37 protein-coding genes, 2 riboswitches and 1 other annotated feature are annotated in these 45990 nt (G+C 56.9%); of the genes, 6 read left to right on the forward strand and 31 right to left on the reverse strand.

What is annotated here, in order from left to right:
- Positions 1 to 571: 571 nt before the first annotated feature.
- The 12 genes from DWZ54_RS10685 to DWZ54_RS10740 all read right to left on the reverse strand — a co-directional run bounded on the left by DWZ54_RS10685 (position 572) and on the right by DWZ54_RS10740 (position 11018).
- The gene (locus tag DWZ54_RS10685; protein ID WP_118016366.1) at positions 572 to 1015 is read right to left on the reverse strand and encodes a hypothetical protein; all 444 of its coding nucleotides are present in this window, start codon (positions 1013 to 1015) and stop codon (positions 572 to 574) included.
- A gap of 163 nt (positions 1016 to 1178) precedes the next feature.
- Complete coding sequence (locus DWZ54_RS10690) at positions 1179 to 2180, reverse strand: sirohydrochlorin cobaltochelatase (protein WP_118476224.1); 1002 nt, start codon at positions 2178 to 2180, stop codon at positions 1179 to 1181.
- A 132-nt stretch (positions 2181 to 2312) separates the two neighbouring features.
- Positions 2313 to 2493, reverse strand: a riboswitch (cobalamin riboswitch).
- Positions 2494 to 2554: 61 nt separating this feature from the next.
- The gene (sigH, locus tag DWZ54_RS10695) at positions 2555 to 3292 is read right to left on the reverse strand and encodes an RNA polymerase sporulation sigma factor SigH (protein ID WP_118016368.1); all 738 of its coding nucleotides are present in this window, start codon (positions 3290 to 3292) and stop codon (positions 2555 to 2557) included.
- A 99-nt stretch (positions 3293 to 3391) separates the two neighbouring features.
- Positions 3392 to 4201, reverse strand: a complete 810-nt coding sequence (gene rlmB / locus DWZ54_RS10700; RefSeq protein WP_370245775.1) for a 23S rRNA (guanosine(2251)-2'-O)-methyltransferase RlmB — start codon at positions 4199 to 4201, stop codon at positions 3392 to 3394.
- Positions 4202 to 4272: 71 nt separating this feature from the next.
- Positions 4273 to 4965 carry an FAD-dependent thymidylate synthase gene (gene thyX / locus DWZ54_RS10705; RefSeq protein WP_118016370.1) on the reverse strand — a complete coding sequence of 231 codons (693 nt, stop codon included), beginning with the start codon at positions 4963 to 4965 and terminating at the stop codon, positions 4273 to 4275.
- 40 nt (positions 4966 to 5005) lie between these two features.
- Positions 5006 to 5509: a Mini-ribonuclease 3 gene (locus DWZ54_RS10710; protein ID WP_118016371.1), complete on the reverse strand. Its 504-nt coding sequence runs from the start codon at positions 5507 to 5509 to the stop codon at positions 5006 to 5008.
- Positions 5506 to 6933, reverse strand: a complete 1428-nt coding sequence (gene cysS, locus DWZ54_RS10715) for a cysteine--tRNA ligase (RefSeq protein WP_118016372.1) — start codon at positions 6931 to 6933, stop codon at positions 5506 to 5508. Before cysS ends, DWZ54_RS10710 begins: the two co-directional genes overlap by 4 nt.
- Positions 6926 to 7684 (reverse strand): serine O-acetyltransferase, encoded by a 759-nt coding sequence (cysE, locus tag DWZ54_RS10720; protein WP_118016373.1) that lies wholly within the window; start codon positions 7682 to 7684, stop codon positions 6926 to 6928. Before cysE ends, cysS begins: the two co-directional genes overlap by 8 nt.
- A 51-nt stretch (positions 7685 to 7735) precedes the next feature.
- Positions 7736 to 7948, reverse strand: a binding site (T-box leader).
- A gap of 19 nt (positions 7949 to 7967) precedes the next feature.
- Positions 7968 to 8444: a 2-C-methyl-D-erythritol 2,4-cyclodiphosphate synthase gene (gene ispF / locus DWZ54_RS10725; RefSeq protein WP_118476228.1), complete on the reverse strand. Its 477-nt coding sequence runs from the start codon at positions 8442 to 8444 to the stop codon at positions 7968 to 7970.
- Between the two features lie 20 nt (positions 8445 to 8464).
- Positions 8465 to 9211 (reverse strand): 2-C-methyl-D-erythritol 4-phosphate cytidylyltransferase, encoded by a 747-nt coding sequence (gene ispD / locus DWZ54_RS10730; RefSeq protein WP_118476230.1) that lies wholly within the window; start codon positions 9209 to 9211, stop codon positions 8465 to 8467.
- A 21-nt stretch (positions 9212 to 9232) separates the two neighbouring features.
- Complete coding sequence (locus DWZ54_RS10735; RefSeq protein WP_118476232.1) at positions 9233 to 10417, reverse strand: PIN/TRAM domain-containing protein; 1185 nt, start codon at positions 10415 to 10417, stop codon at positions 9233 to 9235.
- A 106-nt stretch (positions 10418 to 10523) separates the two neighbouring features.
- Positions 10524 to 11018 (reverse strand): CarD family transcriptional regulator, encoded by a 495-nt coding sequence (locus DWZ54_RS10740; RefSeq protein ID WP_118476234.1) that lies wholly within the window; start codon positions 11016 to 11018, stop codon positions 10524 to 10526.
- 308 nt (positions 11019 to 11326) lie between these two features.
- On the opposite strand from DWZ54_RS10740, the gene DWZ54_RS10745 reads away from it, so the two are divergent.
- Positions 11327 to 11929 carry a peptidase gene (locus DWZ54_RS10745; RefSeq protein ID WP_118476236.1) on the forward strand — a complete coding sequence of 201 codons (603 nt, stop codon included), beginning with the start codon at positions 11327 to 11329 and terminating at the stop codon, positions 11927 to 11929.
- 95 nt (positions 11930 to 12024) lie between these two features.
- On the opposite strand, the gene DWZ54_RS10750 is transcribed toward DWZ54_RS10745, so the two are convergent.
- The 8 genes from DWZ54_RS10750 to DWZ54_RS11825 all read right to left on the reverse strand — a co-directional run bounded on the left by DWZ54_RS10750 (position 12025) and on the right by DWZ54_RS11825 (position 20380).
- Positions 12025 to 12717: a response regulator transcription factor gene (locus tag DWZ54_RS10750; protein ID WP_118476238.1), complete on the reverse strand. Its 693-nt coding sequence runs from the start codon at positions 12715 to 12717 to the stop codon at positions 12025 to 12027.
- The gene (locus DWZ54_RS10755; protein WP_158573654.1) at positions 12689 to 14245 is read right to left on the reverse strand and encodes a cell wall metabolism sensor histidine kinase WalK; all 1557 of its coding nucleotides are present in this window, start codon (positions 14243 to 14245) and stop codon (positions 12689 to 12691) included. The genes DWZ54_RS10750 and DWZ54_RS10755 overlap by 29 nt, the downstream gene beginning before the upstream one ends.
- An 81-nt stretch (positions 14246 to 14326) precedes the next feature.
- Positions 14327 to 15289 (reverse strand): NAD(P)H-dependent glycerol-3-phosphate dehydrogenase, encoded by a 963-nt coding sequence (locus tag DWZ54_RS10760; protein ID WP_118476242.1) that lies wholly within the window; start codon positions 15287 to 15289, stop codon positions 14327 to 14329.
- Positions 15289 to 16056 carry a ThiF family adenylyltransferase gene (locus tag DWZ54_RS10765; RefSeq protein ID WP_118476243.1) on the reverse strand — a complete coding sequence of 256 codons (768 nt, stop codon included), beginning with the start codon at positions 16054 to 16056 and terminating at the stop codon, positions 15289 to 15291. Before DWZ54_RS10765 ends, DWZ54_RS10760 begins: the two co-directional genes overlap by 1 nt.
- Positions 16057 to 16081: 25 nt before the next feature.
- The gene (gene ftsZ / locus DWZ54_RS10770; protein ID WP_118476245.1) at positions 16082 to 17233 is read right to left on the reverse strand and encodes a cell division protein FtsZ; all 1152 of its coding nucleotides are present in this window, start codon (positions 17231 to 17233) and stop codon (positions 16082 to 16084) included.
- A gap of 316 nt (positions 17234 to 17549) precedes the next feature.
- Positions 17550 to 18440: a DMT family transporter gene (locus tag DWZ54_RS10775; RefSeq protein ID WP_118476247.1), complete on the reverse strand. Its 891-nt coding sequence runs from the start codon at positions 18438 to 18440 to the stop codon at positions 17550 to 17552.
- A 142-nt stretch (positions 18441 to 18582) separates the two neighbouring features.
- Positions 18583 to 19962, reverse strand: a complete 1380-nt coding sequence (locus DWZ54_RS10780) for a GntP family permease (RefSeq protein WP_118476271.1) — start codon at positions 19960 to 19962, stop codon at positions 18583 to 18585.
- Between the two features lie 127 nt (positions 19963 to 20089).
- Positions 20090 to 20380, reverse strand: a complete 291-nt coding sequence (locus tag DWZ54_RS11825) for a hypothetical protein (protein ID WP_147369916.1) — start codon at positions 20378 to 20380, stop codon at positions 20090 to 20092.
- A riboswitch (cobalamin riboswitch) is annotated at positions 20366 to 20544 on the reverse strand. It overlaps the preceding gene by 15 nt.
- Positions 20545 to 20742: 198 nt before the next feature.
- Here DWZ54_RS11825 and DWZ54_RS10785 point away from each other — a divergent pair.
- Positions 20743 to 21975 carry an NAD(P)-dependent oxidoreductase gene (locus DWZ54_RS10785; protein ID WP_118476249.1) on the forward strand — a complete coding sequence of 411 codons (1233 nt, stop codon included), beginning with the start codon at positions 20743 to 20745 and terminating at the stop codon, positions 21973 to 21975.
- A gap of 106 nt (positions 21976 to 22081) precedes the next feature.
- Here DWZ54_RS10785 and DWZ54_RS10790 read toward each other — a convergent pair whose 3' ends face one another.
- Complete coding sequence (locus DWZ54_RS10790) at positions 22082 to 22654, reverse strand: flavodoxin family protein (protein ID WP_118476251.1); 573 nt, start codon at positions 22652 to 22654, stop codon at positions 22082 to 22084.
- Positions 22655 to 22812: 158 nt separating this feature from the next.
- Between DWZ54_RS10790 and thiT the strand changes: the two genes are divergently transcribed.
- Both thiT and DWZ54_RS10800 read left to right on the forward strand, forming a co-directional pair.
- A complete protein-coding gene (thiT, locus tag DWZ54_RS10795) occupies positions 22813 to 23418 on the forward strand; it encodes an energy-coupled thiamine transporter ThiT (protein WP_233541690.1) in 606 nt (201 codons plus the stop codon).
- 48 nt (positions 23419 to 23466) lie between these two features.
- Complete coding sequence (locus DWZ54_RS10800) at positions 23467 to 24660, forward strand: MFS transporter (protein WP_118476255.1); 1194 nt, start codon at positions 23467 to 23469, stop codon at positions 24658 to 24660.
- 8 nt (positions 24661 to 24668) lie between these two features.
- Here the strand turns inward: DWZ54_RS10800 and holA are convergent, their stop codons facing one another.
- From holA to serA, 6 genes are all read right to left on the reverse strand, one after another.
- The gene (gene holA, locus DWZ54_RS10805; RefSeq protein WP_118476257.1) at positions 24669 to 25721 is read right to left on the reverse strand and encodes a DNA polymerase III subunit delta; all 1053 of its coding nucleotides are present in this window, start codon (positions 25719 to 25721) and stop codon (positions 24669 to 24671) included.
- A 73-nt stretch (positions 25722 to 25794) separates the two neighbouring features.
- Positions 25795 to 28371 carry a 3'-5' exonuclease gene (locus DWZ54_RS10810; protein WP_118476259.1) on the reverse strand — a complete coding sequence of 859 codons (2577 nt, stop codon included), beginning with the start codon at positions 28369 to 28371 and terminating at the stop codon, positions 25795 to 25797.
- A gap of 19 nt (positions 28372 to 28390) precedes the next feature.
- Positions 28391 to 30862, reverse strand: coding sequence for a DNA internalization-related competence protein ComEC/Rec2 (locus DWZ54_RS10815; RefSeq protein WP_118476273.1), 2472 nt, complete (start codon positions 30860 to 30862; stop codon positions 28391 to 28393).
- Between the two features lie 34 nt (positions 30863 to 30896).
- Positions 30897 to 31526 carry a ComEA family DNA-binding protein gene (locus tag DWZ54_RS10820; protein WP_118015596.1) on the reverse strand — a complete coding sequence of 210 codons (630 nt, stop codon included), beginning with the start codon at positions 31524 to 31526 and terminating at the stop codon, positions 30897 to 30899.
- A 177-nt stretch (positions 31527 to 31703) separates the two neighbouring features.
- Entirely contained in the window at positions 31704 to 32057 is a 354-nt protein-coding gene (locus tag DWZ54_RS10825; RefSeq protein ID WP_118015597.1) for a hypothetical protein, read from the reverse strand.
- A 221-nt stretch (positions 32058 to 32278) separates the two neighbouring features.
- Positions 32279 to 33871 (reverse strand): phosphoglycerate dehydrogenase, encoded by a 1593-nt coding sequence (gene serA, locus DWZ54_RS10830; protein WP_118476261.1) that lies wholly within the window; start codon positions 33869 to 33871, stop codon positions 32279 to 32281.
- A 526-nt stretch (positions 33872 to 34397) separates the two neighbouring features.
- On the opposite strand from serA, the gene serC reads away from it, so the two are divergent.
- Positions 34398 to 35489, forward strand: a complete 1092-nt coding sequence (gene serC / locus DWZ54_RS10840; RefSeq protein WP_118476263.1) for a 3-phosphoserine/phosphohydroxythreonine transaminase — start codon at positions 34398 to 34400, stop codon at positions 35487 to 35489.
- Between the two features lie 127 nt (positions 35490 to 35616).
- On the forward strand, positions 35617 to 36375 hold the full coding sequence (locus DWZ54_RS10845; RefSeq protein WP_118476265.1) for a DeoR/GlpR family DNA-binding transcription regulator: 759 nt from the start codon (positions 35617 to 35619) through the stop codon (positions 36373 to 36375).
- 51 nt (positions 36376 to 36426) lie between these two features.
- Here DWZ54_RS10845 and DWZ54_RS10850 read toward each other — a convergent pair whose 3' ends face one another.
- From DWZ54_RS10850 to DWZ54_RS10865, 4 genes are all read right to left on the reverse strand, one after another.
- Positions 36427 to 41145: an EAL domain-containing protein gene (locus DWZ54_RS10850; protein WP_118476267.1), complete on the reverse strand. Its 4719-nt coding sequence runs from the start codon at positions 41143 to 41145 to the stop codon at positions 36427 to 36429.
- Between the two features lie 199 nt (positions 41146 to 41344).
- Positions 41345 to 42949 carry a DUF4127 family protein gene (locus DWZ54_RS10855; RefSeq protein WP_118476274.1) on the reverse strand — a complete coding sequence of 535 codons (1605 nt, stop codon included), beginning with the start codon at positions 42947 to 42949 and terminating at the stop codon, positions 41345 to 41347.
- A gap of 87 nt (positions 42950 to 43036) precedes the next feature.
- Positions 43037 to 43777, reverse strand: coding sequence for a hypothetical protein (locus DWZ54_RS10860; RefSeq protein ID WP_233541691.1), 741 nt, complete (start codon positions 43775 to 43777; stop codon positions 43037 to 43039).
- Between the two features lie 146 nt (positions 43778 to 43923).
- Positions 43924 to 45852: a GGDEF domain-containing protein gene (locus tag DWZ54_RS10865; protein ID WP_118476269.1), complete on the reverse strand. Its 1929-nt coding sequence runs from the start codon at positions 45850 to 45852 to the stop codon at positions 43924 to 43926.
- Positions 45853 to 45990: the final 138 nt, after the last annotated feature.

Here is a 45990-nt window from a genome sequence, read left to right on the forward strand (position 1 = left end):
CATAAAATTTATGAAGAACCTTGATTGGCTCTAATTATCTTGGTTACTGCCTGATTCCAAGTCACTCGTGGTCAACATCAGCCAATCACCTGCGCCCTGCGGGCTTGGTTCTTGGGATGTTTTCACGTGCGAGCTGTTACCCAATCGCCTTAACGGCTCTTGGACAGGTCAGCAAAAGAAATTGCCGATTGCTTATGTTCATAATCAATCGATGTTTTTAAAAACATCTGGCTTGAATCACAAATGATTCATGTTGCATTGTTTAGTTTTCAAAGAACAACTTTGTCTTTTGAAGCTCTCGCTTCAAGCGACTTTTATATCTTATCGCATCGATAAGGCCTTGTCAAGAAGTTTTTCTTTCTTTTTTCAAGTCTTTCGGTTTTCCGCAAATCCCTTGCCAGTCAAGGCTTTTGAGCTTTTTGCAGTTGCCGTATCTCTCAGCGACTTGTACTATGATACAGGATATGGATTGACTTGTCAACACCTTTTATATAATTTTTTTAGAATATGCATAAAAATGCCATCGCAGGTAAATCATGCCTGCGATGGCATTTTCCAGAGTCTTTCGAGCTTACCAGATGGCCTTCATCAAAGCGCGATAATTCTCGTTGAGGTAGCCAATCATTACGTCGAACATGGCGTAGAGCATATTGCCGAGTTCCTTGGAATCCTCATCCGGCGTCAGCAGGCAGATGTCAAGAATCAAAGAACCTTCTTTATCGAAGTAAAGCTTGAAGGGCTTGTATTTGAAATTCTGTTCATTGGCCAATTCAAGCACGGCCTTTTCATTCTCTGCCGTACGGCAGCGCGGCGAAATCTGCACGCGAATCATCGAAAATACGCTGTGGTCCAGAAGTACCAGCATCGGCAGACGCTGACCATCTACCTCAACATGGGAACGGAACGCCGTCGTCTGTTCCGGATCGTCAGGAAGGGTTTCTACCTCAAATGCTTCAATCTTTTTCTCTTTCAGGAAATCCTGAAAAATCTGGGCTTTCTTTGTCATTTCTGCCATAATTAATCCTTCCTCTCATTGACATAGAAAAAGTGGTATGGGTGAAAACAAGACCGATAAGACATGTGTCCTGCCAATCTGTTCAATTTATTGACTAATTTCGACGCAGCGTTCCCATCCTCCTGCTTTTTCGCCAAATTCTAAGAAAGGCCTATGGCTCAGCTCATTTGCTCGGTGCTTCAAGAGCCTGCCATGCATCGTTGGCACGCTCAACGTAGAGAGCCTGTACGGCCTTGTTTTCGCCGATGCCGTGGATGTACGGCGTGACGGTATAGCCGGCCTTCTCAAGGATGGATTTGTGGGAATCCGGGTCCGAACCTGCCATATCGTTGTTGGCATGGTCGCCGGCCACCATCATCATCGGCATCAGCGTCACATTCTTGATGCCATTTGCTTTGAGTTTCGGCATGACAGTCTCAAGAGACGGCCAGCCCTCAACGGTGTAGACATATACATTCTTATAGCCGAGCTCGTCAATCTTGGCCTGAATGACGGAATAATACGCATTCGATACCTGCGGCGTGCCATGTGCCATGATGAGGATGGCATCATGCTTGCCCTGCTTCGGGAACTGCGTGGCAAGTGCCTTGATGGTTTCCGTCACATCATCCGGCTGCTCGGCCTGTCCCTGCCAGTACATGAGCGAGGTACCAAGCGTCATCTTCTTGAACTGATTCTTATAGTTCTGATAAACGCCCATGTCGTAATTGTACTCCATGCCCGGGATGACATCGAGGGAGACGAGCGCCACGCGGCTGTAGCCCTCTGCCTTGAGCTGGTCCAGTGCTTCCTCCGGCGTCGGGAACTTAATGCCTTCGTTCTTAGCGACGCGGTCGATGATGATATGGGATGTATAAGCCGTCACGACCTTGACGCCGGGATGCGCGGCCTTGATTGCGTCGACCGTTGCATCGATGGTCTTCGTGCGCGTATCCTTGAACGTCGTGCCAAACGTCATGACCACAATGGCATCTTTATTCTGCAGGTTGGCCAGGTCCTTGTTCTCATTCGTCAGGACACCGATCTCCGAGGCCGTCTTCAGAGCCATCGTCGCATTCTTGACTTCCGGGTTCAGCTGATACGCAGCTTCTGCAGCCGGATTGTAGAAGCCGGCTACTGCCGTACAGAAAAGACCTGCTGCCAGTAATTTTTCCCATTTCTTCATCGAAATTCCTCCCTGTCAAATCCTTGAAAAAACATATAAAAAAGAGGTCCTTTTGCGTATGCAAAAAGACCTCTTATATCCATTGCTGTCATGCCATCGATATAAAATCGCCTTCCCATCGCTCGCAGGTATAACGGTGATTTTCGGACAGGCAGTTCTCCTGGCTTGGTTCATCGCTTCTCTGCGCCTTCCCAGGTTTCCCCAGTGACATTCCTGCAGATTCGCTCCCCTTACAGTGGCGGGACCGCGCCGGCCTTCAACCGGCTTCTCTTTTCAGCCGCCCGCAGGCGGCACCTGTTCCCTCATATGCAGTTTTCAGTATAACTGTTTACTATGATAGGATAAACCCATCAAGGGATAGTTGTCAACCCATATTACAGAGAATCATCTTCCGTAGCACGCAGTCGTCTGTTGATGGAAGACAATCCCTTGTAAATCGTGTTGATATCGATATCATCACTGCGAGTCTCCATATACTTCTCCAGCTTGCGCTTCACGCGCTGCAGAGCATTGTCGATGGACTTGACATGACGTCCGAGATCCTCGGCAATCTCCTGATAGGACTTGCCATCCAGGTAGCTCATGAGCACCTTCCATTCCAAATCGGAAAGGATCTCTTCCATCTTGGCTTCGATATCCGCAAATTCCTCCTGACTGATGACGAGTTCTTCGGGGTCCGACACCTTGGCCCCCGATATGACATCGAGCAGGGTACGGTCCGAATCCTCATCGTAAATCGGTTTATTCAGGGAAACATAGGAATTCAGCGGAATGTGTTTCTGTCGGGTCGCGGTCTTGATGGCCGTGATGATCTGACGCGTCACGCAAAGTTCCGCAAAAGCCCGGAACGAGGAGAGCTTGTCATTGCGGAAGTCGCGAATGGCCTTGTAAAAGCCGATCATGCCTTCCTGAATGATGTCTTCCCGGTCCGCGCCGATGAGAAAATACGAGCGTGCCTTGGCCCGGACAAAATTCCGGTACTTGTTGATCAGATAATCCAGTGCGACCTTGTTGTTGTTTTCTTTGATGTCCAGGAGGATCTCTTCATCGGTAAGATGCTCGTACCCGCGGTACATCTCCTCCATGTCATCCGTGTCTGCTTCTGCTCCCATCGCACCTTCTCCTTTACAAACACGACGTTTAATATTTATGCATTGTCTCTCAACAGTGAGATTATACCCCTTTTTTCCATCGTGCGTCAAGGCACGGCATCAGCCGCGCTTCGCGAGTCTCTGGCGCATGGACTCATACATGAGGATGGAGCCGGCGACCGATGCATTGAGTGAATTGATATGACCGACCATCGGCATGCTCACGATGAAGTCGCAGGCTTCCTTGGTCAGGCGGCTCATCCCCTTCCCCTCGCTGCCGACCACCAGCACCAGCGGACCCGTGAGATCCGCTTCATAATACGCCTTCTCGCCGTCCATATCGGCACCTGCCACCCAGAAGCCCTTTTCCTTGAGAGCCTTCAGCGTCTGCGCGATATTGCCGATGCGCGCCACCGGCACGTATTCGACTGCGCCAGCCGAAGTCTTAGCCACCGTGGCATTCAGTGAAACACTGCGGCGCTTCGGGATGAGGATGCCGTGCACACCAGTCGCATCGGCCGTGCGCAGCAGGGCGCCGAGATTGTGCGGGTCCTCCAGCTCATCGAGGAGCACGAGAAACGGTGATTCCCCCTTCTCCTCAGCTGCTTTCAGGATGTCCTCGAGCTCCGCATAGGGAACGGGCGCCACATAGGCCAGTACGCCCTGATGGCGATGACCGCACGCCAGGGATTCAATCTTGGCACGCTCCACATTCTGCACGACGACACCGCGTTCCCTGGCCATGGCCAGGATTTCCGCAATGGACCCTTCCCGGTCGCCAGTGGCGACGAGGATCCTGTTGATACCGCGTCCTGACTTGAGTGCTTCCGTCACGGCGTTGCGCCCTACGAGCACATCATCCGGCAGCTCCCGCGCCGGTTCCTCATGGCGCTCACGGCTTTCGGGACGCGAAGCGGAACGCTCGCGCATCTTCCGGAACGGCAGCTGCTTGTCCCGTTTTTCCCGCTTCTTGTTGTTCTCTTTGTTTTTTCGTTCCATATTCAATCCTTTTCCCGCAGCTTGAGCATCTCCTGGAGCCTGCCGCAAGTCATCTCACCTTCCGGGCAGCGGCCCGTATTGACACAGCTGGCCCCGGCATTGAAGAAGAGCGTCGGCGCCACCTTCTTGACCTCTGCCAGCATCTTATATGCCATCTCGCGGATCTCCCACTGCGCGCGGTTGCAGCAGCGCAGATTGAAGAAATGCATCAGGCTGCGCGCATTCATCGTCACGAGGATCTTGGTTTCCGTTGCATTCGCGAGCACGTAGCGGGCATCCTCCTTCGGGACCCCCATCTCCGTCAGTTCATCGTAGACGGCGCGAATCTCTTCCATCAGGGCCTCATAACGGGCCTTGGCAGCGGGCTTTTCCGCGATGCTCGGCGGCGTGATGTACTGAAAACCATGTGCCGCCACATAGCGCTGCGACTGCTGGTCGTAGCTTGCAATGCGATGGCGTACAAGCTGATGCGTGAGCACGCGCGAAACACCTTCGATGCCGAAGGTGAACGATGCGTGCTCCAGCGTCGAACCATGACCAATGCGCACCATCTTGCGCACCATCTCGCGCACCTTGTTGTCATCCAGACGTTCGGAGAGTTCCTCCGCACCGCTGGCGGAATAGCAAAGGCGGGCCGCCATGGCCACGACGCGTTCCGGTTCCGGCGTATAGTCCAAAAGTTTCACTTTGATCATCGGTGAAATTTCCCTCCTGTCATCCAGCATGGCTCTGCCATCATGATTCCTGTGGCAGATGGCGTTCCTGTATCGACTTCATCATGGCCCGGCTGATCACCTGGAAGGACGCCTCACAGATTTCTTCGAGGCGCTCTTCCCTGCCGGCGAGGAAGAGGCTGCCAATCAGGGCTTCAAAGCCCGTACTCGCATGGTATTCGGCCACGCTTGCGCTGCGCGGCGCATGGCTCTTGGCATTGCGTCCGCGGCGATAGATGCCTTTCTCCTCTTCCGTCAGCATCGCCTCAATGCCCTGATAGGCTCTGGCCTGCCAGACAGCTGAAACGATCTGTGCACTGAACGTGTGCAGGGCCTGGACCTGTGCCTGCTCGAACGAGAGCAGGCGCGTGCGCACGAACAGATGGAAATACGCATCACCGACATAGGCGAGCACGAGTGGATGAATGGCCCTCGGGTCCTTTTCGGCGTATCGTTCTACGATACCGCCCTCGCCATCCGGCTGGAACATCATGTCTACCAGCTGCTTGAATCGTGAAAACTTCATGCCTTTTTCCACCGTACCCCATTCGGCGTATCTTCGAGGACGACACCTGCCGCCTTGAGCTCGTCGCGAATCTTGTCAGCCAGTGCCCAATTCTTCTCCTTGCGCGCATCCTGACGGAGCGCGATGATGATCTCCATGAGCTTGTCTGCGAAGCCATCGTCCCTGGCTGCTTCCTGCTGCTCGAAAATACCGATGATGCCGGCCATTTCCATATAGGCCGCACGGACCTTGGCAAAATTCTCCGCATCGAACGCCTTGCCGCCGTTCGTCACGTCCTGGTAATAGATATTGATTTCCTTTGACAGCGCGAACATCTGGCTGATGGCCAGTGCCGTGTTGAAGTCATCGTCCATGGCCTCATAGAAATTCTTCAGCAGTTCTGCTGCCGTACCTGCAAGCTCTGCTGCCGTATCCGAATTGCCCTCTTTCTTTGCGAGCTCATCGATGTATGCCTTCGTGTTGGCCAGACGGCCGAGGCTCGTCTGAGCTTCCTTGAGGCGTTCATCCGAGAAATCGAGCGGGCTGCGGTAATGCGTCTGCAGGATGAAGAAGCGGATCACTTCGCCCGGATATTCCTTGAGGATGTCCTTGACCGTAAAGAAATTATTCTTGGACTTCGACATCTTCTCGTTGTGAATGGTGATGAACCCGTTGTGGAGCCAGTACCGGGCAAAGCTGTGGTCGTCGCCGATGCATGCCTGGGATTGCGCGATCTCATTCTCATGATGCGGGAAAATCAGGTCGCTGCCGCCGCCGTGGAAATCAAATTTCTCGCCGAGGTACTTGAGCGACATCGTGCTGCACTCGATGTGCCAGCCCGGGCGTCCCTTGCCCCAGGGGCTGTCCCAGGACGGCTCACCCGGCTTTGCCGATTTCCAGAGGGCAAAATCCATCGGATGATGCTTGCGCGTATCGACTTCAATACGGGCGCCTGCCTTCATATCCTCAAGATCGCGGCCGCTGAGCTTGCCGTACCCTGCGAACTTCTCCACACTGTAGAAGACATCGCCGTCCACGACATAGGCATAGCCCTTGTCGATGAGCTTCTGGACCATGGCGATGATCTCCGGCATCGTCTCGCTGACACGCGGGTAGACATCGGCATGGCGCACATTGAGGGCATCCATGGCCTCGAAATACGCCTTGATGTATCGGTCCGAGATATCCTTCCACGTTACGCCTTCTTTGTTGGCGGCAGCGATGATCTTGTCATCGACATCCGTGAAATTCTGGATGTAATGGACCTTGTACCCTTTCTTCGCGAAATAACGGCGGATGACATCCCACGTCACAAACGGGCGGGCATTGCCGATATGCGGATGGTTGTACGGCGTGACGCCGCAGCAGTAGATGCTGACTTCCCCCGGCTTGAGCGGCTTGAATTCCTCTTTCTGGCGGGTCATCGTATTGTAGACTTTAAGCATTTTTATGGTTCTCCTCCATTCTTTCCTCAAGTGCCCTGACTTTCTTCTCCAGCATCTGGATCTGGCGCATCATGCACTCGCGTGCTTCCTCATCCGGATCCGGCAGCATGTCATGGTCGAGGTCGACATCAAGTTCTTCCTCGATATCCGTGATATTATCCTCGGGTTCCACGAGATGATGCGTGTCGCGCACGGCCTGCCGAAGTTCCTCGGCTGTACGGACGCGCCTGCCGTGCATGACGACGATGCGCCCCGGAATACCGACTACCGTCGCATAGGCCGGCACCGGCTTCAATACGACGGAGCCGGCGCCAATCTTGGCGTGATCGCCGACTGTGAACGAACCGAGCACCTTGGCACCCGACGCCACGACCACATTGTTGCCGATGGTCGGATGGCGCTTGCCCTTCTCCTTGCCCGTGCCGCCGAGCGTCACGCCCTGATAGAGCGTGACATTCTTGCCGATCTCAGCCGTCTCGCCGATGACGATGCCCGTGCCGTGATCGATGAAGAGGCCTTCGCCGATCGTCGCGCCGGGATGGATCTCAATGCCCGTCAGAAAGCGGCCGAGATTCGAGATCATGCGCGGGATTAAGATCCAGCCGCGCTTGTACAGCGCATGCGAAATGCGGTGGAGCCAGATGGCATGAAGGCCGGAATAACAGAAAAGGACTTCCAGCACGCTGCGAGCTGCCGGATCACGCTCAAAAACAACACGGATATCCTTGCGGAGCCGCGAAAAGAAACTCATGGACGTCCCTCCTAAACACATACAACACACACATCAAAGGCCCCACATCTCATCAGAGACGCGGGGCCGTGGTTCCACTCTGTTTAAGGGACAAGCGCCCCTTCACTCAAGAATGTAACGCATTCCTGCGGCCATGCCTACGTTCTTCGTTCAGCACGGCAGCTCCCGGGTGCAATTCCATCCGCTTGCTCATAGCCTGCTCACACCAGATGCCGGCCTCTCTGCATGAACGCCCGGATGTACTCTCCCGTTCCCAGCTTTTCCTTATATAGGGCTTATTCTATCACAGGTTCTCGATTCCCGCAACCGCATAAGCCGAAATGCCCTGCTCTGCACCCGTGAACCCCAGGCGTTCCTCCGTCGTGGCCTTGACATTGACCTGATCCAGATTCACCCCCAGGATCTGTGCGATGTTGGCATTCATCTGCGGGATGAAATCCTTCATCTTGGGCTTCTGCGCCACGATCGTCGCATCGACATTGCCTACGCGGTAGCCGGATTCGTGCAGGAGTTCTGCCACCCGCGCGAGGAGTTTCCGGCTGTCCGCGCCCTCGTAGCGGGGATCCGTATCAGGGAAATGCCGCCCGATGTCGCCGAGCGCCGCCGCACCGAGCAGGGCGTCGGCCACGGCATGCAGCAGGACATCGGCATCCGAATGCCCCAGAAGCCCCAGCGTATGCGGGATCTCCACCCCGCCGATGATGAGTTTGCGTCCCTCGACGAGACGATGGACATCGTATCCCATACCGAAGCGTGTCATATCTACAAATGCTCCTTTCCCTAGCGATTCCCTGCCAGATGTTCCGCGGCCTTCTTTGCCGCCTTGCGCAGGGAATCCCGTATGCCGCCGTGCTCATGGCGCAGAAGTGCTTCCGCGATGATGAGGTCCTCCGGCGTCGTGATCTTGATATTGCGATACGAATCCATGACGACGTGCACCGGCGTGCCGTAATGCTCGACCAGCGAGGCGTCGTCCGTACCCAGAAATCCATCCCGTTCGGCCTGCTCATTGGCTGCGATGAGAAGGTCGCGATGGAAGCCCTGCGGCGTCTGAACACTCCAGAGCATGGAACGGTCGGGCGTCGCCGTCACGATGCCGTCCGCAACAATCTTGACGGTATTCTTTTCAGGGACCGCGGCAATTGCCGCGCCGTGCTCTCTGGCCGCCGCGATAACGGCCTCGATGGTTTCCCGCGTCACGAGCGGGCGCGCCGCATCGTGAACGAGCACGACATCTGCTTCCGGCGCAGACTGCCGCAGACCGTTCCAGATGGAATACTGGCGCTCCGTGCCGCCCGCCACGACCTTGAGGGGCTTGAGTCCCGGCACGCGGGAAAGACGGCGGCGCACGACCGCCACCTCATCCTTGCCCGTCACCACGACGAGCTCTTTTACGGCCGGCACCACGGAAAACTGGCGCAGCGTGCGCAGCAGAATGGATTCTCCCATGAGTTCGAGAAAGACCTTGTTGAGCCCTGCCTGCATGCGCTTGCCCTGGCCTGCAGCAGGAAAGATAGCGCTGACCATTCCCACTTGGACTGCCTCCCTTCACACATGAGCCGGCTTGGCAAAGATCATGCGTCCCGCCGCCGTCTGCAGCGCCGACGTGACCTCCACCTGGATGGTTTCGTTCATGTGACGGTGGCCATTCTCGATGACGATCATCGTGCCGTCGTCGAGATATGCCACGCCCTGACCGGGCTCCTTGCCCGACTTGACCACGGTGACGCGCATCGTCTCCCCGGGGATGACGACAGGCTTCACGGCATTGGAGAGCTCGTTGATGTTGAGCACTGGCACGCCGCGCAGCTGCGCCACCTTATTGAGATTGAAATCATTCGTGATGATCTTGCCGCCGACCTGCTGGCCGAGGCGCACGAGCTTGGAATCCACCTCAGCGATATCGTCAAAATCGACATTCGTGATCTCAACCTTGACTTTCGTCCCCTGACGGATGCGCTGCAGAATGTCGAGGCCACGGCGCCCGCGCGTGCGCTTGAGTACATCGGCGGAATCCGCAATATGCTGAAGCTCCTCGAGCACGAAGACGGGGATGAGCAGCGTGCCCTCGATAAAGCCCGTATCACAGATATCCGCAATGCGCCCATCGATGATGACGCTCGTATCGAGCAGCTTATAGAGCTTATCCGCAGCCGGTGCTTTTCCATCTGCCGGCACCCCCGCCACAGGCTGATTCCCGCCAGTCTTGTCGGCCTGATTCTTTGCCTCCCTGGCCCGGCTGAGTTCCTTCATGAAACGCGGAATGAAGTCAAACAGACCGGCAAGCTCCTCGCGCTTCTTGATGGTGACATGGATGCCGAGATAACCGAACACGATGCTGAAAATCACGGGGATGTAATCGCCGACCACCGGAATCTTGGCAAAGGAATAACCTAATAAATTCGCAATGATGAGTCCGATTGAAAGTCCGATAGCACCAGCGATGACATCGTGAATAGGCATCTTGCCGAGCTGTGTCTCCACCCAGATCGAGAATTTCTTGAGCCGGCGTATGAGATACGGCGAGAGGAAAAAGCCAATCAGGCCGCCGAGAATGGCGCCGAGCAGGATGCACAGCAGACTGGCCATCGTGATTTTAATGGCCCCCATGTCCATCTTCAGGATTTCCGTACTGATATACAGGGTAAGCAACGGGCTGGCAAGGTCCAGCAGCGCCCCGCCGGCAATGGCCAGGAAGAGCGTGATGAAAAAACGTAAAACACGGTCCAGCATGTGCTTCACCTCCTTAAAAAATAAATAAAAAAAGAAAAGTCCAAACAGAATCAGTATACTCTACTCTGCTCAGACTTGTCAAAAAAGAGCGCTGCCATCAAAAAGCTTACGAAGCATATGCGTTATGCGACAAAACCGTGTCCATCCAGCTCTCTACTTCTTGCGGGCTCTTATCGCAGGCAAATACCAGCTCACTGACGAGGATCTGCTTGGCCAGGTCCATCAGGCGCCGCTCTCCCGAAGAAACGCGGCGGCGCCGGTCCTGCAGGATAAGATTGCGTGCCACAGCGGCAACATCACAGATATCGCCGCTCTTCATGCGGTCCAGATTGGCATGGAATCTCTTGTTCCAGCTTCCTTGCGGACGTTCCGGCTTGGCTCCGAGCACGTCCCGTACCTTGTCCACTTCACCCTTCGGGATGATGTCCCGCAGGCCGATATGGTCGGCATTGTCCGTTGGGATCATGACCTTCATGTTTCCCATCGGCATCTTGAGGACATAGTAGGACTTGCCTTCGCCCAGGACTTCACAATTCTCGATTCCGGAAATCACACCAGCCCCGTGCATCGGATATACGACTTTATCACCTATCTGTAACAAAAATACACCCCCTGCATGCCAACCAACTCATAGAAAACCCGAATTACATTTTCATTATATCACAGTTACCATCTTTTTTCAAAGAAATAAAATTTTAATTTTATCACATTCGTATCTCATAGTCAACATTCGAACAACAGATCTTCCGACACCGCATGGATACGATTTTAGTCTGGCTTCCGCATGTGTTTAGACAGGGTTTAGCTTGGCACCGTATACTGAAATCAATCAGGACAGGCAGGGCTTCAACAGAGAGCCCCGCTCCATCACCAATCATTCATGCTATTATCCCAAAGGAGGAATTCATCATGGAATTATCCGCAAAATACAAATCCTGGGGCAAAAAAGCCGCCATTGTCGCCGTCGTACTCGCTGCACTAGGAGGAGCAGGCGCCTGGTACCATCACAGTCAGGAACAGGCTGCACACCAGCAGCAGCAGGCAGCCAGGGTGGCACTCATAGAAGCACAGGCCTCGCAGCGCTCCCTCTCCCTGATTGACGAGGCTGCCGTGCGTTCCATCACGGCCGAGGCCATCGGACAGGAAGAAACCAGCATCACCTTCCGCCAGATTTCCCTGCAGAATGCCGCTGACCGCGATAAGAAAGACGGCGAGCGTGACAAGAAACGCGAAAATCGCAAGGATAAAGACAGGGGCGCACGTGCGGAGAAACAGGCACCGCCTCAGGGACAGCCGCATGAGCAGCCTTCACCTGCTGCCAATACGTCCCAGCTGGATCAGGCACCAGGACAGCCGGGCAATACGGCTGCCCCCAATGACCGCCTCGGCCACGCATCGGGTGAAGGTCGCGATTTCCGCCCCGTCTACCACGTCAAATGCAAGGTCGGCGAAGCAAAATATCAGGTCGATATCGACGCCGTTACCGGACGCGTACTCCACGCTTCCGCCTGACGATAAAGAACCCCATAATCCCATACTCCCCCTCTCCCAAAACAAAAAGGGAATGAGCTCCATTGCTCATTCCCTTTTTGCGTGCTGTATTTTCTTCAGAGGCGGCGGAACCGGTAGCCGACGCCGCGCACCGTTTCCAGATACTTCGGATGTGCCGGGTCATCCTCGATCTTCTCGCGGATGCGGTTGATGTGCACCATGACCGTGGCCGAATCCCCCATGGCCTCACAGCCCCATACCTTCTCAAACAGCGTTTCCCGGCTGAAAATAATGTCAGGATTCTCAGCAAGAAACGACAGGACTTCAAACTCCCGCCGCGTGAACGGAATTTCCTTCCCGCGCAGCAGAACTCGGTAGGCATCCTGCTGGATCTCAAGGTCGCCGCAGCGGATGACATGCACCTGCGGCCGGCTGCTGGCGATGATGCTCTCAAACCGCCTGATGTGCGATTTGACCCGGGCCACGAGCTCATTGGGATTGAAGGGCTTCATGATGTAATCATCGGCCCCGGCACCGAGACCTTTCAAGATATCGACTTCTTCCTGACGTGCCGTCACCATGAGCACAGGCGTCTCCTTCTTGCGGCGCAGTTCCTGGCAGATGGCAAAACCATCCAGCCCCGGCAGCATGATATCGAGCAGAATCAGAGCGTAGTCGCCCTGCAAAGCCATCGAGAGCCCCTTACGCCCGTCGGATGCACGCTCCGTGGCAAAGCCGTTGGCCTGGAGATAATCCTGCTCAATCTCGGCAATCTTATCGTCATCTTCCACGATCAGGATGGTTTTCATCAAATGGTCCTTCTCCCTTCTTTTTCTCGCCCGTCTCATCCGGCACCAGAGGCAGGTGCAACACAATGGTCAGCCCGCCGCCGGGCGTCAGCTGTGCTTCAGCACGGCCCTGCATGCCCGAAAGAATTTCCTTCACGATGGCAAGCCCCAGCCCGCTGCCGTCGGCCACGCGCGAACGGGCCTGATCCGCGCGATAGAAGATGTCAAACAGGCGCGGAAGCTTCGAAGAATCGACGCCAACACCATGGTCCTGCCAAAAGAGCAGCAATTCTTTTCCTTCTCTCGCTAAGCGGATATCAATGGCTGGCTCCTTTTGTCCGCTGTATTTTTGGCTGTTGGAAAGCAGGTTGTCGAGGACCCGCTGGAACTGCAGCGGATCGAGCATGACCTGCGCCTGCTGCGTCCCCGCCTGCGGCAGCAGCTTGAAATGCACCCGCTGCGTGCCGAGATCCACACTTTGCAGATAATGTGTCAGGTACGCGTACAGGCAGGTCTTCTCGAGGTGGAATTCCATGCGGCCAAGGTCCAGCTTGGAAAACAGGAACAGATTATTGACGAGATGCTCCAGCAGGAGCACGCTGTCATACATCATCGCCAGGTAATGCGCCCGCTTCTCTTCCGTGCGGGCGATGCCGTCCCGCAGGCCGCTGACATAGCCCCGGATGGCCGTCAAAGGCGTCCTCAGATCATGTGAAATGCCCGCGATGAATTCCTTGCGGTTCTCTTCGTAATGGAGCCGTTCCTGACGCGCCTGACAAAGCGCCTGACGCATGCGCTCGAAGCCGGCACAGGCCTGCCCGACCTCATCGTGCGTCTTTACCGTCAGCGCATGGTCGAATTCACCGCGCCGGATGGCGGCAGAGGCCTCGACGAGCTGCGCCAGGGGACGCAGGACCTGGCGGTCTAGCACGCGCGAAAGATAGCGTCCGAGCGCCAGGATCAGCAAGGTCAGCACGAGCAGCGCAAAGAACAGGGCATACTCAAGGACCTGCTTCATGGGCACGGCAGCCTCCGGCGGCGCCGGCCTGGCCGCAATCCTGCCGTAGGCCAGCACCATCGCATCGCCGCGGCGGGCAGCGTAACGCAGGGCAAAGACATCCTCGGTCCACAATTCTGCCGACCGGCTCGGTCCTACCCGCTGCGTAATCTGCTGATCCAGGAAGCCAGGATTGCTGCCAGGCGTCACATACACGGCGCTGCCATTGCGCAGCACAGCCAGATGCACGCCGTGCTGTTCGAAGCGGCGGCAATCGGCCAGCAGATCCTTGAGAGCTTCATCGTCCTTCCCGCTCTTCTTGCCCGCCTTATCCACCTGATTCCGCAAATCACTGACAAGATACTGAACGGTCAGCGAAGGGCCGCGCTCCGGCCAGAAAAGCGAGAGCGGTCCAAGGTGATCGGCATCGGCAAGATGCAGCAGTGCGAGCAGCACGGAACCGATGGCCAGCAGCGCACCGAGCGGCACGATGACCATGAGCAGATTCGCTGCCCAAAGCCGCTTGCGCAGGGAAATGTCACGCAGTCTCATAGCAAATCCTTTCTCTTTATGCATCCTGTTCCTGCAGGAATCAAAAGAAAAAGCAGGATACCGGCTATCCTGCTTCCTGTCTCACTCTGCTTTTGTCGCCCGCATGAAAAGCTGCGTCAGCTGTTCCTTCGGGTCCTTATGCTGATGGATGATGGCATCCACTGTCGCACAGATGGGCAGTTCCACATGGAATTCCCGTGAAAGCTCCAGCAGGGCTTCCACCGTATAGACGCCCTCCGCCAGCTTCGTGAACGGCTTGCCCGTGATGAGGTCTTCCCCGAAGCGGCGGTTGTTGCTGTGCGGCGAGAACAGCGTCGCTTCGTAATCACCGAGATGCGACAAGCCGTACACCGTCATGCGGTCGCCGCCCATCGCCTCGATGAGGCGCGAAAGCTCATGCGTGCCGCGGGCCATCAGCGCGCCCTTGAGGCTGCTGTAGCCAAAGCCGTCGAGCATGCCGGCAGCCAGCCCGATGACGTTCTTGGAGGCAGCGCCGATCTCCGTGCCCAGAAGATCCTCACCATAGTAGAAACGGATCAGCGGACTCGAGAAGGTCGTTACGAGATCCTTCGTCAACTGCATCTCGCGGGCAGCGATGACCATGCAGTTCGGGATGCCCCGCACGAAATCCTGCACGTGTCCGGGGCCGACCCAGACCGCCACGCGCATGGCAGTGCCGAGTTCCTCGTAAAAGACCGTCGTGAGACGCTTGCCCGTACCAATCTCAAGCCCCTTCATGCAGAGCACGAAGCGCTTCTTCTCAAGGTCCAGCCCCAGCGCAGCGAGCTGCCGGCAGAACGAGCGCAGCTGCTGGGAGCTGATGGAAATGATGATGGTATCGGCATGCGATACGGCTGCCATGAGATCATGCGTCAGGGCGACCTCCTGCGGCAGCGTCAGGTATTCATTCTGACGCGTTTCAGAAAGCGCCTGCAGGTGCACAGACCCCTCGCGTCCCCAGAGCATGACCTCGTGTCCGATCTTATGAGCATACCAGGCATGGAACGTTCCCCAACGGCCGCAGCCAAGCACGGAAATCTTCATCACGACACCTCCACTTTTGCACCGGTGATGTCACGCACGACCTCGCCGGCAATGATCAGGCCGACCACCGATGGCACAAACGAAATACTGCCCGGAACAGCCCGGCGCATATCACAGTTGCGCGCGCTGCCCGGCGGACAGATGCAGTTCTTGCCGCAACCGCTCTGCTTCACGACAAGCGGCTTTTCCCGGGAATAGACGACCTTGAGCCTCCGCACACGGTTTTCCTTGAGTTTCTTGCGCATGACGCGCGCGAGCGGATCAACACTCGTCTTATAGATATCCGTGACCTCGAATTTCGTCGGATCCAGCTTATTGCCCGCGCCCATGCTGCAGATGATGGGGATGCCGCGGTCTCGGCACTGCAGGACCAGATCGATCTTGCCCGTCACCGTATCGATGGCATCGACGACGTAGTCGTAATGCTGCTGGAAAAAGTCCGCCGCATGGTCCGGCAGATAAAACGAATCGATCGTATCGACGACGGCCTGTGGATTGATATCAAGGATCCTCGCTTTCATCGTCTCCGTCTTCTTCTTGCCAACCGTCCTGGACGTCGCATGAATCTGACGGTTGATATTCGTCAGGCAGATGAGATCGTTGTCGACGAGGACGAGATGCCCGACACCGGCACGTGCAAGTCCCTCCGCCACGAACGAGCCGACGCCGCCCACACCGAAGATTGCCACGGTGCTGTCTGCCAGCTTCTTCATTCCTTCTTCTCCCAGCAGCAGCTCCGTGCGGGAAAACCGGCCTAATTTGTTCAAGATTCCATTTCCTTTCTGCTATGATTCACTTTTTCTGCGGGTCTTCGGGACTGCCGTCTTCCTTCATCAGGCGGAAGGCCGGGATGGCAAATGCTCCGGCAGGCCGCGCAGGCTGCGTCTTTGCCTGCATGAAGCCCGGCGTCTCAAGCGAGAACGCATTCTTCTTGACCTTGCTCTCGGGCACCTTGACCTCCGGCGTCTTCATCACCACACTGTCGGCAAAATCCGTCGCGATGATGGTCGCCCGCACATCGCCGCTGAGCGAATCATCGATGACCGTGCCGAGGATGATGTTGACCTCGGGATCTGTGTGTTCGTAAATGTAACGCGTGGCCTCATCGACATCGTAAAGGCTCAGCGTCTTGTCTCCTGTCAGATTGAGGATGATGCCGCGCGCTCCTTCGAGGCTCTTGCTGATGAGCGGGCTATCAACAGCCTGCTGGACGGCCTCCACGGCACTGCGCGCACTGCGGCCGATGCCGAGAAGCGCATCGCTGCTCTCGCTCTGACGAAAAATCGTCGTGACATCGGCAAAATCGACGTTGATGACCCCCGTCGTCAGGATGAGCTCGGCAATGCAGTTGATGGCCTGCAGCAGGATGTTGTCGGCGCACTCAAAGGCCTTGACCAGCGTCATATGACGGTTTTCCGGCAGTTTGAGCAGGTTGTCGTTCGCCACGAGAATCAGGGCATCCATCTGCGACTGCATCTTGATGAGCCCTTCATTGGCCAGACGTTTCTTGCGGCTGCCCTCGAAGCTGAACGGCTGCGTGACGACGCCCACCGACAGCAGCCCGAGGTCGCGGGCGACACGTGCCACCACGGGGGCCGCGCCCGTGCCCGTGCCGCCGCCGAGTCCGGCGGTGATGAAGATGAGGTCCGCGCCGCTCATGGCATCGCGGATCTTGCCTTCCGCTTCCTTGGCTGCCTGTTCGCCGACAGCGATGTTGCCGCCCGTACCGCGCCCCTTCGTCAGATCCTCGCCGATCTGCAGCGTATCCACGCCTGCATCGGCGGCCTGTGCCAGCTGCTTGGCATCGGTATTGATGGCGATGAGATCGATATCGAGCTCCTTGTGACGGCCCATGCGCATGAGGACGCTGTTGCCGCCGCCGCCTACGCCAAATACCTTGATCTTCACTTTCGGCTTTATGATTGCTGTTTCGTCTGCTGCCATGCGCCTCTACCCCTCTCATAATCCAGTCTTATCATGATGTAATTCGCCATGGAAAAAAGATTTTCCTCCCTGTCTGCGCAATCCCCTACTTATTATAAAGAGCAGGGCTGACAGGGCAGCTCTGCTCTCGCGAATCATTTACTTTTCTTCATCGCATCTCAGTGAAAGAGAAGCACAGCCAGGCAGGCCAGGACAATCTTCAAGCTATCCAGCTTCACCTAAAAACACTTCCTTGTACGTTCTTCATTCCAAACGGACAAATGCATCGTCCGTAACAATTTGACAAGTACGATTATACAATGAAGCGGGAGATTTTTCAAGCAGAACGATGTGTCTTGGCGAGGACAGGTCCAAGCTGCGTGACAATCATGCCCGAAAGCATCAGCAGACAGCCGAGGACCTGCAGCGGCGACATCGTTTCGCCGAGGATCAGCCAGCTCGAAACGGCTCCGAACACGGCCTCAAAGCTCATGATGATGGCCGCCTGACTCGGCTCCGCGTACTTCTGTCCCACGATCTGCAGCGTGAAGGCCACGCCGGCCGACATGACGCCACCGTAGAAAATCGCAAACCAGGCATCGGTGAAGGCCGCTGGCGTCGCCGTTTCAAAACACAGGGCACAGATTACACTGCCCAGCGTGCAGACGCCAATCTGCGTCGTCGAGAGTTCAATGGGATCCACGAGACAGGCGAAACGGTCGATGAAGAGGATGTGCGCCGTCCAGAAGAGTGCGCTGATGAAGACCAGCATATCGCCGAAGCTCAGATCCATCGAGCCGTGGATGGAAAGGTAATAGAGCCCGGCCAGCGCCAGGATGGCGCCAATCCAGTTCTCGATGCGAATCCGGCTGCCGAGAAAGGCCGCACCAATCGGCACGAAGATGATGTAAAGCGCCGTGATGAACGCCGTCTTGCCAGCCGTCGTATAGAGCATGGCAACCTGCTGGAAAGACGTTGCCAGGAACATGATGCAGCCGGCCCCGAGCCCGGCTTTCCAGCCGGGATGATACGTGCCCGCGCGCCTGGCTGTCTGCCGCGGGCCGCGCCAGACAAACCACAGGCCGGCCAGAAACAGGAAGCCGAGCGCGTAGCGCGCCGCTGCGTACGAAAACGGCCCCAGGCCATCCATGCCCACCATCTGTGCTACAAACGTCGTACCCCAGATGAATGCTGCCAGCAGCAGCATGAAGTTGCCGCGTACATGCATGATACCGCCTCCTTGACAAAACCATTAAATAAACTATCAAAAACTGTATCTTTATTCTAACATGGATATGTCCGCTCAGCAAGGACGCATCCGTCAAAAAAAGACACGCAGGAACATTGCGCGTCTTCAATGGAAAGGCGGATCAGGCCAGGCCTGTCGCCATATAGAACAGGATACAGAGGAACGGCACGAAGAACTTGAGGCCCATGACAACGGCGATATCGTAATACGAGTCGTGATGGGTAAGCCCGCAGATGGCGAGCAGCGTCACAAGCGCGCCGCAGTGAGGAACCGGATCGATGCCAACAGAAGCAATGGCCGTGATGCGGTGCAGGACCTCCAGCGGGATGCCGGCTGCCTGCGCCATGGCCGCCCACTGATCGCCGAGCATCGAGAGCGCGATGGTCAGGCCGCCCGAAGCCGATCCCGTGATACCGGCCATGATGTTCGTCGTGATGACGGCCGAGAGCAGCGGGCCAAAGGAATCAGCAATGCCGATGAGCATCTGCGTGACCGGCACGAACCCCGGCAAGCTCGTGAGGACGCAGCCGAAAGCATAGCCGGAGGCCACGTTGAGGACAGCCGTAGCCGAAGAAACGGCCGCGTAATTGATTGGTGCGAGGAATCCGTCCATGACGATAAAGCGCTTGCGTCCGATGAACGCCGCCACAAAACTGCTGATGATGAGCGCGACGCTGATGGACCAGATAGCCGAAACCTTACCGACGTTCACTGCAATCAAGCTGAGCTTGAGCGGCAGGAACACCTCGAGCGCATCCTCTGCCCAATGGAATCCCCAGTCCCAATGGAACGGGTTCGACAGGATGATGTTGATGCCGATGACCATCGCGAGCGGCAGCAGCGCCCAGTACCACGGGATGCGGATCTTGGGTTTCGGCTTGATGCGGCTGCCCTCTACATGGCGGCCATAGCCTTCGCCCCTGGCCTTGAGCTGTTTCGCGCGGTGCGTGACCCAGCCCCAGCCGATGAGCAGGAACAGCAGCGAGGCAAACAAGCCGATGATTGGCGCCGACCAGGTGCTCGTCGAGAAATACGAGGACGGGATGATGTTCTGGATCTGCGGGGTACCCGGCAGGGAAACCATGGCAAAGGAAAAGATGCCGACCCAGAGCGTCGCGGGCAGCAGACGCTTCGGGATGTCCGCCTTGCGGAACACCACGGCGCCGAAGGGATACATGACGAAGGCGACAACGAAGACCGACAGGCCGCCGTACGTCAGCGCACCGCAGCCGAGCAGCACCGCGAGGACCGCGCGCTTCTCACCGAGCACCTCCACAATCTTGGCTGCCACGGAAGAAGCCAGGCCGCCCTTTTCCATCAGGCGGGCGAAGACCGCACCGAACAGGAAGATCGGGTAATACGTCTTGGTGTATTCGGCCAGGCGTGTCATGTACAGCTCACTGTAGACGGGCAGCACGCCAAAGACGCTGGCCAGTGCAGCCAGACCGGCAAAAAATGGTGCGATCAGGATGATGGACCAGCCGCGGTATGCGAAGTACATCAAGCCGATGAGCGCTGCTGCAATACACAATGCTTCTAACAGACAAATCGTCTCCTTTCCTTCCCTGCTCCACGCAGACATAAAAAAAGCCGCCGGATAACAGCTTCAGCCGGCAGCTCCGGGAGTATCATGATGCAATCCGGCACAGGACCGGATGACAACGGCTGAAAAAGATGGCGCTGACTACGGGAGCCAGCGCCACAGCGGCAAGTCTGCCGCCAAAAACAGAACTGAATGAAACTGTATGAGCAATGCTTTCTCCCTGCCAGAGGCGGGAAGAAAAACCTTTCGCCAAAAAAAGCCCTTCCTGCGCCGCGCGCGGGAAGAGCTTGCCTGTTCTGACATCCGGTATGCCCTGTCCAGGACATGCCGCAAAATCCCCATCCCCATCACTCGCAGGTCTAACGGTGATTGTCAATCAGGCAGTTCTCCTGGCTCCAGGTCATTGCTCCTCTGCGCCTTCCCAGGGTTTCCCCCAGTGACATATATACAGATTCACTCGCTGCTACAGTGGCGGGACCGCTCCGGACTATACCGGACTTCCCTATTAAGTCTTTCGACACCTGATCCAACCTTATGTAATTCGCGAGAATCAACTCACGACATTTATTATATTATTGTTTATTTTTATTGTCAATCTGTAAAATAAAAATTCACCGATAAAAGAATATTGAAAAAACATCCTAAACTTGTATCCACACGGACTTTCGGGTAAAATGGATAGATAAGGAAGAAACACGTCTATTTCAACAGTAAATCGAAGGAACAGGTGATTATCCGATGGCCATCCATGTCATCAATGAGGCACGCCGCTGTCTCCAGTGCAAGAAACCGTTATGCCGTCTCAAAGGCTGCCCGGCACAGACCAACATACCAGAGATGATCCGTCTCTTTCTCAACGGCAACATCAACGAAGCCGGCGAAATGCTCTTTGCCAACAACCCCATGAGCGTCGTCTGCTCGCTCGTCTGCGACCATGAGAAGCAGTGCGAGGGCAACTGCATCCAGGGACACAAGGGTGCTCCCGTCCAGATTTCCAGCATCGAGCACTACATCTCCGATATCTACCTCGACAAGGTCATCATGGAACACGAACCGCCCAAGGGCCAGAACATCGCTGTAATCGGTTCCGGTCCTGCCGGCATTACCGTCAGCGTCAAACTCGCCCAGCTCGGCTACGATGTCACGATCTTCGAGCGCAAGAGCAAGCTCGGCGGCATGATGCGCTACGGCATCCCTTCCTTCCGCCTGCCGCTTTCCATCCTCGACCGCTATCAGAAGAAACTCCTGGAGCTCGGCATCCACATCCGCCCCAATACGACGATTGGCGGCGTCCTCACGCTCGACACACTCTTCCGTGACGGCTACGACGCCGTCTTCATCGGCTCCGGTGTCTGGCGTGCGCGCGGCCTCGGCGTCAAGGGTGAAAGTCTCGGCTGCTGTCATTACGCTGTCGACTACCTGCAAAACCCGGATGTCTACAATCTCGGGGACCGCGTCGCCATCATCGGTTCCGGCAACTCCGCGATGGACGCAGCACGCACGGCCGTCCGCAAGGGCAGCCGCTACGTCACGGTCTACGCGCGCCGCAATGAAGTGCGCGCCAGCATCCGCGAATACGAATACGCACAGGCCGACGGCGTCGAATTCGAATTCAACAAGGGCGTCGACTCCATCACGCGCGAGGGCCCGATGTTGAAGGAACGCCACTTCGATGAAGAAGGCAAGCTCATCGGCGAAGATGAAGCCCAGCTCTACCCGGCCGACAGCACGATCATCGCCGTCAGCCAGGGTCCGAAGGACAAGATTGTGCGCTCGACGACGGGCCTTGAGGTCAACGAGCGCGGCCTCGTCGAGGTTGATGAGAACGGCGCCACGACGCGCGACGGCGTCTTCTCGGCAGGCGATGTCGTCCTCGGCCCCTGCAACGTCGTACAGGTCGTCAAGGATGCCAAGCATGTGGCAAACAGCATCGACGAATACCTGACGAAAAAGCGCGAAGCAGCAAAGTAAGGCCAGCAGAATAAATAAGCAAAAGAAAGCCTCCCATCCATGAAGCAATGGATGGAAGGCTTTCTTTCTGCTCAAAATTCCTGCTCCTTATATCCTTGTGGCAAGATTATCCATTTTTCTTTGCCAAAGCTGCGATTTTAGCGGCTTTCTTCGCCAGGAAGCGCTCACGCAAGACCATCTTGTGCTTCATGCGGTCGACAAGATCTTTGGCATCTGCGATGTCCTGAGCATCCGGATGCGTCGAGGCGAGCTTCCAGCGCTCCATGCTCTTGGCGCCGCCGTGCGGGTCGTCCGGACCGGCGTTCTTGCGCTTTTCAAGCATTGCGGGATTGATTTTGCCGCGGCAGCCGAAGGTGCCGAGAATCGTGCAGCCTGCTCCGAGGTTGTAGCCGGCGCGTGCAAAGCTCGTGATGGCGTGCTCACTCGTCGGTGCCGTGCCGTGTGTCTGGAAGAATACGACCTGGGCATCGTGGACTTTCGGCAGATACTTGAGCATCAGGGGATCCGGCTGTCCGAGGCGCAGCCAGTAGCCCAGCGCTACTACTTCATACCCGGAAAGATCTTCCGGCGCATCCTGTACGCGAAAGACATCGGCTTCTCCCGCCTGCTCTGCGATTGCCTCCGCAATCGTTCTCGTATTGCCCGTGACTGACGAATAAATGACTGCCCATTTTCCCATCGTGATTCCTCCTGCAGTAATGGCGGCACACAAACAGGCCACCCATTTTCTCTTATTGTCAGCTTATCACAGCCGCCTTGTGTTTCGCCGTAACCTTTGTTACAATGAAATCGTTCAAACGACAATGGTTGTTTAATGTTATAGAAAGAAGTGTTTTCATGTCTGAAATCCTGACACATCCCACTGCAGGTTTTGCCCTGCTCGGCGTGCTGCTGCTGATTCTCGGCGGACTTCATCTCCGTCACATCAAGCTGACGACGCGCACGATCATCAACATCGCCCTGATGCTGGCGCTGACCATCATCCTGCATCAGTTCCGCCTGTTCCATATGCCGCAGGGCGGCAGCGTGACGGCCGGCGCCATGGTGCCGCTGCTCCTCATTTCCTATCGCTACGGCCCCGGCATCGGCGCGCTCACAGGCTTCCTCTACGGTATGGTCAACATGATGCAGGATCCCTTCATCGTCCATCCCGTCCAGGTCCTGTTTGACTATCCGCTGCCCTATATGGCCATGGGCCTCGCAGGGCTCTGGCAGAAGCACCTCTATCTCGGCACGGCTCTGGCATTCGCTGGCCGCTTCGCCTGCCACTTTATCTCAGGCGTCGTGTTCTTCGCCTCCTATGCGCCGGAGGGCATGAATCCGGCGCTCTACTCACTGTTCTTCAATGCCAGCTACCTGCTGCCCGAATTCATCATCTGCTGCCTGCTGCTGAAGGTCCTGCCACTGCGGCGCATCCTTGCAGCCATGGCGGGAGAACGCTGATTTCCCGTTCTGCTCATCCGTTTCATTCACAAGCGAAAGGAAGCTTTCATGTATTCCACAACTGCCCCGGCCGCCCAGACGGGCGCGCCCAAGAAGGATGGCACCTGGCTTTTGAGCTGCGGCCATTTCCTCAATGACTTCTATTGCAATTTCCTGCCGATCCTGCTGCCCATCATCATGCCGCAGCTCGGCCTTTCCCTGACGCTCAGCGGCCTGCTCGTCATGGTGCTTAGCATCACGAGCAACATGCTGCAGCCGGTCTTCGGCTACGTCATGGACCGTCACAACCTCAGCCGCCTGCTGATTCCCGTGATCCCTTTTGGCGCCGTCTGCATCTGCTCCATCGGGCTCATTACGACGAAGGTCATGCTCTTTATCATCATCGCGCTGACCGGTCTTTCCGTATCCGCCTTCCATCCGCTCGGCTCGACGCTCGTGGCCAGGACAGCAGAGGCCGCGCGCCAGGGACGCTCGATGTCGTATTACATCGCAGGCGGCAATCTCGGCTACGCACTCGCGCCCATCATCATCGTCGCCTACCTCAACGCCTTTTCCATGAGCGACCTGCCGCTGCTCATGATCCCCGGCTTCTTGTTCGCACTCATCTGCCTGCGCAGCGGCCTCACGCATTTTTCCACGGTGACCGATCTTGCCAAAACCAAGACATTTCACCTGGGCGAGATCCTGCACAACGCGTCCATCCTGCGGCTCAATATCGCCATGGGCCTGCGCTGCATCACACATGTCTCGATGTCGACGTTCCTGCCGCTGCTGCTCGTGACGAGCGGCTATTCGGGACTCCTCTCGGGGTCCCTGCTGACCCTGTTCCTCGTGGGCTGCACGGTTGGCGGACTCACGGGCGGCTATCTCGGCGACCGCTTCGCACACAAGCGCATCATCATCGCTGCGCTCGCGCTTGCCATCTTCCCCACGGCTTATTTCTACCTGCATCCGGGCACAGAGCCATTGTCACTTATCGCGCTCTTCCTGTCGGGCGCCCTGCTGCTCGCCTCCCAGCCGAGTTCCCTCGTCTGGGCTCAGCGCGCCATGCCCGGCAGCGAAGGCATGGCCTCGGGCATGATGCTCGGCCTCTCCTTCGGGCTCGGCAGCTTCGGCACGGCACTCGTGGCTGCACTCGGCGACCAGATTGGACTTTCGAGCGCCCTGCTGCTTTCCTCGCTGACCCTGCCGCTGGCTGCCATCTGCGCGGTCTTCGCGCCCTTCCCGAAAGAAAAAGCGTAATGCCTTGCTCAGTCTGCCCGATTGCAGCAGAGTCCGATGACAGCTTCTTCAAGTACCTCTTCACCGGCCTGTCCCGTCTTGAGATAGTAATCGGCATCGATGAGCTGCAGCATGGCCTTCTTCAGGACGGCCTCCGGGAACTGCATGGCGGCGCGTCCGAGGCGCTCGGCGATGAACGGATTGAGTTCCAGTGGCTTTGCCAGTGCCTTGCCTCGCACGCCCTGCTGCTGCAGGATGCGGGCCTGCCAGAGCTGGCGCACATGACGCGTCAGGAGGCTCAGGATGACCGTGAAATAAATGCCGTCTGCCAGCTGGCGGTGCAGGATCAGCAGTGCTTTCTTCGCATCGCGCGCACTGATGGCATCGAGCAGCGCAAAGACGGACACCTCGGGAACGCCCGCGAACACTTCCACGAGCTCGGCCTTCGTAATGCGGCGGTCCCGGCTGAACATAGCCAGCTTGTCAAACTCCTTGTCGAGATACGACAGGGAAATCTGCTGCATCATGCTGACGGCACCCGAAAAATAGACATAGGCGTCGCGGTCGAGTTCCTTGTTGAGCGCCTGCAGCTTGCCCTGCAGCCATTCGTTGATGGTCCAGGGTCGCAGGGGCTCGGCCTCCAGCAGCTGACCGTTCTTTTCCACGAGCTTGGTCAGCTTGCGCCGCTTGTCCACATTGTAATTCACCACGAAGATGACATAGCTGTAAGGAGGCATGTCCGCCAGGACCTGCATGATGCCCGACAGTCGCTTGTCCCTGTCCTCCTTTTCCTTCCCTTCAGAGCCTTTTCTGCCGCTGCGAAACCATGGAACATCCTGCACGAGGATGACGTTCTGCGGTGCAAAAAACGGCGCCTGTTCAATACTGCCAGCCAAAACAGCCGGATCCACATCACCCTGGAATTTCTGCAAACCGTCCTGCCGTTCCTGCACCGTCTGGAACAGGCCGCCGAGCAGAGCTTCCAGGGCTTTTTCGATATAATAGTGTTCCTCTCCGGCCAGGAGGTAGATGTGGCGCAGGCCATCTTTTCTGAGACGCACCATGAATTCACCGTATTTCATCGCTGCATATTTTCCTTTCTCGTTATCCGTACAGCACATTCGCTAAAAAAATTATATCATACCAAACAAACACTCAGACATTCTGCACATCCTGACGCGGCAAAGCCCGCACGAAGCGGCTCATCTGACGCTCATGCCCGTACTGATGCTGGCACCAGGAGAGGAACAGCCGCTTGCGCGGGCGCGTGATGGCCACGTAAAAAAGGCGTGCTTCCTCCGCGAGCCTACCCGTGCGCTCGGCCTGCAGCCCCGGGAACGTGCCCTCCTGCAGCCCGGCCAGGAAGACGTAATCAAATTCCGTGCCCTTGGCCTGATGAACGGTGATGATGGGAATCTCCACCTTTTTCGAGCGCAAATCGAGATCCGTCGTCGTAAGGCTCGCCTCACTCAGGAAGCGCAGCAGTGCATCGAGCGGGCGCACCTCTTCATCGTCGGCATCGTGTGCGCGGCGGTAGAGCTCCCGCAGATTCTCGAGACGCGGCAGCTCACCGCGCTCACGGTAGTAAAGATCCATGCCCATTTCCACCACAATCTTGCCGATGAGCTGGTACGGGCGCAGCTCCCCAGAAGACCGGCGAAAGGTTTCCAGCTTGGCAGCCAGCGTATCGAACTTCTCCTGCCATCTGGCCATGTACCGCCGGCGATCCCATTCATGCGGCGCAATGGCCTTGTGCCAGGCATACAGAAGGATATCCGCCGTGGCCTCCACATCGGCCAGCGCATCGTGACTCGGCTTATGGGCCACACCGCAGTAATCGCTCAGAAAATCCAGCTTGTGATTCGGAAGGCCGGGATAAAAGCGCCGGAAGATATCGAGCGTATCGTAATAGCGGCGATAAGAAAGCGGCGGCAGCTGCAAACGGCTCAGATGGCTGCCGAGGATGCGGAGGTCATACGTCACATTGTGACCGACGATGACCGAGCCTTCGGCAAACGCGCAGAAATCCTTCAGCACATCCTCAGGCCGGCTTCCATGCTGCTGCAGCCACTCGTCTGAGATCCCGTGAACCGCCTCGCTTTCCCCGACGGAACGCGTCGGCAGCAGGAAGCGCTTGAACGTCTCTTTGACGGAACCGTCGCGCCCCAGGCGCAGGCCGGCAATCTCAATGATCTCGTCGCGTGTCACATCGACACCTGTGGCCTCAACATCAAAGACGACGACATTCTCCTCCGCCATAGCCCTGCCCAAAACGGCAAAAAAATCTCCCGTGCGGCGCGCATCCTCATCGAGGAAATCCGTCAGGCGCAGGCCGGCCTCGCGATAGCGCTGCGAGGAGATCTCCCGGATGGCGGCCGGGCCGATGCCGCGGCCGAAGCGGTTCAGCAGGCGCACAAAACTCGCGATATCATGCGGGTTCACGATGAGTTTCAGGAAAGCCAGCACATCCTTGACTTCCTGACGCCGGAAGAATTTCATCTCGTCGATGAGCATGAACGGCAGCCGTTCCCCGGGCGGCAGCTGACGCCCGAGACTAAGGAACTGTCCGGAAAGGGCCTTGTTGTACGAATTGCTGCGCGTCAAGATGCAAACCTTGTCGTATGCTTCGGAAGGCAGCTGCTGGATAGTATAGTAGATCCACTGGGCTTCGTCGGTAAAGTCCATGGCCCCCTTGAGCACAATGGCAGCCCCGTGTTCGCGGCTCACGGCCTCGAGTCCCTGCGGATAAAAGGCCGCCACGCGCTCGGGAAAGAGGTGCTGCAGCCAGGCAAAGGACGCATTGAGCAGGACCTGCGTGCTGCGGTAATTCTCGCGCAGGCTGATGCGCCGCGGATGCCAATTCTCTATGAAGCGGCGCAGCACCACCTCAGGATGCGAGCCTCGCCATTCGTAGATGGTCTGGAAGTAATCGCCGCAGAGCAGCAGCCTGCTGCTGCCGAAGATATGCGACAGGATATCGTATTCAAGCTCGCTCGTATCCTGCACTTCATCGATATGGATGTAGGCAAAGCGCCGGGTCCACTTGATGGCAATCGACGGCTGCTCCAGGAGGACCTTGGCCTGCACGATGAGATCCGTGAAATCGAGGCCGTGGACATCGTGCAGCCGCCGGTCGTAAGATGCCGTCCAGCAGGGCCCCTTTTCCTGCCAGGCATCGTAGAACGTTCGGTCAAACTGGTAGCGCCCATCGACGGCCAGGGCCTGCACCGTCTTCGGCTGCTCCCCGGTCAGGCGCCGCAGAGTCTGACGGTAGTCCTCTTCAGCATCATCCGTGTACAGCTCATAGCGCGCTCGCCACTCCTTGAGCTGGGAGGCCAGCTGCTGCAGAGCCCGCAGCGGATAATCCCCCGCGATGTCCCGCAGCAGGGCCTGACAGTCCGCCTCATCAAAGATCGTGAAATCAGCAAAGAGATCCGAGTGGCGCTTGGCTTCGGTCTTGATGATATCGTAACAGAAGCTGTGAAACGTCTTGATGAGGACGCGTGCCCCTGCATCGCCCGCCTGTTTTTTAATGCGTTCCTGCATCTCACGGCAGGCCTTGTTCGTGAACGTCAGGCAGAGGATCTCTTCCGGCATGGCCCGGTTCTCTGCCAGGATGTGCTCGATGCGGCAGGCCAGCGTATTCGTCTTGCCGGTGCCGGCCGGCGCCAGCATCAGGATATTGTGCTCGAGGTCTGCCGCGACCTGCTTCTGTTGTTCATTGAGTTCCATACCGGACCTCCTTTCTTCATCATGAAACCGGACCTGTCTGCTGATAAAGGACGGACTGCTCAAGTCTTGCCGTCAGGCTTTGTTCACGGTACGTCGAGATGCGCAGCCTGCGTCCATCTGTGGCAAAGACGACCGCACCGTCGCGGTCCGTCCGCAGGATTTTGACCTCATGCTGCTGCAGGCGTGCCACGACCTCCGCATGCGGATGGCCGAAACTGTTGTCGCGCCCGGCGCAGATGACACCATAAGCAGGGTGCGCCGCCTGCAGGAAAGCCTCTGAGGTGGAGGTCCGCGAACCGTGATGAGCAACCTTCAGCACGGTCGCCCGTACATCGGCACCGCACGCGAGGAGGCCGGCCTCGCCTTCTGCCGTCAAATCGCCCGTAATCAGGAAACTCGCATCGCCATAGCGCAGACGGTAGACATTCGAGGCTTCATTGCCGCGCTTATCTCCTTCCTCCGCGGCCTGAGGCGCATGCAGCACCTCGATTGTGAGCCCGTCTAGCTCAAAGCGCTGCCCGCGTGTCACCGGCTGCAGCCTGCTGAGCACGGGATCGTTATCCCCCAGACGCATGCTCCTAGCATAGGCGTCCCGCCCCTCGCCGGCCGTGTAGACAGCGCCGACGGGCAGGGCGTGCAGGATGGCCCCGCAGCCCTGCGCGTGATCTTCATGGGCGTGCGTCAGGAATACAGCCTCGAGGCGGCGCACGCCATAGTGACGCAGATAGGGCAGCGTGACGCGCTCGCCGATGTCGAAACTGCCCATGCGCTTGCCGCCGGCATCAAAGAGGACAGCCTTGCCCGAAGGCGTCATGACGAGTGCGGCATCGCCCTGCCCGGCATCGATGAAATGCACCGTAAGCTCCCTGGATGCCATACAATGACCGATTGCCAGGAAAGTGCCAAGCCCCAGCAGCAACAGGCCTGCTGCCAGGGACTCACGGCGTAGAAACGCCGCCAGCTGCCCCCGCCATTCAGCTGACAGGGCCGGCAAAAACAGGAGCAGATAAAAAAGCAGGACGGCCCAGAAGGGAAAGGCCGGGACCACCGCCACGCTGAAGGGCAGCGCAGCCAGCCAGCGCGTCATCTCAGAAGCAAGGCCCAGCAGCAAGCTGCAGCCGGCGAAAAGCATCCCGCCGGCAGTTGGCAGCAGCAGGGCTACGAGCCCGGACAACAGCCCCAGGAGAATCAGCACATCGAGCAGCGGTGTGACCACGAGATTGGCCAGCAGTGCCACGATGGACACGCGCTGGAAATACCAGGCCAGTACGGGCAGCGTCGCCAGCTGTGCAGCCAGCGTGATGGAAAGACCAAGCGAGATGGCCGCAGGTATCCTGCGTGCCCGCAGCCACCGGTGGAAAACAGGAGCCAGATACAAAAGCCCGGCTGTCGCCAGGAACGAGAGCTCGAAACTGATGTGGAAAAGCAGCAGCGGCGAATACAGCAGCATGGCCAGTCCCGTCAACAGGAGGATGTGACGGGAATCCCGCTCACGCCCCAGCGCCAGGGCCAGGAAAGTCAGTCCGCCCATGACCGCCGCACGCACGACGGGCGGCACAAAGCCAGCCAGAAGCGCATAAAAACCGATTGCCGTCGTGACGAGGACGGCGGAACACGCCATTGGCAGGCGCAGCAGCAGGCAGATGCCGGCAATGGCCGCAGCCACGAGGCTGATGTGAGACCCCGAAACGGACAGGATGTGGATGAGCCCCGTTATCGTAAACGATTCCACGAGCTCCGGGTCGAGCCCGTCATAACCGCCAAACAACAGGGCAAAGATGGCTGCTGCATCCTGCGGCGGCATGACCTGCTGCATCGCCTCGCGATAATGCTGCCGCACCCCGGCGGCAAGGCGCAGCAGAGGTGCAGACTCCTCGGCCTTGACCACGATCTTGTTCTTGCCGGTAAAGACATTGGCCGTGATGCCCTCCTCCCGGCGCAGCAGAGCCGTATCGATCTGCCCCGGATTCTGATAGCCGTGTATGAGCCGCAGTTCTCCGGCAGACTGCACGAGATCGCCGATGCGCGCCTCCGCCTCCTCACGCGTGGCTGTATGACCGTAAAGCACGACGCCGCCGGACGCCTGCTCCCACTCGCCACGGCCATGACGCACCCCTGTGACAGCGAGCGGATACGAGACGCGAAAGCCCGTCGCGTCCTGCACGGCCTTCATCTCGCCGGTCAGTCGCCCCGCTACGTTTACCGTCCTGCCGGCAAAGCGGGAAATATCATCCGCAGGCAGGATCACAGCCTGCTGCAGCCGCCCTGCACCGAGCAGGAAAAAAAGCAGCAAAAAGCAGGGCCAGGCAAGCGCCGTCTGCCGCCAGACGGCAAGAGCGGCCAGCAGCAGACTGCCGAGCAGGACCAGGAGCCAGAGGGTCCCCGTCCATCCCTGCAGTTCCGGCAGGAAGGCGAGTCCTGCCAGGATGCCGAGTGCCAGCGCTAAAAGCAGGGAAACAAAGAACCGTTCCGGATGTTGTCCATAACGCATAGCAGCCTCCGTATTGAAACGCAAGGAATGTTCCTCAAATGCAGACCTTATCCTTGAGCTTGGCAAATTTTGCCTCGCCGATGCCCTTCACCCGCTTCAGCTCTTCGATGGCCGTAAACGGGCCCTGTGTCTCACGGTACTCGATGATCCGCTTCGCCATGGCCGGGCCGATGCCAGGCAGTGTGTCGAGAAGCTTCTCGTCTGCCGTATTGATATTGACGAGTCCGGACGAAGCGGCTCCGCCCGCAGCGGCAGCCTTCGCCTGGGCAGCCCCCGGTGCAGCTCCCGAAGCGGCTCCTGAAACAGCCTGTGCCGCCAGCTGCTGACGTTCCGGCACCGTGATCTGCTGACCATCCTTCAGCACCTGCGCAAGATTGATGCTCTCACTGGCTGCCGTGGGCAGCAGGCCGCCGCAGGCCTCAACGGCTGCTGCGATGCGCGTTCCTTCAGGGACCGTCACAAGGCCCGGTTTTTGCACGGCCCCCGTCACATAGACGGTGACCTCCGCTGTCTCTGCCCTGCTGGCAGCGGGCGATGCCTGCTGCTCACCGGCCGCATCGAGCGGCACAGCCTGCTCCTGTGCATGCAGACCGTAAAAGATACCGCCGATCACAGCTGCTGCGAGCACCAGCAGCACCAGCATGGATTTCCGATACATCGGCACAAGATCGCCTCCTAACCGAAAAATCATCCCTTTCCATTTGCGTGTATACCACTACTATACCTTGACTGTCGATTTATCGCAAGATTATTTTATTTTTGTTATAGAAAGCGTCATTCCAGCCAACAAAAAAATCTCCCTCGCGGGAGATTTTCAAAGGTATGAATGTGTATCCGACCATCAGGCAGTTGCGAGGCGGAAAAAGTCCTCGACATAGCTCGTCCACCCTTGGTCGTAGATGTTTTCTTCGCCAATCTCATTCTGATAGAGTGCCAGGGCAATCATCATGAGCGAATCGGCCACATAGCCGTCGTCAGCCATGCCCATCTCGGCATAATTCTCATAAATCGGGATGACGATGCGTTTGAGCTGGGCAAAAGACATGTTGCTGATCACATCGTACATCGCTTCGCAGTACGCACGCGTATCCCGACGGTAAACCATGGGATTGCTCATGACGGAATCCTCGATTCCGCGAATCTTGCTGAGTGCAATCATTTTAATTTTTGTTACAAGCATATCTTTTGTATACATACGTCATTCCTCCATCCATGGATATATAGTAGCACATGTTTACATGTAAAGCAAGTTGTATGCATGTATACTTGTAACTATGTTTATTGAATTGCGCGATTTTTTATAACCTGTATACAAAATACGTACAGGCAGTCAAAAAGGGGACAGGCAGAAGAACGCTGCCTGTCCCCAAAATGATGGTTTCTTTCCAATAATATTACGCGCAATATCGTGCGGCGTCAGATGGCATAGAAATTGACGAGTTTGGCATCGAAGATCCCGTCGAGTGCCTTGACCGTCTCGAGGAGTGCGGGCGGGATATCGTTGTCGACCGTGAGCACCATGAGATTCTTGCCCTCTTCCTCTGTCGTGCCGACCTGCATGGCCGAGATATTGACGCCATTGCCGCCGAGCAGCGTACCGACCGTGCCGATGACGCCCGGGCGGTTGATATGCGGGCAGACGAGGATGCGAGCATGTGGATCGACATCGACGCGGAAATTGTTGATGCGGACGATGCGGCCCTTCTTGCCGAACAGCGTGCCCTGTACGGAAAGCTCGCGGCCGCCGGCCTGCACCGTGACCGTGATGAGATTCGTGAAGTTATCGGCCTCGGCTTCCTTCTCCTTGCGCTCGGAAACCTTGATGCCGCGTTCCTTGGCAAGGCCCGGTGCATTGACGTAATTGACCTCGTTCTCCATGACCGGATTCAGGATACCCTTGATGACGGCCGTCGTCAGGAGGCCCGTGTTGACTTCCGTGATCTCACCATTGTACGTGACTTCGACCTTCTCAATGGGGCCTTCCGCCAGGCCAACCACGGTACCGCCGAGGCGCTCTGCCAGCGTGAGATACGGCGCGATGACGCGCATGACCTGCGGGGAGACCGGCGCCATGTTGACGGCCGTCGCCACCGGCTCACCGTGAAGCGCAGCGATGATGCCCTTGGCCACATCAACTGAGACACCGATCTGTGCTTCAACCGTCGAAGCGCCGAGATGCGGTGTCAATACAATATTCGGAGCCGTGAGCAGCGGATTGCCCTTCTCAGCCGGCGGCTCACTCGTATAAACATCGATGGCCGCAGCCGTGACGATGCCCTGCTTGAGCGCCTCCGCGAGATCAGCCTCGTCGATGATACCGCCGCGTGCACAGTTGACGAGGCGCACGCCCTTCTTCATCTTCTTCATCTGATCCATGGCGATCATGCCCTTCGTGTCCTTCGTCAGCGGCATATGCACCGTGATGAAGTCCGCGTTCTCGATGACCGCATCGAACGTCGCGACTTTGACGCCGAGGGCCTGCGCACGCTCTTCATTAATATAAGGATCGTAGGCGATGACGTTCATGTCAAAGGCCATCGCGCGCTTGGCCACGCCGGAACCGATGCGGCCCATGCCGATGACACCGAGCGTCTTGCCACGCAGTTCGACACCGACGTATTTCTTGCGGTTCCACTCGCCCTTGTGCATCGTCTCATTGGCAATCGGGATGTTGCGGGACATGGAGAGCATCATGGCCATCGTGTGCTCCGTGGCAGCGATGGTGTTGCCGCCGGGGGAATTGATGACAATGATGCCCTTGGCCGTGGCGGCCGGGATATCGATATTGTCGACGCCGACGCCGGCACGGCCGATGATCTTGAGCTTCGTCGCACGGGCAATGACCTCAGCCGTTACCTTCGATGCCGAACGCACGATGAGTGCATCAAAATCCGGGATGATCTCCAGGAGCTCCTCTGCCGGCAGTTTATCCTTGACGACAACCTCAAACTCCTTCTGCAAAAGCTCAATGCCTTTCGGCGAAATACCATCTGCTGCTAAAACCTTCATCTTGCTCGCTCCTCTTTATCCTATTCCACAAACAGATCTTGCGCATTCTACGCTGCACGCGGCACCGCCTGGAACTGCGCCAACAAAAAAACGCTTCGTCCCGCAATTGGGACGAAACGCTCTGTTCCGTGGTGCCACCCAAGTGATGCCAGAGGCATCTCTCTCGGCGCGATATCGGGCGCAACCGTCTGACTTTCATCAGCCGCTCCAAGGCGGAACCTCCGGAATCCCTGCCAGCTCACACCAGCCGCTGGCTCTCTTTCAGGAATCACCCTTCGGCTTCCTCTTCCTCGCGTTGCCTATTTATGTGCATACGTGTATTATAAATCATCCACTTTCAGCCGTCAAGTGTGTTCTCACAAAAAACATGTTTAATTTTTCCGCTTGCTTTTCTTTTTTTTTCGCGTTAGAATATAACAAAACGCCGCGTGTCCACATCATACGGACATCTACTCGGACACAAGTAAAACAAGTCACATAACGGCATGCGTTTTTCATGTCACCAGTACAAACAGGAGGTTATCCCATGGAAGCAGATCGCGTTTACAATTTTAACCCCGGCCCGGCTACCCTGCCGCTCGAAGTCCTCAAGGAAGCACAGGCGGAATTCCTGAACTTCAACCACAGCGGCATGTCGATCCTCGAGATCAGCCATCGTGCCCCGCAGTACGCAGCCGTACACGAAAAGGCCAAACAGGACATCAAGGAGCTCATGGGGCTCGGCGACGATTACGAGGTCCTGTTCTGCCAGGGCGGTGCCAGCCAGCAATTCGCCATGATTCCGCTGAACTACGCCACGAAGGAACATCCGGGCACTTACGTCCTCTCCGGCAGCTTCGCCGAAAAGGCCTATAAAGAAGCAGAGCACCTCGGCATCGGCACGATCGCAGCTTCCAGCAAAGAAGGCGGCTACAAACACATCCCGACGCAGGAAGAGCTCAAAATCGATCCGCAGTCTGCCTACGTCCACCTCTGTTACAACAACACGATCTACGGCACGGAATATCACTACATCCCGGAGACAAACGGCGTGCCGCTCTTTGCCGACATGTCCTCGGACATGCTCTCGCGCCCGGTGGATTTCCACAAATTCGATTTCATCTATGCCGGCGTCCAGAAGAACCTTGGCCCAGCTGGTGTCGTGCTCGTTGTCGCCAAGAAGAGCCTGCTCGAGAAGAGCCCGGAGGCCCTGCCGACGATGTTCCGCTATGACACGTTCTACAAGAAGGACTCCCTCTATAACACGCCGCCGGCTTTCTGCATCTACATGGTCGGCAAGGTCGCTGCCTGGATCAAGGCACAGGGCGGCCTCGAAGAGATGGCACGCCGCAATGAGCGCAAGGCCAAGGTCGTCTACAATGCCATCGATAATTCCAACGGCTTCTACCGTGGCCATGCCGAGAAGGACAGCCGTTCCTTTATGAACGTCACGTTCCGTCTGCCGAGCGAAGAACTCGAGAAGAAATTCGTCGCCGAGGCGCTGACACACAAGCTCAGCGGCGTCAAGGGCCACCGCAGCGTCGGCGGCATGCGCGCCTCCATCTACAACGCGATGCCGTATGAGGGTGCCGTTGCCCTTGCCGAGTTCATGGATAAGTTCCGCAAGGAAAATGCCTGATCATCCTGGATTCATGCATCAAAAAGCCGTTGTCCCAGCATCATCATGCTGGGACAACGGCTTTTCCTGTCAGAGCAGCCGGCATGGTATAATAGAGACAGAACTACGGATGGAAAGGATGGGCCATATGGATTTATTCGCACGTCACAAGGAACTCTTGAATCTAATCAGCCAGAAAAAACGCATCACGGTCACCGAACTCTCCGAGGCGCTCGCCGTCTCAGAAGTCACGATCCGCAAGGATCTCAACCGCCTTGCACATCAGGGATACCTGCGGCGCGAACACGGCTATGCCGTCCTGCTCGAAAGCGCCGATGTCGCCAATCACCTGTCCTTCAACCACGAGCGCAAGGCTGCCATAGCCCGCCTGGCAGCTGCCTCCGTCTGCGACGGCGAAACCGTCATGATCGAATCGGGCGGCTGCTGCTCCCTGCTCGCCGAAGAGCTCGTCAAGACGCACCGACACATCACGATCATCACAAATTCCGCCTTCATCGCCGCTTATATCCGGCGTCAGAACGACGCTCACATCATCCTGCTCGGCGGCGAATACCAGCACGATTCCCAGGTCGTCGTCGGCCCCATGCTCCGGCGCTGCGTCGAAGGGCTCAAGGTCGACAAGATCTTCATCGGCACGGACGGGCGCGATGACACGGGCTTCATGACAAACGACGCGGCCCGCGCCAAAGCGACGCAGACCATGGCCGCCCACGCCCGAAACATCCTGATCCTGACGGAAGCGGCAAAGTTTCATCAAGAAGGCCGCATTCCGCTCGTATCATACGCAGACATCGCCATGATTTACACCGATGACGGACTTACAGCCAGCGAGCAGGAGGAAATGCGCGAACGAAACGTCCCGCTCACCCTGGCACACTGCCGCTGAACAGGGAATGCGCGGCAATCCGTACAACAACTGAACATCAATCGAAAACCATCATGTGCTGACGCGCGCGGGCATGCCGCGCTGGCTGTGCATGATGGTTTTGTTCTGATACATCCTGCGGTCCGTCTCCGAGATGATGGTGTCGATATCGTCAAAGGGCGAGGTGCGGACGACGCAGCCCAGAGCAATGCTGATGCCCTCTGCATTATACCGGCGGCGAATGTCGCGCAGGATGCATGCTGCCTGTTTTTCACTGACATGCGGGATGATGAGCAGGAATTCATCTCCGCCCATGCGGAATACGTGATCTGTACCGGACACCTCCGCGAGCAGGGCCGCTGACCGGCGAATCAGCTGATCTCCCGCTTCGTGCCCCTTCGTATCGTTCTCCTTCTTGAGGCCATTGATGTCGCCAAAGATGAAGGCAAACGGGAACCCCGCCGGCAGTCCATGGATGTATGTGAGCAGGGCCCGGCGGTTGCGCACGCCGGTCAGCTGATCGATGGTGCCAAGCTCCTCGAGGCGCTTGATCGTATCGCGGTTGCGCAGCATGATGGCGAGGAAGCTCGTCAACGAACTCAGCAGGAACGTCGCAGAAGAAAAGGATGCTGAAGCCGGATTGACTACCTCGGTAAAGCCCAGGGAACGGCCCGACTGAATCAGATGGCCGGAAACAAGGCTCCGGACACTGTGCAGCATCGGGTGGAGTCCCGGATGGCGCTGCAGGAACGGAGCCGTATCGTTGAGGATCAGCATGTGGTTATGCTCAAAATGCTCATACAGCGGCCGCAGCTGAGCGCGCGGAATGTCCTGGAGGTTGGCGAGCAGGGATGGCAGCGCATCCCGGCGCCATTCGTACGTCCCGCTGACCGTGGCACCGTCGTGTTCCTCAAAGATCAGCACGCGCTCTGCCTGGAGCGTCTCGCCGATCTTGGCCAGCATCTTGCGGATACCCTCCTCAGGATCGCTTTCCTTCATGCCGAGCGCGATGATGTCATTAATGACTTCCTCACGCATCAGCATGTTCTTCTTCTCGGCTTCGTAGTCCAGGTACTGATGGAGATCTGCCGATGCCGAAAAACGCACATTGCGCCCCTGCCATGGCACGAGGGTATCGTGCTGCAGGACCATGCCGCCCGTATGGCTGAAGGAATGCGTCCATGTGTAGATCTTCTGCCGGCAGAGCAGGTGATTCGTACAGGCGTGACATGGTGCATTGCTGCCCGTTATCACCTCGTAGCACTTCTTACCTTCAAGCGGATAGTCGTCCGGCAGATCGAGTGCCTTGCGCATGGCCGGATTGATGTAGAGCAGGTCATACGTCTCTATGTCCGCCATAAAGACGCGCTCCTGCCAATCATCAAACTTCTCCCGTTCAAAGACGACTGGATTCTTCATGCCAGTGCCACCGCCCCGGCATTGCTGCTCCTGATCGTGCAGGCGATCGGAGAGCAGCATCAAAAGCTCATCGAAATCCTGTGTCTCCGCCGACCGCACCTGTGACCAGCACAGCGAAAGCGTGCAGCTGTGGCCATCCAAGGTCGTAAGCGCATGAACGCTTTGTGCCAGCTTCTCCATGCGCTGTTCGAGATTCTTGACGTACAGCGACCGCCCAAAGCAGCAGAAAAAGCCGTTGCCCACATGCGTGACGATGCCCGACAGCGGATTGCAGCGCAGGATGCAGTCGCGCACAGCCTGCAGAGCCTTGCGCCGGACAGCATGCCCGTAGTGCTTGACAATCCAGTTCATCTCAGGCACATGCAGCAGGCAGGCCGTGTACTCCGCGCCGAACTGGCGATAGCGGTCCTCGTATTCCAGTCCGGTCATCAGCATGCCGCGAAAACCGAAGAGACCAGTATCGCGGTCCAGGATGCCCAGCTTCTTCTCCTCCTGGTCGCGGCTGGAATTGCTGCAATCCGTGAAATAGCCGATGATGCCGGTGATCTTCCGCCCGGTGTAAAGCGGAAACCCCGTCACGGCAATGCGGCGCGGCACTCCCTTGAAAAGCGAAGTCGTCAGCAGGCGGTGATAGGAGGCACCCTGCTGCAGAATCCTGCAGTCAGCCGCCACGATCTCATCGGGCCGCATATCCCAGCCAAAATCCTCATCCCTCCTGCCGATGATTTCCGCCGCATCCCGAAGTCCGAAATACGAAAGAAATGCCTGATTGACGCCACGGTAACGGCGCTGCTCATCCTTCCAGAAAATGGGGTCCGGTGCAAAATCCATGACAGACTGCCAGAGGGCCGGCAGCTCTGCCGGTGCCGGCTGTTCCTCACACACCGTCAGCCCCTGAGAATGCACGAACTTCGGCAGCAGATCACGAAGATCCTCCTGGCGTCCCCAGATGTCATCCCGCACACAGAGCAGGATATCGTGCGTTCCCCGCAGATGAACGGTCACAGCATCAAAGACCATCCACTTATAGTTGCCGTCAGCTTCCCGGATCCGGAACATCCCGATGACTTCCGAGCGCTCGGAACGGCTGGAACGCTGCAAGAGCGCATGCGGCTCCAAGAAGGCCAGGAAGCGGGAACGGTCCTCCGGATGCACATAGTGATTCGCATAGCGGTGCACGATTCTCGGGATGGCCTTGATGCGCTGGCCTGCATGCATCAGGGAATTCATGCTCTCGATGACATGCAGCTCACCGCGGGCCATATCAAAGAAATAGACGCCATCGTAAATGAGCATCAGATTCCGGAAAATATCATCGTACTGGCGGAACGACGTCATATCCTGGTCGTACGTGATGTTGTAGATATGCGCGCGGCAGAGAATCTGATTGCCAATGGATGCGACCTTCCGGACGCGAATCTTGAAATACTGGCCGTTATCCACATACGTCATGTTCTCTTCCTTTCCGCTGGCCGCAACCTTGCTCAGAAAGGCCTGATACTTTTTCCAGAACGGGCTTTCCGCCGTCAGCCGCTCATGCACGGCGTGCTCCCCTTTGTCCATGGTCGCCCGGACGACATTCCGGTATGCCTCGTTCTCACTCAGGACGACGACCTGTCTGCCATCGTAGCAGAAGAGCGCCACGGGCATATCCGTGATGAGATTGACCATGCCCAGTACATCGTAGGCCCGCTCCTCCTCAATGGTTTCTGTCCTGAGAGGAAAGCGCCGGCAATGCTCGGCGCAGGCTTCATAAGGAAGCGGGCGCCCGTAATAGAAGCCTTGAATCTTCTCGCAGCCGATTTCCCGCAGGAATTCGACCTGCTCCCTGGTTTCTGCCCCTTCCGCCAGCACATGGATGCCGAGCGTCTTGGCCATCAGCACGATGGAACGAATGATTTTCCGGCTCTCTTCATTGAAATCGCGCAGCAGTCCCTGATCGATCTTGAGTTCATCGAAATGATACTTCTGCAGGACATTGAGCGAAGAATACGCACTGCCGAAATCATCGAGCCAGACCTGATAGCCCGCTTCCCGGAACTGACGGAGTTTCTTCACGAGAACATCGTGTTCCTGGACAAGGGCTGATTCCGTGACCTCCAGCCTGAGATAATACCGCGGGATGTGGAAGCGGGCGACGACCTCCTCCACGACAGGCAGCGGATCCATCAAGAGAAAATCATAGCGCGACAAATTGACGGAAACCGGTACCATGGGCAGATTGTTCTGAAGCTGATAGCGCAGCAGGCGCCCCACCTCCTGCAGCATATACGTATCGAGCTTGTAGATGAGACGCGTATCCTCGAGTACGGGGATGAACAAGCCCGGCGAGAACACGCCCCGGCCCGGCGACTCCCAGCGCGCGAGTGCCTCATAGCCGCACAGCTCGCCCGTCAGCGCGCGCACGACGGGCTGCAGATAAACCTTGATATGGCCGTCCCGTATTGCCCGGTCGAGATTATCGATGATATAGGCCCGGTCCATGACCTCCCGGCGCATGTCCTCATGGTAGACGGCACAGCAGCGCGTCGCATCCCGCTTGATGCTGTCACAGGCCAGTTTGGCCATGTCGAAGGACGTGCTGGCCAGTGACGGCAGGGCCTCCTCTCCCATGAACAGACAGATCCCTGCCTTCATCACAATGCTCGGATTATGAATCAGATGATCCGCCTTATGACAAAGATCTTCTATCTTTTTTTCGAGTCCTTCCTGCGGTGCAAACAGGGCAAAATTATCCCCGGAAAGACGGCTCAGGCAGGATGAAGCGAACTCCGTCCTGAGCAGTCCTGCAATGGATTTGAGCAGACGATCGCCTTCATAAATGCCATGCATCTCATTGAAAAGCTTGAAATTCGTCAGATTCAGGTAGACAGAAGCATAAGCAGGATACGGCCCCGCACTGCTTCCGGCCAATTCCTGTATCCGCTGATAAAAAGCATGCATGTTGAGGAGTCCCGTCACCGGATCGAGCTCGCCATCGAGCTCCCTGCCCTCGCGATTGAGTAGGTTTACGAGCCAGACCTTGCCGATTTCCGGAAATTCCGCCTCCCGGCAGCAGCCCTCCACATAGCGGCTTTGTCCCTTGCGTGTATAATAGCGGAAGGTCAGATATCCATAGGAAAACAACTGGTCGCCGTGGCGGCTGTTCATCCTCGTGCGCAGCGGTACATAATCCTCACGATCCATCATGCCCGAGAATTTGCCGCCCGTCATGTAATAAAATTCCTCTTCATTCGCACACTGATAAAGGGCGAGAATCTCCGAGTTGACAAAGAGAATCTGCTCATCGCGGTCCTGACGCAGGAGACAGAGCCCTCCGGCCAGCTGGTCATAATACTGATGCAGTTTTTTCTGTAACGGTTCTGTGTCCATCCTGAGCACAACTCCTTCTCTATGGCCAAAATCGCTGAGGTTGATGCGACGATTGCGATGATATGGATATGGAAAATACTATTTTTTAATTCGAATGCATGAAGGCATTTTCCTGTCTTGACAAAAAATTTATCGTCATTCCATGAAAAAACAGCCAGAGACAAATCTCTGACTGCTTTTGATCATGCAAGAAAGTGGCTCAACGCGCGAAATAATTGACTTCCTGCTTCGCAGAATGCTGGATATCCGCCTCAAACATGCGGTTCCAGGGAAAACGCACGTCAATCTCGGCCAGCGAATCAAACGGCGGCAGATTGTCTTCGACAAAGCGCGTCATCATGCGCGAAGAGCGGCGCGAAACGGCGTCCACCTTGGAATCCAGGCTGCCGTAAACACCGTCGCCACGCAGCCAGGTCAGCTGACGGGCGATGATGTTGCGAACATTGGCCTGATACGCCCAGTCGTCCAGATAGCGCGTAATGAGCAGCTGATCGACGGCATCGTCCTTCATGTGACGCGTGAGCATGCCCTCGCCGATGACGAAGCCCGTGCTGTTCGTCGGTGTATTCCAGCCGGCATAGGCGCGAATCTTGAAGAGCAGGCCGCGGTCGCGCAGCTCATTCATCAGGGCATTGTCCGAACCGTTCGCATAGGCGATATCGGCCACGCCGACCGGATACCCCTTCGCGACGTAATCGCTGACGATATCAGCAAAATACTTCGTGCCCTCGCGCGGCGTACCGTCGTTGTCGCGGTCATTGGCCTCACCAGTCTTGCCATTCGGATTCGTGTTGACCGTGAGGACGAGATCGGCCTTCTCCGGCGATTTGACCTGCATGCCGCCGGCGGCCGTGATGGCCGAAGCGATGGAGTCACCAATCTTCTCGTCGGAATACGACGGCACGGTGAATTCGCCGCGGCCCCAGTTATAGCGGACAAAAACGAACGGCACGTCACGGCGGATATCGTTGACGGCACGTGTCAGCATCAGCATGCCGATCTCATCGATGCCGGCCATGGCCTGGAAACGCGTCTTGCCGAGATCCTTGCCCTCAGCCGACAGATGGCGGCTCTCAAGATGCGTCTGGGAATACGGCGCATTGTCATCGCGTCCGAGCACAAAATAATTGAAGGCATTGTCGCGCGTGAGCTGAATCATCTTCTCATTGGCGGCGAAATTCTTCTCGCGGCGTCCCATCCAGTCGGCCAGGGATTTCTTGGGAATCAGTCGTCCGAGGAACTCATATTCCTTCTTTTCGCGGCGCGTCAGCCCCTCCATCTCCTCTTTGTCCTTGAGGACCGTGTAGCGGAAAATATCGGAGCCATAGTTGCGGTAATAGCCCGGTTCTTCATGGCCCGAAGCCTCGCCCGTGCGCGGCGTGCGCATGATGGAGCCGAACACGTAGAGCTGCATCTTCGGATGTTCCTTGCGGAACGACTTGAAGCGGTCGGCGCGCGCCAGCACCTCATTCTTGGAATACTCATGCTTGCGCGAGCCCACGAGGCTGCCGTACAGCATGGAGTCCGACGAAATGACTGCGGCATCGGCATCCTGGGCATTTTGCTGCAGCCAGTTCCAGAGCTCATCCGGCTTGCCGAGATCATCGCGGCTGCCGAGCATATCATCGGGCGGCACGACCACCTCATAGCCCAGCTTCTCGACGACCTCCGCCGTCTGCTTATCCGAGATTGGCCGGTTGTCGTGCGGAATATAAAGGATCTTCTCTACTTTATTCTCTGTCTTGTGGTGCGCCGAAACCGTTGGCACGGCCATCAGCAGTGTGCACAGGACAGCCATGAGCATGATGATGCGCTTGCTCAAAGAATCGCTCCCTTCTCTTTTTCTCTCTGCATATCTCTATCTTGCGAAACTCATCTTTCTTCATTCGCCTCACTGGGCAGATGCATCCATTTCTGACGTGCTGTCAGCTCCATCCTCACCAGACGTGCTGGTATCCGAAGTCAGCACGGCAAGCAGCGCCTGCTTGACATCATCGGGCACATTGAGCTTCGTATCGAATTCCACGCCGCCCTCTTTCGGCGTGGCTCCCTCGATCTCGATCATATCGATCAGCCGGTGCCCCTGATACTCCGTCTTGCCGAAGTCCGAGGCTGCCAGGGCCTTGCTGTAATCCACGCGGACCGTATTGTGATGAACGGTGACCGGCAGATTATCGGGCATCTCCATATGGCCGACGAGTCGCTCTGCCATGGAAAGGGAAATGCGCGAGAACACCCAGGACATCAGCCCGTGATTCGGGATATTCTTGCTGCGTACCCGGTAAACAGCATACGAGCTGTCACCCTGATGCACGAATTCCTTAATCTCCCCCGACACTTCGACGGGACCGACTTTTTTCGTGTTGGCCGTGATATCGAGGCGCCCGTTCTCATGGGACTTGATCGTGACTTCCGTCACCGCGCCATCATCCGTCATCTGCTTCGCAATGGCGTCATTGATGACATCATCCGGCACAAAGAGCTTGCCCTGACTGATCTCGAGCAGGGACTCCTTCGACCAGGTCTGGCGCAGCACGGAAAGCACCGGGCCGTAATCGGCCACCGCCGCCTTGACTTTCGACCAATCAACATGCTGGATTTTCTCCATCCAGTTCGCTGGCATGTCAATCATAAAAAGCACCTTCTATGTTCGTTCTCGAAAATTCTTGTCAAAAAACAACACTTCTAGCATACCACAGAATCACACAAAAAGGAACCGTGCAGCGCGCATCGGTTCCTCTCTCATGGAAATATAATGTAAAAATCAGGCAGTCATGCTCAGAAGCGGATGGTATGTCCCGGATCCTGCCGCGTACGTGCGACATAGGCCACGAAATCCGCTTCAGAAAGCGGTTTTGAGAAGTAATATCCCTGCAGGATGCTGCAGCCAAGCCGCGTGAGCTCGCGTGCCATCTCCTGCGTCTCAACGCCTTCGGCCGTAATCTGGACACCGAAGGACTGGAACCCGTCGATGATGGCCGGCAGCAGCCGGTTATGGCGGCTGAAATACGCCTGCACGAACGTCATATCGAGCTTGACATCGCTGAACGGGAAGCGCAGGACACGCATGAGATTGGAATATCCCGTGCCGAAATCATCGAGTGAGAAGACGGCATGATGAGCCTCGAGCTGCTTCATGTTAGCCTGCAGGACATTGCGATCCGCCAGAGCCGACTCCGTGATTTCGAGCTTGAGCTGGCTGAAGTCTACATGATGGCGCCTGGCAATGGCGACCAGACGTTCTGGCATGCGTTCATCGCGGCACTGGATAGGCGAAAGATTGACATTGATCCTGTCGATGCCAAGTGCCTTCGTATCCTGCTGCTCGAGGAATGCACAGACCTTCTCGAAGACCTGCTCACCAAGCTGCGTGATGCTGCCGCTGCGCTCCGCGACCTGGATGAATTCGCCGGGCGAAATCATGCCGAGCTCGGGGTCGACGATGCGGGAAAGCGCCTCCGCGCCGATGATGCGCTGCTCCTTCGTGCCATATAACGGCTGGTAATACACCTCCACCGTATTGTTCTTGATTGCCCGGTCCACGGCAGCGCGGATCTTCGCATCATGCTCGGCCTTCTGACGCTCGCGCTCATCGATGATGACGAGCTGGTTCTGCTGCTCGGCCATCTGCAGCGCCGTCGCCACGTAGTTCAGGAAGCTTTCCGGTCGTCTGACCATCAACGGACCGCGGAAAGCCACATAGCTTGCCGTGAGGTAAAGGCTGACATGCTGATCATGCCAGGGCTCCTGCAGCCGCTGGTCGAAATCGCGGCACATCTGGTCAAACGGCAGCACCTGCCGGGCAATCAGGATAAAGCGGCCTTCCTCCAGATAGGCAACAAAGCAATCCGGATGACGCGTCCGCAGGTACTCCGCAATGATGCGCAGGCCCGCATCCATCTGGCGGACGCCATACAGCCTGCGATTCTCCGAGAAATCGTTCAGAACCAGCGCGAACACGGAAAAATCGCCATGTTTCCCGAATTCCTGCAGCAATGAAAGCACCGCCGACTGATTCAGAAGTCCCGTTTTGCGTTCCGTATAAAGATCCGGGTTCTGAAAGGCCAGATACATGACAAGAATCGAAAGCATGTAGAAGGAATCCATGACGAGGTACATCGGATACACCATGCGCGCAACATCCCCGACGATCAGGATGAGGCAGCCGCCGAGCAGAGCCAGCTTCTCCATGTTGCCCAGTACCTTGCGTCCCACGGCAGCCAGGATGAGACAGATGGAAAAGAGCAGATACGAATAAGCATTCGCGTAGAGGACGAGGCGGTAAAAGCGCCCGATATGATAGCCGCTGTCGTTGATGGAATAAACGAGCCCCGACCAGGGCGACGTCAGAATAAGCAGCAGCGAGATCTCAACGACCGTCCAGACAAGGAAACGCGGCATGCGTATGGACGGTGACCGCTCCTGCACAAGTGACTCGACGTAACAATAGAAAACAAAATCCCGACATACGAATCCCACAAAGAACGCAAGATCACAGGTGTTGAGCAGCCATAGGGGAATTCCCTCATAAGCCGTATTGAGCTGACAAGAAAGCACGTTGAATACCACCGTAAAAAACTCCGCCACCAGCAGCCGGCGGAACATCACGTTGCGGCGAATCGGCAGAACAGTCTTGAAAAATGAAAATAAAAACAAGATTCCGAGTACGGCCAGCGTCGCCCAAACAAATTCATAATGATATTGCATGCTTCTACCTCATAGCCATAAATGCATCTATCTGCTAATAATTTTTCTTGTTAATATATCGTACCATAAATATCATTTAGAATATCACGCCTTTACCATGTTCGCGTCGGGTGAAATTCGCCAAATTGCGTCGGTCGA

Source organism: Mitsuokella sp. AF33-22, from assembly GCF_003475755.1.
GTDB lineage: Bacteria > Bacillota > Negativicutes > Selenomonadales > Selenomonadaceae > Mitsuokella.

Coding starts and splice junctions, on each gene's coding strand:
- DWZ54_RS10685 (WP_118016366.1), bottom strand. CDS start 1,015: ATGGCAGAAATGACAAAGAAAGCCCAGATTTTTCAGGATTTCCTGAAA.
- DWZ54_RS10690 (WP_118476224.1), bottom strand. CDS start 2,180: ATGAAGAAATGGGAAAAATTACTGGCAGCAGGTCTTTTCTGTACGGCA.
- sigH (WP_118016368.1), bottom strand. CDS start 3,292: ATGGGAGCAGAAGCAGACACGGATGACATGGAGGAGATGTACCGCGGG.
- rlmB (WP_370245775.1), bottom strand. CDS start 4,201: ATGCGCGAGCGTTCCGCTTCGCGTCCCGAAAGCCGTGAGCGCCATGAG.
- thyX (WP_118016370.1), bottom strand. CDS start 4,965: ATGATCAAAGTGAAACTTTTGGACTATACGCCGGAACCGGAACGCGTC.
- DWZ54_RS10710 (WP_118016371.1), bottom strand. CDS start 5,509: ATGAAGTTTTCACGATTCAAGCAGCTGGTAGACATGATGTTCCAGCCG.
- cysS (WP_118016372.1), bottom strand. CDS start 6,933: ATGCTTAAAGTCTACAATACGATGACCCGCCAGAAAGAGGAATTCAAG.
- cysE (WP_118016373.1), bottom strand. CDS start 7,684: ATGAGTTTCTTTTCGCGGCTCCGCAAGGATATCCGTGTTGTTTTTGAG.
- ispF (WP_118476228.1), bottom strand. CDS start 8,444: ATGACACGCTTCGGTATGGGATACGATGTCCATCGTCTCGTCGAGGGA.
- ispD (WP_118476230.1), bottom strand. CDS start 9,211: ATGGTCAGCGCTATCTTTCCTGCTGCAGGCCAGGGCAAGCGCATGCAG.
- DWZ54_RS10735 (WP_118476232.1), bottom strand. CDS start 10,417: ATGCTGGACCGTGTTTTACGTTTTTTCATCACGCTCTTCCTGGCCATT.
- DWZ54_RS10745 (WP_118476236.1), top strand. CDS start 11,327: ATGGAATTATCCGCAAAATACAAATCCTGGGGCAAAAAAGCCGCCATT.
- DWZ54_RS10750 (WP_118476238.1), bottom strand. CDS start 12,717: ATGAAAACCATCCTGATCGTGGAAGATGACGATAAGATTGCCGAGATT.
- DWZ54_RS10755 (WP_158573654.1), bottom strand. CDS start 14,245: ATGAGACTGCGTGACATTTCCCTGCGCAAGCGGCTTTGGGCAGCGAAT.
- DWZ54_RS10760 (WP_118476242.1), bottom strand. CDS start 15,289: ATGAAGATTTCCGTGCTTGGCTGCGGCCGTTGGGGAACGTTCCATGCC.
- ftsZ (WP_118476245.1), bottom strand. CDS start 17,233: ATGGCAGCAGACGAAACAGCAATCATAAAGCCGAAAGTGAAGATCAAG.
- DWZ54_RS10775 (WP_118476247.1), bottom strand. CDS start 18,440: ATGCATGTACGCGGCAACTTCATGCTGCTGCTGGCAGCATTCATCTGG.
- DWZ54_RS10780 (WP_118476271.1), bottom strand. CDS start 19,962: ATGTACTTCGCATACCGCGGCTGGTCCATCATCCTGATCGCACCATTT.
- DWZ54_RS10785 (WP_118476249.1), top strand. CDS start 20,743: ATGGCCATCCATGTCATCAATGAGGCACGCCGCTGTCTCCAGTGCAAG.
- DWZ54_RS10790 (WP_118476251.1), bottom strand. CDS start 22,654: ATGGGAAAATGGGCAGTCATTTATTCGTCAGTCACGGGCAATACGAGA.
- thiT (WP_233541690.1), top strand. CDS start 22,813: ATGTCTGAAATCCTGACACATCCCACTGCAGGTTTTGCCCTGCTCGGC.
- DWZ54_RS10800 (WP_118476255.1), top strand. CDS start 23,467: ATGTATTCCACAACTGCCCCGGCCGCCCAGACGGGCGCGCCCAAGAAG.
- holA (WP_118476257.1), bottom strand. CDS start 25,721: ATGAAATACGGTGAATTCATGGTGCGTCTCAGAAAAGATGGCCTGCGC.
- DWZ54_RS10810 (WP_118476259.1), bottom strand. CDS start 28,371: ATGGAACTCAATGAACAACAGAAGCAGGTCGCGGCAGACCTCGAGCAC.
- DWZ54_RS10815 (WP_118476273.1), bottom strand. CDS start 30,862: ATGCGTTATGGACAACATCCGGAACGGTTCTTTGTTTCCCTGCTTTTA.
- DWZ54_RS10825 (WP_118015597.1), bottom strand. CDS start 32,057: ATGTATACAAAAGATATGCTTGTAACAAAAATTAAAATGATTGCACTC.
- serA (WP_118476261.1), bottom strand. CDS start 33,871: ATGAAGGTTTTAGCAGCAGATGGTATTTCGCCGAAAGGCATTGAGCTT.
- serC (WP_118476263.1), top strand. CDS start 34,398: ATGGAAGCAGATCGCGTTTACAATTTTAACCCCGGCCCGGCTACCCTG.
- DWZ54_RS10845 (WP_118476265.1), top strand. CDS start 35,617: ATGGATTTATTCGCACGTCACAAGGAACTCTTGAATCTAATCAGCCAG.
- DWZ54_RS10850 (WP_118476267.1), bottom strand. CDS start 41,145: ATGGACACAGAACCGTTACAGAAAAAACTGCATCAGTATTATGACCAG.
- DWZ54_RS10855 (WP_118476274.1), bottom strand. CDS start 42,949: ATGCTCATGGCTGTCCTGTGCACACTGCTGATGGCCGTGCCAACGGTT.
- DWZ54_RS10860 (WP_233541691.1), bottom strand. CDS start 43,777: ATGATTGACATGCCAGCGAACTGGATGGAGAAAATCCAGCATGTTGAT.
- DWZ54_RS10865 (WP_118476269.1), bottom strand. CDS start 45,852: ATGCAATATCATTATGAATTTGTTTGGGCGACGCTGGCCGTACTCGGA.